At 76.0% G+C, this 41,033-nt stretch carries 38 protein-coding genes and 3 riboswitches; of the genes, 15 read left to right on the forward strand and 23 right to left on the reverse strand.

Going from position 1 to position 41,033, the window contains the following annotated elements; all coding sequences use genetic code 11:
* The first annotated feature begins 56 nt into the window (after positions 1 to 56).
* Positions 57 to 539 (forward strand): NUDIX domain-containing protein, encoded by a 483-nt coding sequence (locus G339_RS0129215; protein WP_019634613.1) that lies wholly within the window; start codon positions 57 to 59, stop codon positions 537 to 539.
* Between the two features lie 25 nt (positions 540 to 564).
* Here the strand turns inward: G339_RS0129215 and G339_RS0129220 are convergent, their stop codons facing one another.
* The 4 genes from G339_RS0129220 to G339_RS0129235 form a co-directional block, all read right to left on the reverse strand.
* Positions 565 to 813, reverse strand: a complete 249-nt coding sequence (locus G339_RS0129220) for a hypothetical protein (protein ID WP_019634614.1) — start codon at positions 811 to 813, stop codon at positions 565 to 567.
* A 131-nt stretch (positions 814 to 944) separates the two neighbouring features.
* The gene (locus tag G339_RS0129225) at positions 945 to 2,318 is read right to left on the reverse strand and encodes an MFS transporter (RefSeq protein WP_019634615.1); all 1,374 of its coding nucleotides are present in this window, start codon (positions 2,316 to 2,318) and stop codon (positions 945 to 947) included.
* 82 nt (positions 2,319 to 2,400) lie between these two features.
* A complete protein-coding gene (locus tag G339_RS0129230) occupies positions 2,401 to 3,105 on the reverse strand; it encodes a maleylpyruvate isomerase N-terminal domain-containing protein (RefSeq protein WP_019634616.1) in 705 nt (234 codons plus the stop codon).
* Positions 3,106 to 3,244: 139 nt separating this feature from the next.
* Positions 3,245 to 3,661, reverse strand: a complete 417-nt coding sequence (locus G339_RS0129235) for a hypothetical protein (protein ID WP_019634617.1) — start codon at positions 3,659 to 3,661, stop codon at positions 3,245 to 3,247.
* 198 nt (positions 3,662 to 3,859) lie between these two features.
* Between G339_RS0129235 and G339_RS0129240 the strand changes: the two genes are divergently transcribed.
* The gene (locus G339_RS0129240; RefSeq protein ID WP_019634618.1) at positions 3,860 to 4,453 is read left to right on the forward strand and encodes a TetR/AcrR family transcriptional regulator; all 594 of its coding nucleotides are present in this window, start codon (positions 3,860 to 3,862) and stop codon (positions 4,451 to 4,453) included.
* Here G339_RS0129240 and G339_RS0129245 read toward each other — a convergent pair whose 3' ends face one another.
* The 3 genes from G339_RS0129245 to G339_RS0129255 are packed head-to-tail and all read right to left on the reverse strand — an operon-like array spanning position 4,454 to position 7,061.
* Positions 4,454 to 5,089, reverse strand: coding sequence for a LutC/YkgG family protein (locus G339_RS0129245; RefSeq protein ID WP_157408080.1), 636 nt, complete (start codon positions 5,087 to 5,089; stop codon positions 4,454 to 4,456).
* Positions 5,086 to 6,339 carry an LUD domain-containing protein gene (locus tag G339_RS0129250; protein WP_019634620.1) on the reverse strand — a complete coding sequence of 418 codons (1,254 nt, stop codon included), beginning with the start codon at positions 6,337 to 6,339 and terminating at the stop codon, positions 5,086 to 5,088. The genes G339_RS0129245 and G339_RS0129250 overlap by 4 nt, the downstream gene beginning before the upstream one ends.
* Positions 6,336 to 7,061: a (Fe-S)-binding protein gene (locus G339_RS0129255; RefSeq protein ID WP_019634621.1), complete on the reverse strand. Its 726-nt coding sequence runs from the start codon at positions 7,059 to 7,061 to the stop codon at positions 6,336 to 6,338. The genes G339_RS0129250 and G339_RS0129255 overlap by 4 nt, the downstream gene beginning before the upstream one ends.
* A gap of 455 nt (positions 7,062 to 7,516) precedes the next feature.
* Here G339_RS0129255 and G339_RS0129260 point away from each other — a divergent pair, with 455 nt between their 5' ends.
* Positions 7,517 to 7,732: a DUF5999 family protein gene (locus G339_RS0129260; RefSeq protein WP_019634622.1), complete on the forward strand. Its 216-nt coding sequence runs from the start codon at positions 7,517 to 7,519 to the stop codon at positions 7,730 to 7,732.
* A gap of 75 nt (positions 7,733 to 7,807) precedes the next feature.
* Here G339_RS0129260 and G339_RS0129265 read toward each other — a convergent pair whose 3' ends face one another.
* Positions 7,808 to 8,425 carry an alpha/beta hydrolase family protein gene (locus G339_RS0129265; RefSeq protein ID WP_019634623.1) on the reverse strand — a complete coding sequence of 206 codons (618 nt, stop codon included), beginning with the start codon at positions 8,423 to 8,425 and terminating at the stop codon, positions 7,808 to 7,810.
* Between the two features lie 76 nt (positions 8,426 to 8,501).
* On the opposite strand from G339_RS0129265, the gene G339_RS0129270 reads away from it, so the two are divergent.
* Positions 8,502 to 8,927, forward strand: a complete 426-nt coding sequence (locus tag G339_RS0129270; RefSeq protein WP_019634624.1) for a PPOX class F420-dependent oxidoreductase — start codon at positions 8,502 to 8,504, stop codon at positions 8,925 to 8,927.
* A gap of 25 nt (positions 8,928 to 8,952) precedes the next feature.
* Here the strand turns inward: G339_RS0129270 and G339_RS0129275 are convergent, their stop codons facing one another.
* Both G339_RS0129275 and gcvP read right to left on the reverse strand, forming a co-directional pair.
* The gene (locus G339_RS0129275) at positions 8,953 to 10,092 is read right to left on the reverse strand and encodes a tetratricopeptide repeat protein (RefSeq protein WP_019634625.1); all 1,140 of its coding nucleotides are present in this window, start codon (positions 10,090 to 10,092) and stop codon (positions 8,953 to 8,955) included.
* A gap of 133 nt (positions 10,093 to 10,225) precedes the next feature.
* The gene (gene gcvP, locus G339_RS0129280; RefSeq protein WP_026341885.1) at positions 10,226 to 13,108 is read right to left on the reverse strand and encodes an aminomethyl-transferring glycine dehydrogenase; all 2,883 of its coding nucleotides are present in this window, start codon (positions 13,106 to 13,108) and stop codon (positions 10,226 to 10,228) included.
* Positions 13,109 to 13,170: 62 nt separating this feature from the next.
* A riboswitch (glycine riboswitch) is annotated at positions 13,171 to 13,274 on the reverse strand.
* A riboswitch (glycine riboswitch) is annotated at positions 13,275 to 13,371 on the reverse strand.
* A 299-nt stretch (positions 13,372 to 13,670) separates the two neighbouring features.
* Here gcvP and G339_RS0129285 point away from each other — a divergent pair.
* Entirely contained in the window at positions 13,671 to 16,121 is a 2,451-nt protein-coding gene (locus G339_RS0129285; protein WP_019634627.1) for a lysylphosphatidylglycerol synthase transmembrane domain-containing protein, read from the forward strand.
* 91 nt (positions 16,122 to 16,212) lie between these two features.
* On the opposite strand, the gene G339_RS0129290 is transcribed toward G339_RS0129285, so the two are convergent.
* The 6 genes from G339_RS0129290 to clsA all read right to left on the reverse strand — a co-directional run bounded on the left by G339_RS0129290 (position 16,213) and on the right by clsA (position 22,717).
* A complete protein-coding gene (locus G339_RS0129290; RefSeq protein WP_019634628.1) occupies positions 16,213 to 16,815 on the reverse strand; it encodes a MerR family transcriptional regulator in 603 nt (200 codons plus the stop codon).
* 245 nt (positions 16,816 to 17,060) lie between these two features.
* On the reverse strand, positions 17,061 to 17,522 hold the full coding sequence (locus tag G339_RS0129295) for a bifunctional nuclease family protein (protein WP_019634629.1): 462 nt from the start codon (positions 17,520 to 17,522) through the stop codon (positions 17,061 to 17,063).
* 147 nt (positions 17,523 to 17,669) lie between these two features.
* Complete coding sequence (ftsR, locus tag G339_RS0129305; protein WP_019634630.1) at positions 17,670 to 18,437, reverse strand: transcriptional regulator FtsR; 768 nt, start codon at positions 18,435 to 18,437, stop codon at positions 17,670 to 17,672.
* Positions 18,438 to 18,481: 44 nt separating this feature from the next.
* The gene (locus G339_RS35735) at positions 18,482 to 19,072 is read right to left on the reverse strand and encodes an FHA domain-containing protein (protein WP_019634631.1); all 591 of its coding nucleotides are present in this window, start codon (positions 19,070 to 19,072) and stop codon (positions 18,482 to 18,484) included.
* Between the two features lie 382 nt (positions 19,073 to 19,454).
* Complete coding sequence (locus tag G339_RS0129315) at positions 19,455 to 21,947, reverse strand: mannose-1-phosphate guanyltransferase (RefSeq protein ID WP_019634632.1); 2,493 nt, start codon at positions 21,945 to 21,947, stop codon at positions 19,455 to 19,457.
* Positions 21,944 to 22,717 carry a cardiolipin synthase ClsA gene (gene clsA, locus G339_RS0129320; RefSeq protein ID WP_019634633.1) on the reverse strand — a complete coding sequence of 258 codons (774 nt, stop codon included), beginning with the start codon at positions 22,715 to 22,717 and terminating at the stop codon, positions 21,944 to 21,946. Before clsA ends, G339_RS0129315 begins: the two co-directional genes overlap by 4 nt.
* A 156-nt stretch (positions 22,718 to 22,873) precedes the next feature.
* Here clsA and G339_RS0129325 point away from each other — a divergent pair, with 156 nt between their 5' ends.
* Complete coding sequence (locus G339_RS0129325; RefSeq protein ID WP_019634634.1) at positions 22,874 to 23,869, forward strand: adenosine deaminase; 996 nt, start codon at positions 22,874 to 22,876, stop codon at positions 23,867 to 23,869.
* A 78-nt stretch (positions 23,870 to 23,947) separates the two neighbouring features.
* Positions 23,948 to 24,061: riboswitch (TPP riboswitch) on the forward strand.
* Positions 24,057 to 25,802, forward strand: a complete 1,746-nt coding sequence (gene thiC / locus G339_RS0129330) for a phosphomethylpyrimidine synthase ThiC (protein WP_019634635.1) — start codon at positions 24,057 to 24,059, stop codon at positions 25,800 to 25,802. It overlaps the preceding riboswitch by 5 nt.
* 29 nt (positions 25,803 to 25,831) lie before the next feature.
* Here the strand turns inward: thiC and G339_RS0129335 are convergent, their stop codons facing one another.
* The gene (locus tag G339_RS0129335; RefSeq protein ID WP_019634636.1) at positions 25,832 to 26,422 is read right to left on the reverse strand and encodes a TetR/AcrR family transcriptional regulator; all 591 of its coding nucleotides are present in this window, start codon (positions 26,420 to 26,422) and stop codon (positions 25,832 to 25,834) included.
* Positions 26,423 to 26,513: 91 nt separating this feature from the next.
* Here G339_RS0129335 and G339_RS0129340 point away from each other — a divergent pair, with 91 nt between their 5' ends.
* Positions 26,514 to 27,578, forward strand: coding sequence for an FtsX-like permease family protein (locus tag G339_RS0129340; protein WP_019634637.1), 1,065 nt, complete (start codon positions 26,514 to 26,516; stop codon positions 27,576 to 27,578).
* Positions 27,575 to 28,273, forward strand: coding sequence for an ABC transporter ATP-binding protein (locus G339_RS0129345; RefSeq protein ID WP_019634638.1), 699 nt, complete (start codon positions 27,575 to 27,577; stop codon positions 28,271 to 28,273). The genes G339_RS0129340 and G339_RS0129345 overlap by 4 nt, the downstream gene beginning before the upstream one ends.
* On the opposite strand, the gene G339_RS0129350 is transcribed toward G339_RS0129345, so the two are convergent.
* Positions 28,255 to 28,758 carry an anthrone oxygenase family protein gene (locus G339_RS0129350; RefSeq protein WP_019634639.1) on the reverse strand — a complete coding sequence of 168 codons (504 nt, stop codon included), beginning with the start codon at positions 28,756 to 28,758 and terminating at the stop codon, positions 28,255 to 28,257. The two genes, G339_RS0129345 and G339_RS0129350, sit on opposite strands and share 19 nt — an antisense overlap.
* Before the next feature lie 154 nt (positions 28,759 to 28,912).
* Here G339_RS0129350 and G339_RS0129355 point away from each other — a divergent pair, with 154 nt between their 5' ends.
* Both G339_RS0129355 and G339_RS0129360 read left to right on the forward strand, forming a co-directional pair.
* Positions 28,913 to 29,899 carry an AraC family transcriptional regulator gene (locus G339_RS0129355; RefSeq protein ID WP_019634640.1) on the forward strand — a complete coding sequence of 329 codons (987 nt, stop codon included), beginning with the start codon at positions 28,913 to 28,915 and terminating at the stop codon, positions 29,897 to 29,899.
* Positions 29,900 to 30,080: 181 nt separating this feature from the next.
* Positions 30,081 to 30,338, forward strand: coding sequence for an EF-hand domain-containing protein (locus tag G339_RS0129360; RefSeq protein WP_019634641.1), 258 nt, complete (start codon positions 30,081 to 30,083; stop codon positions 30,336 to 30,338).
* A gap of 66 nt (positions 30,339 to 30,404) precedes the next feature.
* On the opposite strand, the gene pgi is transcribed toward G339_RS0129360, so the two are convergent.
* Positions 30,405 to 32,078 carry a glucose-6-phosphate isomerase gene (gene pgi / locus G339_RS0129365; protein ID WP_019634642.1) on the reverse strand — a complete coding sequence of 558 codons (1,674 nt, stop codon included), beginning with the start codon at positions 32,076 to 32,078 and terminating at the stop codon, positions 30,405 to 30,407.
* A gap of 78 nt (positions 32,079 to 32,156) precedes the next feature.
* On the reverse strand, positions 32,157 to 33,560 hold the full coding sequence (locus G339_RS35740; RefSeq protein ID WP_019634643.1) for a DUF2252 family protein: 1,404 nt from the start codon (positions 33,558 to 33,560) through the stop codon (positions 32,157 to 32,159).
* A 134-nt stretch (positions 33,561 to 33,694) separates the two neighbouring features.
* On the opposite strand from G339_RS35740, the gene G339_RS0129375 reads away from it, so the two are divergent.
* Both G339_RS0129375 and G339_RS0129380 read left to right on the forward strand, forming a co-directional pair.
* Positions 33,695 to 34,726, forward strand: coding sequence for a lactonase family protein (locus G339_RS0129375; RefSeq protein ID WP_019634644.1), 1,032 nt, complete (start codon positions 33,695 to 33,697; stop codon positions 34,724 to 34,726).
* Between the two features lie 74 nt (positions 34,727 to 34,800).
* Entirely contained in the window at positions 34,801 to 36,174 is a 1,374-nt protein-coding gene (locus tag G339_RS0129380; protein WP_019634645.1) for an NADP-dependent succinic semialdehyde dehydrogenase, read from the forward strand.
* Between the two features lie 38 nt (positions 36,175 to 36,212).
* Here the strand turns inward: G339_RS0129380 and trxA are convergent, their stop codons facing one another.
* Together trxA and G339_RS0129390 are read right to left on the reverse strand one after the other, a co-directional pair.
* A complete protein-coding gene (trxA, locus tag G339_RS0129385) occupies positions 36,213 to 36,635 on the reverse strand; it encodes a thioredoxin (protein ID WP_157408081.1) in 423 nt (140 codons plus the stop codon).
* Between the two features lie 34 nt (positions 36,636 to 36,669).
* On the reverse strand, positions 36,670 to 37,662 hold the full coding sequence (locus tag G339_RS0129390) for an aldo/keto reductase (RefSeq protein WP_019634647.1): 993 nt from the start codon (positions 37,660 to 37,662) through the stop codon (positions 36,670 to 36,672).
* Between the two features lie 72 nt (positions 37,663 to 37,734).
* On the opposite strand from G339_RS0129390, the gene G339_RS0129395 reads away from it, so the two are divergent.
* Both G339_RS0129395 and G339_RS36245 read left to right on the forward strand, forming a co-directional pair.
* Positions 37,735 to 38,703, forward strand: coding sequence for a Gfo/Idh/MocA family protein (locus G339_RS0129395; protein ID WP_019634648.1), 969 nt, complete (start codon positions 37,735 to 37,737; stop codon positions 38,701 to 38,703).
* 42 nt (positions 38,704 to 38,745) lie between these two features.
* Positions 38,746 to 40,464: a serine/threonine-protein kinase gene (locus G339_RS36245; protein WP_084693485.1), complete on the forward strand. Its 1,719-nt coding sequence runs from the start codon at positions 38,746 to 38,748 to the stop codon at positions 40,462 to 40,464.
* A 59-nt stretch (positions 40,465 to 40,523) separates the two neighbouring features.
* Here G339_RS36245 and G339_RS39585 read toward each other — a convergent pair.
* The coding region (locus G339_RS39585; protein WP_019634649.1) for a hypothetical protein at positions 40,524 to 41,033 on the reverse strand (510 nt) is incomplete at its 5' end.

The raw sequence follows: 41,033 nt of genomic DNA on the forward strand, positions 1-41,033 counted from the left end.
GCCCCGCACCACCCGATCCAGCGCCGCGCGACGCCCGCCGCGTCTAGCCTCGGACCATGCCCGACCTCGCGTACCTCGCCTCCCTGCCCCGGACGCGCGGCGCCGCCGCGGCCCTCCTCCGCGACGACCGCGGCCGGGTGCTCCTGGTCAAACCCACCTACAAGGACGGCTGGTTCCTGCCCGGCGGCGTCATCGAGCAGGACGAGTCCCCCCTCACCGCCTGCGTCCGCGAATGCCAGGAGGAACTCGGCCTCGTCCCCCGCCTCGACGGACTCGTCTGCGTCGACTGGGCACCGCCCCGCGACGGCGTCGACGCCGTCAACATCTACGTCTTCGGCGGCGCCATCACCGACGACGAGGCCGCCCGCCTCAAACTCCCGCCCGACGAACTCTCCGACCACCTCCTCGCCGCCCCCGAGGAGATCCCCGCCCTCGCCCCGCCCCACATCGCCCGCCGCATGGCCCCCAGCCTCCGTGCCCTCGCCGACGGCCGCACCGTCTACCTCGAGGACGGACGCGAACCGGCCCCGGCCCGCTGACCGCGCGCCGGAGCCGGCCCCCCGCCTACACCGGCACGCTGTCGCGGATCGCCCCGCCCCGCTCCGGCTCCGCCGCGCGGGCGCAGTGCGCCGAGCAGTACCAGCGCCCGCCCACGTCCACCCCGTGCCCCAGAATCCGGCACGAGCAGTGCTCGCAGATCGGCGCCATCGCCGTGATCGCGCACTCGAACGAGTCGAACGTGTGCGTCCCGCCCTGCGCCCGGACCTCGAACGACATCGCGTAGTCGTTCCCGCAGACCTCGCAGGTCCCCATGTCAGCTCTCCCCATCCCCCGTCGCCCCGCCACGACGGTCTACCCGCCCCCGCCCGCCGCCACCCGTCAAGATCAACCCCCGGACGCGCGGACGCGCCCGCCGGAACCCCGGCGGGCGCGCCTCCCCGACCTCAGACCCGCGCCTCCGCGAACACCCGCGCCCCACCACCCCGCCGCAGATAGCAGAACCACGTCAGCGCCAGGCACACCGCGTAGAACCCCGCCAGGATCAGCAGCGCCGCCCCGATGCTCCCCGTCCGCTCGATCGAGATCCGGAACGCCTGCTGGATCAGCACACCCCCCGCCGCCCCGACCGCCGAGATCAGCCCGATCGCCGCCGCACCGGCCCGCCGCGCCGCCGCCACCGCGCCCTCCTCGTCGCTCACCGCGCCCGCCAGCGCCCGCGTCCGGAAGATCGCCGGAATCATCTTGTACGTCGACCCGTTGCCGATCCCCGTCGCCACGAACACCAGCAGGAACGCCCCCAGGAACACCGGCCAGCTCCCCGCCCGCACCGCGCCCGCCACCGCCGCGACCCCCGCCCCCATCGCCAGGAAGTTCGCCATCGTCACCCGCGCCCCGCCGAACCGGTCCGCCAGCCACCCCCCGAACGGCCGCGCCAACGACCCCGCGAACGCCCCCAGCCAGATGAAGTGCGACCCCGTCACCTCCGGGAACTGGTTCTTGATCAGCACCCCGAAACTGAACGAGTACCCGATGAACGACCCGAACGTCCCCACGTACAGCACCGACATCACCACCGTCTGCCGGTCCCGCGCGCTCGCCGCCATCTCACCGAACCCGTACGCCGCGCTCGCCCGCGACAGGTTGTTCATGAAGAAGTACGCCACCACCGCCGCCACCAGCACCAGCGGCATCCACACCCAGCCCACCGCCGCCAGCCCCGCCGCGACGATCAGCGGCGGCATCAGCAACTGCGTCGTGCTCGTCCCCAGATTCCCGCCCGCCGCGTTCAACCCCAGCGGCAGCCCCTGCCGCCGCACCGGATAGAAGTGCGTGATGTTCGCCATCGACGACGCGAAGTTCCCGCCCCCCAGCCCCGTCGTCGCCGCGACCACCAGCAGCGCCCAGTACGGAATCGACGGATGCTCGATCGCCCACACGAACAACCCGCACGGAACCAGCAGCAGCAACGCGCTCACGATCGTGAAGTTGCGCCCGCCGAACCGCGCCGGCGCGAACGTGTACGGCACCCGCAACGCCGCCCCCACCAGATTCGGCAGCGTCGTCAACCACAACGTCTGCCCCACCGACAGCGAGATCCCCGCCTTCGGCAGATTCAGCACCGCGATACTCCACAGCAGCCACACCGAGAACCCCAGATGCTCGGTGAGAATCGAGCACGCCAGATTCCGCGCCGCGACCCGGCGGCCCCTCGCCGCCCAGAACCTTTCGTCGTCCGGGTTCCAGTCCTCGATCCAGGACCGCCCCCGCCGCACCGGCGCACCCGCCCGCTCCGCCGCCGCATCCGTCACCGTGGTCATCCGTCCGCCTCCCAGTCGTCCGATGCCACGGAAAACTAGGGACGGCCCGTTACGGAAAACCGCGCGGCCCGTACCCGGACTGCTACATCCTGCGCACTCGCGCCGGCGCGGCCTGTGAAGCCCGGACGTTCCGGACCCCCGCCGCCGCACCGCCCACCGGACCGCTCCAGTCCGGCGACCGCCCCGACGACCGCAGCACCGCGCCCCACGCGTCCCCCGCCGCGACCGGCCCCAGCGGCAGATGCGGCACCCCCCAGTGCCACGCCGACACCAGCAGCTCAGGATCGGCGGGCCGGTAGTCCCCGCCCGCCGCCCGCGCCAGATCCCACGCGTGCAGATGCCACTCCACGCACGCCGCGCCCGCGTGATCGCCCACCGTGTACTTGGTGCCCCGGTAGATCAGGTGCGTCCGGTCCCACTGGTCCGCCACCAGATCCGCGTACGCCCCCGCCGACACCGTGAACGCCGTGATCCGCTCCGCGCCCGACTCCGCCGGCAGCACCGCCAGCTCCGCCGCGTTCTGCCGCGCCTGCTGCCGGATCAGCACCGCGCTCGCCGTCTCCCGCGCGAACAGCTTCGCCAGCCGGCTGTCCGGCGCGTCCTGCAGGTACTCCAGATGGTTCTCGGCCACGCACCGCAGATGCCCGGCCAGGTCGATCGCCTGCCACTCCGCGCACGGCGTCGCCGCCCGCCAGTCCGCGACGCGGGCCGCGGCCGAGCGGACCGCGCGCACCCCGTCCTGGTAGGACGCGAGGACGCGGCTCCGATCCGGCGGCGTGCGCTCCACGTGTGTCAGACCCCCCGTGCCCGGACCCCGCCCCCGGGCGTCCAGCGTTACCCCGAGACGGCAGACTCTCAGAGTTTGGCAGCCGGTTCCACTCGCGAAACGGCCGTGTCGCGCCCGCCTTCCGGACGCGGCACGGGAATCAGCGGGCGACGGCGGGGACCGTCCGGTAGCCCAGGCGCAGCGCCTCGCGGGCCGTGCGCAGCCGGTCCACCTCGTCGGTCCACGGGCGGACGTCCCAGCGCGCCTTCGCCCGCCGCCGCCGGATCTGCGCCGTGCGGTGCGCCGTGGCGTCCTGCGCGTCCGTCATGTACGTGCGCGGCCCCATCCGGACCCGCTCGGTCGCCTCGGCGGCGGCGAGCGCGGCCGTCAGCGCCCGGTCGAACGCGATCGTCAGCGCCCGGATCTCGGGTTCCGGCGCGTCCTCGGCCTGCGCGGCCCGCAGCGCCCGCTCGGCCTCGCCGGCGGCGGCCAGCAGAGCGGGATACTCCGCCGCCGCGCGCCGGTCGGCCTCGTACGGCTCGGCGACGTCCTTGCTCACCCGGCGGCCCAGCGGCATGGCGGTGCTCCTCACATCTGCCGATCTTCGTTCCGGGAGTCAGCGTAGCGCCGTTGTCGGTGGGAAGCCCGACTCAGACGCGGACCTTACGCGGTAAGGCAGGTCCGGCGCGCCGGACGCCGTTCCGTCGGCCCCGCCCCCTACGCTGACCCGCACGGAAGCACGGCCCGCACCGCTGCGAAAGGCAGGCACCCGCCGATGGTCCGGCAGCCCAGCATCAACGCCCAGCACCGCCCACCCCTGTCCACCGAGCGGATCGTCGACGCGGCCCTGCGCATCGTGGACGGCCAGGGCCTCGGCCGCCTCACCATGCGGCGGCTCGGCGACGCCCTGGAGGTCGAGGCGATGGCGATCTACCACCACCTGCCGCGCGGCAAGGAGCAGCTTCTGGACGGGCTCGTCGCGCACGTCGCCGCCGCGCCCGCCGCGCGCCCCTCCCCCGCCGACGCCGCCGCCTGGCGGGACGCGCTGCGCCGCTGGGCGCGCGACTACCGGGCGCGGCTCGTCGAGCACGCCGGCGTCCTGCCGCTCGTCGTGACGCGCCGCAACCCGCCCGCGCTCGCCGAGACCACCGCGTCGCTGCGCGAGATCATGCGGCTCGGCGGCGTCCCCGAGGACGCCGCCGCGACCGCCGCCCACACCCTGCTCGGCTACGTCGTCGGGCACGCCGCCCTGGAGGTGCGCGGCACGCCCCGCCCCGGCGACGCCGACGAGGCGGGCGCGGCCGCGAGCACCGCCGACTGGGACCGCCGCTTCACCGCCGGCCTCGACCTCGTCCTCGGCGCCCTCTAGCTACAGCCAGTCCTCCACGACCAGGACCTCCAGCGCGGCCGCGCCGTGCGGGGACCGCTCCCGCGCCGGGCCGCGCGCGACCGCCGGGCCGGTGAGCCAGGTCTGCGGCCGCCCCGGCGGCAGCCGCGCCGCCGCCTCCGCGACCGTCCCGGCGATCTGGTCGGCGTGGACGACGCACACGTGCAGCCGCGGGCACAGCGTCAGCGCGCGGCGGCCCTGGCCGCGGCCGCCGTCCAGCACGATCGTCCCGGTCTCGGCGACGGCCGCCGCGCAGCCGGTCACGACGGCGTCCGGGCCGTCCGGCGCGGCCGGGTCCACGCCCGGCCCGTCCGGGACGACCGCGACGCCCTCCAGCTCGGCCAGCCATCCGGCGGGCAGCCCCGCCGGGACCGCGATCCGCGCCGCCTCCCGCGCCCACAGCGCCGCCGCCAGCGCGGTCGGCAGCCCGCCCGCGCCGACGTGCCGCACCGGCGTCCCGTGCGCGGCGATCCGCTCGGTGAACAGCGCGATCACGTCGGCGCGCGCGTACTCGGCGCCCAGGTGCCGCCGGTAGTCGCGCGGGACCGGGACGGGCGTGCCGCGCGCGGGGCCGAGCGCGTCGCGGATGCGGCGCAGGACGCGGTCGCGGGACGTCACCGCGCCCCCGCCCGGTCGCGCCACCAGACCCGGAAGCTCCGCGCGGGCGGGGCGGGCAGGTCCCGGGCGTCGGTCCACGCGCCGAACCGGCCCGGCAGCCGCCGGATGCGCCCGCCGCGCGACAGCAGCCGCGCCCAGCGGACGCCGCCGCGCAGCGCCGCCTCGTAGCGCTGCGGGTCGCCCATCGTCCACGCCGCCGCGCGCATCACCGCCAGCTCCGGCGTGGGCACCGGGCGGCCGCGCCGCGCGTCCACGACCTCGCCGCGCAGGTGGACGAGCACCTCGGGGATATCGATCTCGACGGGGCACACGTCCGCGCACGCCCCGCACAGCGTGGACGCGAACGGCAGCGACGCGGTCGCCGCCGACCCGACGCCGCGCTGCAGCGGGACGCGGACCGCGCCGATCGGGCCGCCGGGCGGCGCGCCGTAGGGTCCGGGGCCGGTGCGCTCGTACACCGGGCACACGTCCAGGCAGGCCGCGCAGCCGACGCAGCGCAGCGCGGCGCGGCCGATCTCGTCGGCGAGCGCCCTGGTGCGGCCATTGTCGACGAGCACGAGGTGGAACGCGGCGGGTCCGTCGCCGGGCGCGACGCCCGTCCACACCGACACCGCCGGGGTCAGCCGCTCCCCCGCCGACCTCGGCAGGGACCGCAGCAGGACCTCCAGGTCGGCGCGGTCGGGGACGACCTGCTCGATGCCCGCGACGGTGATCAGCGCGTCCGGGACGGCCAGGCAGCGGCGCGCGTCGCCCGCCCACTCCAGCAGGACCATCGCGCCGGTCTCGGCGACCATGACGTCCACGCCGGTCACGGCGGTGCGCACGGCCGGGAACTCGGCGTCCGCGCCGGTCCGGTGGACGGTGGACCCGGCGGCGGCGAGGGCGTCGGCCGCGCCGATCTCCTCCAGCACGGGCGCGGCGGGCATCGCGACCGCCGCCCCGCCGGCCAGGCGCGCGACGGTCCGCGCCGCCTCGGCAGCGCCGACGGCCCAGTGGACGGTCCCGCCCGCCGCCGTGACGGCGCGTTCCAGCCGTTCCAGGCAGGCGTCGAGGTTGAGCAGCGTCCGGTCCTTCAGCGCGCGGCCCGCCGCGCGCAGCTCCGCCCAGTCGGGCGTCTCGGCGACGGCGGCGGCGCGGCGGGCGCGGACGGCGGCGGCCCCGTCGCGCAGGTCGCGGCGCAGCGCGGTGTCGGCGAGGGCGGGCCGCGCGGCGTCGGCGAACCGGAGCCGGGGGCGCGGGGCGGCGGTCACGCGCCGTCCTCCGGGCCGGCGAGGATGTCGGCCAGGTGCAGGACCCGCACGCCCGACCGCAGCCGCGACAGCGCGCCGCCGATGTGGGCCAGGCAGGAGTTGTCGACGGCGCAGACGACGTCGGCGGCGGTCGCGCGGATGTGCCGGACCTTGTCGGCCACCAGCGCGACGGACACGTCGGCGTTCTTCAGCGCGAACGTCCCGCCGAACCCGCAGCACTCGTCGGCCGCGGGGATCTCGGCCAGCTCCAGGCTCCGGACGGCGCGCAGCAGCCGCAGCGGCCGGTCGCCCGCGCCGAGCGCCCGGGTCGCGTGGCACGTCGGGTGGTAGGCGACGCGGTGCGGGAAGGACGCGCCGACGTCGGTGACGCCGAGGACGTCCACCAGGAACTCGGTCAGCTCGTGGACGGGCGGCAGCGGCGGCGCGTCGCGCCCGGCCGCCCGGAAGATCCGCGCGTGGTCGCGGCGGACGGCGGCGGCGCAGGACGCCGAGGGCGTCACCACCGCGTCGAACCCGCCGCCGGAGAAGACCTCCGCGAACCCGCTCGCCAGCGCCGCGGCCTCGGCCCGGTAGCCGGTCGACCAGTGCATCTGCCCGCAGCAGGTCTGCGCGGCGGGGAAGACGACCTGGTGGCCGAGTCGTTCCAGCAGCCGCACGACGGCCCGGCCGGTGGCGGGGAACAGCGCGTCGTTGTAGCAGGCGACGAACAGCGCCACGCGCATCGCGCCCCCACTCTCGTCCCGGCACCCTCGTCGGCCCCGTCCCCGGCCCGCGACCCGGCCGCGCCGGGGCGCCGACGGTCCCGTCCGGACATCGTAGGGGCCGCGCGGCCCGCGGTCGGGCCGAAACCGGAGTTCGGCCGTGGCCGGAGCGGGCCGTCCGAAGGCCACGTTCTTGTCTCCTCCAGGTGTATTCACCGTTCGCGCGGCGTGTCGGCTTCCTTTTCCGCGCCGCGCCGGGGAGACGCTGTGACGTGCGCGTCCACGGGGCGGCGGGGCCCCGCGCGCCCGGGTTCCGGGCGGCCGCGCGCAAGGTTCGCGGCAACGTGCGCGGCGGCGCGCGTGGCCACCGGACAACCGTCCCATCGTGCTATGGCAGGTGGCCCGTGAACCGTTCCAGACTGGGATGCGTCCCAATGACCGTCACCACAACGAGAACCGAGACCGGAGGCACGCCGATGTGCCCGCACCAGCCGCCCTGTCCCGCTTCCTCCGCACCCGACCGCGACGCGGCGCGCACCGTGGCGCGCCACCCCGAGCAGGGCTGGAGCCTGCTCTGCAACGGCGTCGTCGTCTTCGACGACACCGGTGAACTGCTGCCGGACGGCGCCGTGATCGCGCCGCGCCGACCCGCCGTGACCGGGGCCGTGAGCGGGGCCGTCCCCGCCGCGTAGCCCGCGGCGCGCCGGGCGGGACGCACCGCCCGGCGCGACCCGAGCGGGCCCGGTGACCCGGCCGGCCCGCGATGACTAGCCCGAACGGGTGGCGGCCCAGCGCCGCAACCACGGGACCGCCGCCGCGCCCACCGCCGCCGGGTCCCGCTTCAACTCGTGCCGCTCCCCCGGCAGGACGACGACGTCCGCCGCGTCGGCGGAATCCGGGACGCCGAACGGATCACGATCGCCGTTGACGACCAGCACCTCCACGCCCGCCCCGCGCAGCTCGTCCGCCCGCGACCGCTCCGGGCGGCCCGGCGGGTGCAGCGGGAACGCCAGCGCCAGCACCCCGGCCGCGCCCGCGTCGCGGGCCGTGCGGCACGCCACCCGCGCGCCGTTGCTGCGGCCGCCCTGGATCAGCGGCCCGGCGGGGAACCGGGCGCGCAGCTCCGCGACGACCTCCAGCCACGCCGCGTCCTGCCGCGCCGCCGGGCCGGGCGCGCGGCGGCCCGCGCGGCGGAACGGCTGCAGCACCCGCGTGACCGCGCCGCCCAGGTCGAGCGCGGCGTCCCGGACGGCCAGCAGGTCGGGCGCGTCCAGCCCGCCGTTGGAGCCGTGGGTGAGGACGAGCAGGAACGCCGGGTCGGCGGGGGCGTCGATCTCCGCCTCGGCGGGCCCCTGCCCGGTGGCGAACTCGACGCGCTCGGACATGAGGTCAGCGGCACGGGCCATACCCGGAACGGTAGCGGCCGGAGTCCCGCCCGGACGCACGGGGCACACTGGTCCCATGAAGATCATGAGCGAGCCCGAGTGGCGCGAGTTCGTCGCCGCGGGCACCCGGACGGCGAAGGTCGCGGTCGTGCGGCGCGACGGGTCGCCGCACGTCACGCCCGTCTGGTTCGTCCTGGACGGCGGCGACATCGTGTTCAACACCGGCGCGGACACCGTGAAGGGCCGGGCGCTGCGCCGCGACCCGCGCGTCTCGCTGTGCGTGGAGGACGACCGGCCGCCGTTCTCCTTCGTGACGGTCCACGGCGAGGCCGAGCTGTCCGACGACGTGGCGGCGATGCTCCCGCTGTCGGTGCGGATCGGCGCGCGGTACATGGGCCAGGAGCGCGGCGAGGAGTTCGGCCGCCGCAACGCCGTGCCGGGCGAGCTGCTGGTCCGCGTCCGCGTCCGGAACGTCGTCGCGCAGGCGGACTTGGCCGACTGAGACCGGCCCGCCGGGTCAGGCGGCGTCAGGCGGTGTCGGGCGCGGCGTCGCGCGTCTCGGCGGGCGCGTCCTCCGCGCCGAGCGCGAGCCGCAGCCGCTCGGCGAAGCTCTCGCGCAGCAGCGGGCCCCACGCGTACGCGCCGGGCACCTCGACCGCGTCCGCGAGGGCCCGCTCCGCGCCGTCGTCGGCGGGCGCCGCCGCGCCGCCCGGCCGCCGGACGGCCAGCAGCGCGTACATGTGGTCGAGCGCCCCGAACGCCTCCCCGGCGAGCGCGGGCAGCGTCCCGTCGGCGACCGCGCCCTCCAGGACCGGCTCCCACCACAGGTCGGCGGGGTCGCCGGGGTCCTCGTCGTCGGCGGCGAAGTCGCGGCGCAGCCGGGCGCGGACCTGGCCCGCCGCCGCCGGGTCGGCGAGCCCGCGCCGCCACGCCTCGCGGGCCTCCTCGCCGCGGCCGCGCAGCGGCAGCGTGCGGGCCAGCAGCTCGGTGGCCAGCGGCGCGACCTCGGGGTCGGCGGGGCCGTCGCCGAGCGCCGCGCGGAACGCGCTGATCGCCTGGTCCAGGAACGCGATGCCGAGCGCGACGGCGAGGCGGCCGTGCGCGTAGGGCGCGCCGCCGGGGTCGACGAGCTTGAGCCCGGCGGTCAGCACGCGCTGCGCGCGGGCGGGCTCGCCGCGCTCCAGCAGCCGCTGCGCCAGGTCGTGGGCGGCGAGCGTCCCGTACTCGGGGTCGCCGGTCGCGACGGCCCGCTCCCAGTGCTCGCGGGCGGCGGCGAAGTCGCCCGCGTCGTCGGCGATGCGGGCCAGCGCGAGGTGCGCGGGCGGCAGGTAGGCCGCGTTGCCGAACTCCACCACGGTCCGCCAGGCGGGCGCGGCCTCGGCGCGGTCCCCGGCGCGCTCGCAGGTGACGGCGAGGTGGTAGGCGGCGCGGGGCCCGTACTCGGGGTCGCCGGTGGCGACCGCGGCGCGGTCGGCGGCGCGGGCGCCCGCGGTGTCCCCGGCGTCGTCCAGGACGACGGCCAGGCCGAGCGCGGCCCGCGCCCGGTAGGGGGTGTCGCCGAGGTCGAGCACCTGCTCGAAGAGCGCCGCGGCGCCCGCCGCGTCGCCGTCCTCGGCGAGCGCGCGGGCGCGCTCGCACAGTCGCGCCGGGTCCGGCGGTTGGGTCATCGGTTCGCTGCCCTCTGGGGGTCGGGATCGGCGGCCCCGAGCCTAGCGAGCGGGGGCGCGCCGCGTCTCGTCCCGACACCCCGGCCCCGCCGAGATCGTTATCTCGGCGGGGCGGGCGGGGCGGTGCTCGAACTCAGTCCTCGAACGCCTCGGGCGGCGGGCAGGAGCAGACGAGGTTGCGGTCGCCGAACGCCTGGTCGATGCGGCGGACCGGCGGCCAGTACTTGTCCTCGCGCAGCGACGGCAGCGGGTAGGCGGCGCGTTCCCGGGTGTAGGGGTGCTTCCAGTCGTCGGCGAGCAGCGCGGCGGCGGTGTGCGGGGCGCCGGTGAGCGGGTTGTCGGCCGCGTCCCACTCGCCGGACTCGACGCGCTCGATCTCTCGGCGGATCTCCACCATCGCGGCGACGAACCGGTCGAGCTCGGCCAGGTCCTCGCTCTCGGTCGGCTCGATCATCAGCGTGCCCGCGACGGGGAACGACAGCGTCGGCGCGTGGAAGCCGTAGTCGATGAGCCGCTTGGCGACGTCCTCGGCGGTGATCCCCGTCCGCTTGGTGATCTTGCGCAGGTCGGCGATGCACTCGTGCGCGACGAGCCCGTTCCGGCCGGTGTAGAGGATCGGGAAGTGCGGGGCGAGCCGCGCGGCGAGGTAGTTGGCGGCGATGACCGCGCCCTCGGTGGCGGCGCGCAGGCCGTCCGGGCCCATCATCGCGATGTAGGCCCAGGAGATCGGCAGGATGCCCGCCGAGCCCCACGGGGCGGCCGAGACCGGGCCCGTCGTCCCGCCGCCCGTGCCGCCGCTCGGGTCGCGCAGCGGGTGGCCGGGCAGGAACGGGGCCAGGTGCTCGCGGACGCCGACCGGGCCGACGCCGGGGCCGCCGCCGCCGTGCGGGATGCAGAACGTCTTGTGCAGGTTCAGGTGGGAGACGTCGGAGCCGAACTCGCCGGGCCGGGCGAGGCCGACCAGGGCGTTGAGGTTCGCGCCGTCGACGTACACCTGGCCGCCGGCGGCGTGGACGGCCGCGCAGACGTCGGTGATGGTCTCCTCGAACACGCCGTGCGTGGACGGGTACGTCACCATGATCGCGGACAGCTCCGCGCCGTGCTCGTCGATCTTGGCGTGCAGGTCGTCCAGGTCGATGTTGCCGCCCTCGTCGCACTTGACGACGACGACCTTCATGCCCGCCATGACGGCGCTCGCGGCGTTCGTGCCGTGCGCGGACGACGGGATCAGGCAGATCCGGCGGCCCTCGTCCCCCCGCGAGGCGTGGTACCCGCGGATCGCCAGCAGCCCGGCCAGCTCGCCCTGCGACCCGGCGTTGGGCTGCACCGACACCTTCGCGTACCCGGTGATCTCGGCGAGCGCGGACTCCAGCTCGCCGATCAGCTCCAGGTACCCGGCGGCCTGGTCGATCGGCGCGAACGGGTGCAGGTTCGCGAACTCCGGCCAGGTGATCGGCTCCATCTCGGCGGTCGCGTTCAGCTTCATCGTGCAGGAGCCGAGCGGGATCATCGACCGGTCCAGCGCGACGTCGCGGTCCTGGAGGCGGCGCAGGTAACGCAGCATCGCGGTCTCCGAGCGGTGCTCGTGGAAGACCGGGTGCGTCAGGTACGGGCTCTCGCGGCGCAGCGCCGCGGGGTACGCCTCGGCGGGCTCGGCCGGGACGCCGGCGGCGACGCCGAACGCGGCCAGGACGGCGGCGACGTGCTCGGGCAGCGTCGTCTCGTCGCACGCGACCGCGACGTGGTCGGCGTCCACGCGGCGCAGGTTGATCCCGCGGTCCAGCGCGGCGGCCAGCACCGCGTCCGCCCGGCCGGGCACGCGGGCCAGGACGGTGTCGAAGAACGCGCCGTGGACGACCTCGACGCCGCCCGCCTCCAGTGCGGCGGCGAGCCCGGCGGCGTGGCCGTGGACGCGCTGCGCGATCGAGGCGAGCCCGTCCGGCCCGTGGTACACCGCGTACATGCTGGCCATGACGGCGAGCAGGACCTGCGCGGTGCAGATGTTGCTGGTGGCCTTCTCGCGGCGGATGTGCTGCTCGCGGGTCTGCAGCGCGAGCCGGTAGGCGGTGGCGCCGTCGGCGTCGACCGAGACGCCGACCAGGCGGCCGGGGAGCTGCCGCTGCAGGCCCTCGCGGACCGCCAGGTACCCGGCGTGCGGGCCGCCGAAGCCGTAGGGGACGCCGAACCGCTGCGCGGAGCCGACCGCGATGTCCGCGCCCGCCTCGCCCGGCGACCGCAGCAGCGTCAGCGCGAGCAGGTCGGCGGCGACGACGGCCTGCGCGCCCCGCGCGTGCGCCGCCTCGATCACCGGGGCCAGGTCGCGGACCGCGCCGGACGCGCCCGGGTACTGCAGCAGCACGCCGAAGAAGTCGCCGTCCGGCAGCCCGCCGGACAGGTCCGCCACGACCAGGTCGATGCCGAGCGGCACCGCGCGGGTCCGCACCACCTCGATCGTCTGCGGGAACACGTCGGCGTCCACCAGGAACGCGCCCGGCTCCTTGGCCCTGGACGCGCGGTGCGCCAGCGTCATCGCCTCGGCGGCGGCGGTGCCCTCGTCCAGCATCGAGGCGTTGGCGACGGGCAGGCCGGTGAGGTCGGCGACGGCCGTCTGGAAGTTCAGCAGCGCCTCCAGCCGCCCCTGCGAGATCTCCGGCTGGTACGGCGTGTACGCGGTGTACCAGCCCGGGTTCTCCAGGACGTTGCGCAGGACGACGCCCGGCGTGGTCGTCCCGTGGTACCCGAGGCCGATCATCGACGTCAGGACGGTGTTGCGGGCCGCGATCTCCCGCAGCCGCGCCAGCGCCGCCGTCTCGCTCAGCGCGGGCGGCAGGTCCAGCGGGCGGTCCGCGCGGATCGCGGCGGGCACGGCCGCCTCGACCAGCGACTCGGCGGTGGCGTGGCCGATGGCCGCGAGCATCCGGTCGCGGTCGGCCGCGTCCGGGCCGATGTGGCGGTCGGCGAAGACCGTCCGGGGCCGGCGGGGCGAGGCCACCGGGGAGAGGTGTCGAGCCGTCATGCGGGAGAGCCTCCTGGGCTGGAGCGGTCGCTCAGGACACCGCCGGGCGGTGCGCCGGCGGCTCCTCCCCCTCTGTCATGGCACCTGAGAGCTTCGCCCGCCGCGCTGCGGGGTTTCCCCTTCGGTGAGCCGCCGCCGACGGGCGGTGGCCGCTTTCCAGAGGTGCCTCTCCCGTGCGGTCCTTTTGCCTGAGAGGTTCCGGGGAGGGTTGCCCCTTCGGCGTCCCGGCGCTGGCGGCGCGGGATCTCTCCCGCACAGGGTCGACGGCCTTCCTGCGCCCGACTCTATCCAACGCCCCCGGACGCCGGTCACGCCGCCCGCCGCGCGTCCGCCGGGCCCGCGCGCGGCGGCCCGGCGCCGGGGCCGGGCCGGGGCGGAACCGGTGACCGTTACGATAACCACAGCTCACGGCCCCGGCGGACCGGCCGCGGGCGCCCGGCGGCGACGAGGGCGAGGGGTGCGGGTGGAGCATGTGCGTCGCCCGGAGCGGCGGCGCCGCTCGACGGCGCGCCTCCGGTTCTGGGACGCTGATCACAGTGACGGTTCCCGACGGCAGGGCGACGTGACGCGGATCGACGGCGCCGCGACGGAATCCGGGCGGGCGGACCCGCCCGGCCGCCCCCGCGCGCCCGGGGCCGTCCCGGTGGACGAGCCGCGGCTGCCCGAGCGCATCCACCGCCCCTCGGACGCGATCCGCTTCGCGGCGGCGCTCGTCGGCCTCGCCGCCGTCATGCTGCTGGTGTCGATCGCGCAGCAGACCACGCACGGCCTCCAGACCGACATCACGCAGGGCACCGCGCACGCGCCCCGGTTCGTGCTGACCCTGGCGACGCTCGCGTCGAGCTTCGGGGTGCTGGCGGTGCCCGTCGCGTTCGCCGTCGAGCGGCTGCTGAACCGCGACGGGATGCGCGTCGCCATCGCGCTGCTCGCCGCCGTCCTCACCCTCGGGATCACGATCGCGTTGGACGGCTGGGTCGCGCCCGCCGCGCCCGGCGGCGTCCTGGACTCCCTGATCTGGGGCGGCGCGGGAACCCAGCCCGTCCACACCGACATCGCGCCGGTGATCGCGTTCGTCAGCGCGGTCGGGATGGCGGGCCGCACCCGCTGGCAGGCCGCGACCTGGTCGATGATCGGGCTGGCGGCGCTCACCGGCCTCACCGCCGCGTACGCGTCCGTCGCCGCGCTCGCCGCCACCTACCTCCTCGGCCGCGCGATGGGCTACGGGACGCTGTACGCGGTCGGCGCGCCGAACCCGCGGCCGTCCGGCGCGACGGTCGTCGCCGCGCTCACCCGGATCGGGCTCGCGCCGGTGCGGGCCGCGCGGCTCGGCGACGGGGAGCCGCGCCGGTACGGCGTGACCGTCGCCGGCGGCGCGGGCGGCGCGGGCGGGGAGCGGCGGCTCGACGTCCACGTCCTGGACCGCGACGTGCAGAGCGCCGGGCTGCTGGGCCGCGTGTGGCGGCTCGTCCGGTTCCGCGACACCGCCGCGCGCCGCGCGCTGCGCTCGCTGCGCCGCTCGCTGGAGCAGGAGTCCCTCACCGCGTACGCGGTCGGCGCCGCCGGGGCCGCGACGCAGCGGCTGCTGGGCACCTGCGAGGTCGGCACCGAGGCCGCGCTGCTCGCCTACGAGCACGTCCCCGGTCGGCCGCTGCGCGACCTGGCCGACGACGAGGTCACCGACGCGGTCCTCACCGACGTCTGGCGGCAGCTCGCCCGGCTCCAGGCGGCGCGGATCGCGCACCGGCGGCTGGAGGACGACGCCCTGCACGTCGGCGAGGACGGCCGGGTGCTGCTGCTGCGCCTGGACTCCGGCGAGATCGCCGCCGGGGACCTCGCGCTCCGCCTGGACCTCGCGCAGCTCCTGGCGACGCTCGCGCTGCGCGCCGGGCCGGAGCGGACGGTCGCCACGGCCGCCGCGGTGCTCGGCGAGGACGCGCTGGCGGCGGCCGTGCCGCTGCTGCAGCGCGTCGCGCTGTCGCGCCGCACCCGCGCCGCGCTGCGCCGCGACCGGGACCTGCTCGGCCGCATCCGCGAGCAGATCAGCCGGCTGGAGCCCGAGGGCGAGGCCCCGCCGGTGCGGCTGGAGCGGTTCCGGCTCCGCACGATCGTGTCGATCGTCGCGGCGAGCGTCGCCGCCTACATCGTCATCCCGCAGGTCAGCAGCGTCGACCTGGTCCATCTGGCTTCGACGGCGCGGTGGGGGTGGGTGCTGGCCGGGCTCGCGGCCGCGGCCGGGACCTACCTGGCGGCGGCGCTGATGCTGCTCGGGTTCGTCCCCGAGCGGATGCCGCTGGGGCGGACGGTCGTGGCGCAGGTCGCGGCGTCGTTCGTCAAGCTCGTCGCGCCCGCCGCGGTCGGCGGCGTGGCCGTCAACACCCGGTACCTGCAGCGCGCCGGGGTCCGGCCCGGCCCGGCCGTGGCGAGCGTGGGCGCCTCGCAGCTCATGGGCATGATCACCCACATCCTGCTGCTGGTGGTGTTCGGGTTCGTCACCGGCTCGACGGGCAACGCCACCCGCGACCTCGCGCCGTCCCGGATGATCGTGATCGTGCTGCTGTCGGCGGCGGTCGTCGCGGGGGCGGCGCTGACGATCCCGCGCGTCCGGCGGTTCGTCGCCGCGCGGCTGCGCGCGATGTTCTCCGGGGTCGTGCCGCGCCTGGTGGACGTCCTGCAGTCGCCCCGCAAGCTCGCGACCGGCCTGGGCGGGACGCTGCTGCTGACGCTCAGCTTCGTGGTGTGCCTGGACGCCTCGGTCCGCGCGTTCGGCGGCTCGCTGCCGTGGACGACGGTCGTCGTGGTGTACCTCACCGCGAACGCGCTCGGCAACGCCGCGCCGACCCCGGGCGGGCTCGGCGCGGTCGAGGGCGCGCTGACCCTGGCCCTGACGATCTCCGGGCTCACCGCGGAGACCGCGACGTCGGCGGTGCTGCTGTTCCGCCTGCTCACGCTGTGGCTGCCGGTGCTCCCCGGCTGGGCGGCGTTCGCGTACCTGCAGCGCAAGGAAGCGCTGTAAAAAAGTGGGGGAATCGTGGTTTGCGCCCGGATTGTCCGGGGATGCCCCTGCCACGTCCCGGGGGTGGGACGCGGCGATCAGCCGGGGCCGGTCAACCCGTCTTGCGGGCGCGGCGGCGGCTGGCCAGTTCGTCGTGCGGCGCGTCGCCGCCGTCGTCGTCGCCGAGCGCGCGCTCGCCCGGCAGCTCCGCCAGGCTGCCCTCGACCTCCTGCCAGACGCGGCCGAGCGCGATGCCGAAGACGCCCTGCCCGCCCTGCAGCAGGTCGACGACCTCGTCCGCCGAGGTGCATTCGTAGACGCTGACGCCGTCGCTCATGAGCGTGATCTGCGCCAGGTCGCGGACGCCGCGGTCGCGCAGGTGCGTGACGGCCGTGCGGATCTGCTGGAGGGACACGCCCGTGTCCAGCAGCCGTTTCACGACCTTCAGCACGAGCACGTCGCGGAACCCGTAGAGGCGCTGGCTGCCCGATCCCTGCGCCGACCGGACGCTCGGCGTCACCAGCCCGGTCCGCGCCCAGTAGTCGAGCTGCCGGTAGGTGATGCCCGCCGCCGCGCACGCCGTGGGGCCGCGGTAGCCGACGTCCTCGGGAGGCGACGACACCTCGGCGTCGAAGAGCAGGCCCTGCTCACCGGCGTGCTCGGACGCCCTGCGCCTGTCGGGGGCCGCCTTGCCCTCGCCGCTGCTCACCGCCACGCGGACCTCCGGCTTCTGTCAGCCCGTGATGCTCCGTCAAGGGGGTTCAACGGACGCCACGGGTGTTCCACCAGCACGGTAGGTGCCGGTCAGAGTGTGGTCAACGTTCGTCGTCGGCGCGTCGCATGCCCGGATGAACCGCCTTCACGTGGGCAAACCGGCGCACCTGCACCCTCTTCTCACTGGTACCCAGTTGCGCGGAGACGACCCGTGGGGGCGGTCTCCGGAAGCCGCCGCCCGCTTGATCAGCCGAAGTCCTCGGGGGAGATCGTGTCCAGGAACTCCCGGAACTTCTCGACCTCGTCCTCCTGCTCGTCGGGGACGGCGACGCCGACCTCCTCCAGGACGTCCTCGCTGGCGAAGATCGTCGCGCCGGTGCGCAGGGCCAGCGCGATCGAGTCGGACGGGCGGGCGCTGACCTCGACGCCGTTGGAGAACACCAGGTCGGCGAAGAACACGCCCTCGCGCAGGGTCGTGATGTTCACGGTGCGGAGCTGGACGCCCAGCGCCTCGACCACGTCGCGGAACAGGTCGTGGGTGAGCGGCCGGGCGGGCAGGACGCCCTGCTGGGCGAACGCGATGGCGGTGGCCTCCACGGCGCCGATCCAGATCGGCAGGTAGCGTTCCCCGCCGGTCTCCTTGAGCAGGACGATCGGCTGATTGGAGGGCATCTCGACCCGTACGCCGACGACCTCCATCTGCTTCACAGCGGCTCCCCTGCAGGCTCCTGGACGACCGTACGGCGGTCCGGCGCGCGACCGGTCCTTCTGCCAACGTACACCGTTCGGCGAATCGCGGTGATTCCCGTTCCCGCTCCGCGGGCGTCCCGCCCGAAGGGCTGTGGGGCTGCGGGGTCAGGGGCCGAGGGTCTCGCGCAGGCCCGCGCGGACGAGGGCGGCGTGCAGCCGGACGGCGAGCTCGGCGATGGACCGGGCCGTCTCGGCGGCGGCCTCGTGGGCGCCGGGGCCGCGGCGGCGGAGCTGCGGGGCGACGGCCTGCTCGACGAGGCCGACCTGCCGGTCGGCGGCGGCCTTGACGGCGCGCAGGTGCCGGACCTCGAAGCCGTGCTCGCCGAGGGCGGCGACGGCGCGGGCGACGGCCAGCGCCTCGCCGCCGTAGTAGCCGTTGCGGCCGCCGGTGCGGCGGACGAGCCCGTAGGTCTCCATCTCGTCGAGCAGGGCGGCGTCGACGCCCGCGCCGTCCAGGAGCTGGCGGCGGGTGAGCCGCACCGGCGCGGGCGGCTCGGGCGCGGGCTCGGGTTCGGCCTCGGGGGCCGGGTCGGCGGGCTCGGCGGGGCCGGGGGCGGCGACGAGCGTCCGGGGGCGGCGGCGGTCCCCGGCGGCGGGCGGCGGGACGGTCTCGCCGCGGTCGCGCGCCCGGAGCTGCTCGCGGATGACGCGCAGCGGCAGGTACCGGTCGCGCTGGGCGGTGAGGATGAACCGCAGCCGGTCGACGTCGCCGTCGCCGAACTTGCGGTACCCCGACGGGCTGCGCCGCGGCTCGATGAGCCCTTCGGCCTCCAGGAACCGGATCTTGGAGACCGTGATGTCGGGGAAATCGGGCCGCAGCAGCGCCAGCACGTCCCCGATCGTCATCAGGGCCCTGGCCGGCTCCGCGTTCATGGACCTCCCATCGTCGCCGCCTGTCCCGACCGCCGCCGTCCGGGTCAGCCGTGCTGGGCGTTGCTGAGGAAGACCAGCCGGAACTTGCCGATCTGGACCTCGTCGCCGCCCGCGAGCCCGGCCTGGTCGATGCGCTGCCGGTTGACGTAGGTGCCGTTGAGGCTGCCCACGTCGCGGACCGCGAACGTGTCGCCCTGCCGGGTGAACTCGGCGTGCCGGCGGGAGACGGTGACGTCGTCGAGGAAGATGTCGCTGCCGGGGTGGCGGCCCGCGGAGGTGCGGTCCTTGTCGAGCAGGAACCGGCTGCCCGCGTTCGGGCCGCGCTTCACCACGAGCAGCGCGGTGCCGGGCGGCAGCGCTTCGACGCCGAACTGGTCGGTGGACAGCGACTCGGCCTCGGCCTGCTCGGCGGCGGCCTCCAGCGCCTCGAACCCGCCGATCGAGATCGTCGAGGTCGACTCGCCGGGCGACTCGCGGGGCGGCAGCGGCGGCTGCGCGGGCCGCGGCGCGGGTTGGGGCGCGGCTTGCGGCGCGGGCTGCTGCCCGCTCCTGGCCAGCGGATTGCCGCAGTTCGAGCAGAAACGGGCATCATCCGGGTTGGCGTGACCGCACTGCGTGCAGTAGACGCTCGGCATAGATCGGCTCGGCCTCCTACCATCGGCGCGTCGCGCGCCGCCCCCGCAGGGACCGCCGCGCCGCGCGCATCCTTCTACCAACCCACGCCGGGGACCCGCCCCCGATCACGGTCCGGCTGCCCGCCCGTTGACACGACGGTTGCCGCAACCTACGCGGGTAGTGCCCGAGGGGTCAACCGGACGGGAGCGCCGACCGTCCAACGTTACCGTCCCCGATGATCGTGGTCCACGCCGCCGCGACCGGTCCCCCGGCCCCGCCGGGCCCGGCCGGACGCCCGGGAAGGCGGCCCCCGTCGCCCCTCGTCCCCCGACCGTATCGCGCCGGGCGTCCTGTTCGCGCGCCGGGCGATCACGGCGCGCGAACAGGACGGGGCGGCGTTGCCTACAGGGCGCGTTCGACGACGCCCGCCCACCGGTCGAGCAGGCCGCGGGCGGCGTCGGGGTCGGGGCCCTCGGCCCACAGGTGGGTGACGGGTTCGGCGGGGTCGGGCAGGACGAGGACCCAGCGGTCGTCCTCGACGACGCGGACGCCGTCGGTGGTGTCGAGCTCGGCCCCGTCGGCGGCCTCCACGACCTGCCGCATGACGCCGCCCTTGGCGGCCCACGGGGTGGGCACCGAGCGGCGCAGCAGGTGCGCGGCGGGGATGCGGCGGTCGATCTCCGACAGGGGGCGGCCGGCGCGGGCGACGAGGCCGAGGAGCCGCAGGAACGCGGCGAGGCCGTCGACGGACGCGCCGAACTCGGGGACGACGAACCCGCCGCGCCCGTCCCCGGCGAAGATGACGTCGGGTTCGGCGGCGGCGCGGGTGAGGTCGTCCTGGGCGGTGGTGGTCCAGATCACGTCGACGCCGTGCGCGGCGCAGACGCGCCCGGCGACGCGGGTGGTGGTGACGGGCAGCGCGACGCGGCCGCCGCCGCGCTCGGCGGCGACGAGGTCGAGCAGGACGAGCAGGGCGCGGTCGTCGGCGATGCGGCGGCCGTTCTCGTCCACGAGGGAGACGCGTTCGCCGACGGGGTCGAACCGGACGCCGAACGCGGCCCGGGAGGACGCGACGAGCTCGCCGAGCCGGTCGAGTCCGGCGGCGCGCTGCTCGGCGGTCTCGGTGGGGGTGACCTCGTCCAGGGCGTTGCCGCGGGTGAGGACCTCCACGCCGATGCGGCCGAGCAGGCTCGGCAGCACGAGGGAGGCGGTGCCGCCCGCGCAGTCCAGGACGATCTTCAGGTCGGCGTCGCGGACGCCGGCGGTGTCGACGCGGTCGAGGAGGTCGAAGGTGTAGGTCTCGGCGGACCGGGCGGGGTGGGTGAGCTCGGCGATCTCGCCGGGGAACGCGCGCCGGTACTCCTGGCGGCCGAAGACGCGTTCGAGCTTGCGCTGCGCGCCCTGGGACAGGTCGGCGCCGGTCTCGTCGAAGAACAGGATGTCGACGCTCTGGGAGTCGCCGGGGGTGGTGCGGATGTAGACGCCGCCGGCCAGGCCCTCGCGGGCGGTGCGGAACCGGGCGGCGGGCAGCGCGCACGCCTCCAGGTCCTGGACGTTGACGGTTCCGGCGGTGAGGGCGCTGATGACGGCGCGTTTGAGGGTGCGGGCGGCGCGGGAGGCGTCGCGGCCGGTGACGACGGTGGAGCCCTTGCGCAGGGTGGTGGCGTAGGCCCCGGCGAGGCGGACGGCGAGTTCGGGGGTGATGTCGACGTTGATGAGCCCGGACACGCCGCGCGGCCCGAACAGGCTGCGCTGCCCGCGCGACTCCCAGATGACGCTGGAGTTGACGACGGCGCCGGCCTCGATGGTCTTGAACGGGTAGATCTTGACGCCGCCGTGGACGACGGCCTCGGCCTCGATGGTGCATTCGTCGCCGATGACGGCGCCCTCGCCGACGCGGGCCCCGGCCATCAGGTCGGTGCGCTTGCCGACGACGCAGCCGCGCAGGTCGGCGGACGGCCCGACGTACACGTTGTCGCCCAGCACGGCGCGGTGGAGCTGCGCGCCCGCGCGGACGACGACGTTGTCGCCGAGGACGGTGTACTTGCGCAGTTCGACGCCCGCCTCGACCTGCACGTAGTCCCCGATGAACAGGGGGCCGCGCAGGACGGCGCCGGGGTCGATCTCGGCGCCCTCCCCCACCCAGACGCCGGGCGACATCTCGAACCCGTCGACGGGGGCGTCGACCAGGCCGGAGAGCAGGTCGGCCTGGGCCTTGAGGTAGCTGTCGTGGGTGCCGACGTCCTCCCAGTAGCAGTCGGCGACGTACCCGTACAGGGGCGCGCCGTCGGCGAGGAGGCGGGGGAACACGTCGCCGGACCAGTCCACGGGGACGCCGGCGGCGACGTGGTCGAGGACCTCGGGTTCCATGACGTAGATGCCGGTGTTGACGGTGTCGGAGAACACCTGGCCCCAGGTGGGCTTCTCCAGGAACCGCTGGACGCGGCCCGCGTCGTCGACGATGACGATGCCGAACTCCAGCGGGTTGGGGACGCGCTTGAGCCCGATGGTGACCAGCGCGCCGTTCTCCCGGTGGAAGCGGATCATGTCGGTGAGGTCGAGGTCGGTGAGGGCGTCGCCGGAGATGACCAGGAAGCGGTCGTCGCGCAGGGCGGCCTCGGCGTTCTTGACGCTGCCGGCGGTGCCGAGGGGGATCTCCTCGGTGGCGTAGCTGAGGCTCATGCCGAGTTCGGAGCCGTCGCCGAAGTAGTCGCGGATGAGGGAGGCGAGGAACTGGACGGTGACGACGGTCTCGTCGAGCCCGTGGCGCTTGAGCAGGCGCAGCACGTGCTCCATGATCGGTCGGTTGAGGACGGGCAGCAGGGGTTTGGGCTGGTTGGCGGTCATGGGACGCAGCCGCGTCCCCTCACCGCCCGCCATCACGACGGCCTTCATCGGGGGGTCGGTGCTCCCTTCGGGTCGCCGGGCGGCGCGTCGTCCCCGCCCGGACGGGGTCCGGCGCCGGGGCTCGCGCCCGGCGCCGGATCGGAGTCGGCCTCTGATGCGGTTTCCTGTGCTGCGGGTTCCTGTGCTGCGGGGTTCTCGGGGTGTGCGGGGTGGGGCGCGCGGCGCGCGTCGCGGACGAGGCGGCGGGTCTGCTCCCAGTAGAGCAGGGCGGCCCACCAGTAGAGGGCGGTCCCCCAGATCGCGAAGGACCAGCCGACGACCCTGGCGACGGTCGCGGCGGTGCCGTGGTGGTCGCCGAGGAGCAGGAGCGGGAAGGCGTACAGCAGGCACATCGTGCCCGCCTTCCCGACGAAGTGGACGGGCAGGGTGCCGCGGTAGCCGAGCCGCCGCGTGATCGGCACGATCGGGGTGATCGCGGCCTCGCGCGCGACGAGCAGGACGACCAGCCACAGCGGGATGACGTCGCGGACGGTGAGCCCGACGAGCGTCGCGAGGATGTAGAGCCGGTCGGCGGCGGGGTCGAGCAGCGTGCCGAGCCGGCTGGTCTGGTTGAGGGTGCGGGCGAGGCGGCCGTCGAGCCAGTCCGACAGGCCCGCGAAGACCAGGACGCCGATGGCCCAGCCGTCGTGCCGGGCGACGATGAGCCACAGGAACAGCGGGACGCCGAGCAGTCTGGCGAAGCTGAGCGCGTTGGGGACGGTGAGGACCCGTCCCTCCGCCGGTCGCCGCGTGCCCTCGCCGTCGTCCGAAGTCCCCACCGAGCGCGCTCCGATCCGTCCCCTGTCCCCGTCGAGCCCGACCCTACCGGGCGGTTCGGGGGACGGCCCAGGGGCATCTCGCTCGTACGATGACCTGGACCGTTTCACGGCGCGTGCCCGCGCGCCGCGCTCCCCGCGAAACCCCGGAGGCCCCGCGTGACCGTCCCCGTCCCGAAGGCGGAACTGCACCTGCACATCGAGGGGACGCTGGAGCCCGAGCTGGCGCTGTCGCTGGCGGAGCGCAACGGGGTCGCGCTGCCGTACGGGTCGGCGGCGGAGCTGCGGGCGGCGTACGCGTTCGAGGACCTGCAGTCGTTCCTGGACCTGTACTACGCGCTGACGGCGGTGCTGCGGACCGGGCGGGACTTCGCCGACCTGGCGGAGGCGTACCTGGCGCGGGCGGCGGCGCAGGGCGTCCGGCACGCGGAGGTCTTCTTCGACCCGCAGGCGCACCTGGCGCGCGGTGTGGCGCTCGACACGGTCCTTTCGGGGCTGGGGTCGGCGCTGGGGGCCGCGCCGGAGCGGCACGGGGTCACGACGCGGCTGATCCTGTGCTTCCTGCGGGACCGGCCCGCCGAGGAGGCGCTGGAGGTGTTCGAGGCCGCGCGGCCGTGGTTCGGGACGCTGATCCACGGCGTCGGGCTGGACTCGGCGGAGGTCGGGCATCCCCCGGCGAAGTTCCGGGAGGTGTTCGACCGGGCGCGCGCGGCGGGGCTGCGGCGGGTCGCGCACGCGGGCGAGGAGGGGCCGCCGGAGTACGTGCGCGAGGCGCTGGACGTCCTCGGCGCGGAGCGGATCGACCACGGCATCCGGTCGCTGGAGGACCCGGCGCTGGTGGCGCGGCTGGCGGCCGAGCGGGTGCCGCTGACGGTGTGCCCGCTGTCGAACGTGCGGCTGCGGTGCGTCCCGGACCTTTCGGCGCACCCGCTGCCGAGGATGCTGGACGCGGGGCTGCTGGTGACGGTGAACTCCGACGACCCGTCCTACTTCGGCGGGTACGTCGAGGACAACATGGACGCGCTGCGCGCCGCGCTCGGCCTGGACGACGCGACCGTGCGGCTGCTGGCGGAGAACTCGTTCCGCGCGGCGTTCCTGCCCGCCGACGAGCGGGACGCCCATCTGCGCGCCGTCGCCGGACACCGCTTCGGCTGAGCCGGGCTCCGCGCCGCGCGCCATATACCCCGTCCCCCGCTGTTGCGGCAACCGGGGGGACGGCGGTTAGCGTCGGGGGCGACAGATCGCGGGGGCCCGGCGAACCGGGCTGAGATTGCGGCTGGGACGGCCGCTGACCGCTCGAACCTGACCGGGTAATGCCGGCGTAGGGAGAGATCGGGTCGTCATGACGAACATCGAGGAAATCCAGGCCGGGTCCGGCGCGCCCGCGGCGCGCAAGACCTATCTCCAGGGGTCGCGGCCGGACGTGCGGGCGCCGATGCGGGAGGTGCCGCTGAGCGACGGCGGCTCCGTGGTGCTGTACGACACCTCCGGGCCGTACACCGATCCGGGGTTCCGGCCGGACGTGCGGCGGGGGCTGCCGCCGCTGCGGGCGGGCTGGATCGCCGAGCGCGGGGACACCGAGGAGTATCCGGGACGGCGGGTCCGGCCGGAGGACGACGGGCGGCGGCGCGGGAGCGCGCCGGACCGGGCGGCGTTCCCGGCCCGCCCGCCGCGCCGGTCGCGGGGCGGGGCGGTCACGCAGCGCGCGTACGCGCGGCGCGGGGTCGTCACGCCGGAGATGGAGTTCGCGGCGCTGCGGGAGGGGGTGGCGCCGGAGTTCGTCCGCGACGAGCTGGCGGCGGGCCGCGCGGTGCTGCCCGCCAACGTCAACCATCCCGAGATCGAGCCGATGGTGATCGGCCGGAACTTCCTGGTGAAGGTGAACGCCAACATCGGGACGTCGGCGGTCGCGTCGTCGGTCGAGGACGAGGTCGCGAAGATGACGTGGGCGACGCGGTGGGGCGCCGACACCGTCATGGACCTGTCCACCGGGAAGGACATCCACACGACGCGGGAGTGGGTCCTGCGCAACTCGCCGGTCCCGGTCGGGACGGTGCCGCTGTACCAGGCGCTGGAGAAGGCGGGCGGCGACCCGGCGGCGCTGACGTGGGAGCTGTTCCGCGACACGGTGGTGGAGCAGGCCGAGCAGGGCGTGGACTACATGACGGTCCACGCGGCGGTGCGGCTGGCGCACGTCCCGCTGACGGCGCGGCGCACGACGGGGATCGTGTCGCGCGGCGGGTCGATCATGGCGGCGTGGTGCCTGGCGCACCACGAGGAGAACTTCCTCTACACGCGCTTCCGGGAGCTGTGCGAGATCTTCGCCGCGTACGACGTGACGTGGTCGCTGGGCGACGGGCTGCGGCCGGGGTCGCTGGCGGACGCCAACGACGAGGCGCAGTTCGCGGAGCTGCGGACGCAGGGCGAGCTGACGGCGGTCGCGGCCGAGTACGGCAACCAGGTGATGAACGAGGGCCCGGGGCACGTCCCGATGGACAAGATCAAGGAGAACGTGGACCTGCAGCGGGAGTGGTGCGACGACGCGCCGTTCTACACGCTGGGGCCGCTGACGACCGACATCGCGCCGGGCTACGACCACATCACCTCGGCGATCGGCGCGGCGATGATCGGCTGGTACGGCACGGCGATGCTGTGCTACGTCACGCCGAAGGAGCACCTGGGGCTGCCGGACCGCGACGACGTGAAGGCGGGCGTGATCGCCTACAAGATCGCGGCGCACGCGGCGGACGTCGCCAAGGGGCATCCGGGGGCGCGGGCGTGGGACGACGCGCTGTCGCGGGCGCGGTTCGCGTTCGCGTGGGCGGACCAGTTCAACCTGTCGCTGGACCCCGACACCGCGCGGGCGTACCACGACGAGACGCTGCCCGCCCCGGCGGCCAAGACGGCGCACTTCTGCTCGATGTGCGGGCCGCACTTCTGCTCGATGAAGATCACGCGGGACGTCCGCCGGTACGCCGACGAGCGCGGCCTGGCCGCGGACGCGGCGCTGGAAGCGGGCCTGCGGGAGAAGGCGGCGGAGTTCCGCTCGGCGGGCGGGCGGCTGCACCTGCCCATCGCCGACGACTGAGCCGAGGACTGAACCGGGGACTGAGCCGTTCAGGGCCGGGCGAGCCCGGCGACGCCGTCGAGCGCGAGGCGGACGGCCCGGTCGGTGACGGCGGCCGGGTCGTCCCCCGCCTCGACGGCGGTGACGGCGGCGTTGACCAGGCCCTGCAGCAGCCGGGCGGTGCGCGGCGGGTCGTCGTCGCCGAGGGCGGCCAGGGCGGCCTCGACGGGGCCGAGCAGCGCGCGGTGCGCCTCGGCCCCGTGGCCGCGCAGCGCGGCGGCGTCGGGTCCGCCGGCGAGGGCCTGCGCGACGCGGTGGCCGCCCGCGCGGACGACGTCGAGCTGGGCGCGGACGTAGGCGGCGACGCGGTCGCGGGGCGTCCCGGCGGCGGACATCGCGGCGCCGATGGCCGCGAGCCAGCGCGGGACGGTGTCCTCGACGACGGCGGCGAGCAGGTCGCGGCGGTCGCCGAAGTACTTGTAGACGCTGTTGCGGGCGAGGCCGGTGCGGCGGGCGACGGCCGCGAACGTCACGGCGGAGCTGTCGCCGTGCTCCTCCAGCAGGTCGCGGGCGGCGGCGACGAGCGCCTCGCGCTGGCGGGCGCGGTGGTCGGCGACGGTGGCGGCGCTGATCCGGGGCACGGCGACCAGTGTAGGGCGGCCCCGTTGGCGACGCCGCGTCCCCATCTGGGTACGCTTTTGGCGACATACCGTCCCCAACCTCGGGAATCCCATGTTCCTCGCCCTCCGCGAACTGCGCGCCGCCCGCGGCCGCTTCGCCCTCATGGGCGCCGTCGTGGCGCTCATCGCCGCGCTCGTCGGCGTCGTCTCCGGGTTCACCGCCGGCCTCGGCGACGACACCGTCTCCGCGCTGCGCGCCCTGCCCGCCGACCGCATCGCCTTCTCCGCCCACGCGGGGACGGACTTCGCGCGCAGCGGCGTCGACCCCGCGACCGCCGCCGGGATGGCCGCCGCGCCCGGCGTGCGCGCCACGCCGCTCGGCGTCACGATCACCCGGGGGACGACGCGGCGCGGCGTGCCGGTGGACGTCGCCGCGTTCGGCGTCGACCCCGCCGGGTTCCTCGCCCCGCGCGGCCTGACCGGGGACGGCGTCGTGGTGTCGCGCGGCCTGGCCGACGACGGCGTGCGCGTCGGCGACACGCTCGTCATCGACCGGATCGGGCTGCGCGTGCCCGTCGTCGGCGTCGCCGGACGCGCCGCCTACGGGCACGTCCCCGCCGCGTACGTCTCGCTGGACACCTGGGAGAAGATCCGGGCGTCGTCGGGGCCGCGCGAGTACAGCGCCGTCGCGCTGAAGACCGGCGACCGCGCCGACGTCGCCGCCCTGGACCGGCGGTTCGGCACGCGGACCGTCGCCCGCGACGCGGCGTTCGCGGCGGCGCCCGGCTACTCCGGCGAGCGGATCACCATGAACTCGATCCTGGTGTTCCTCTACCTCATCGCCCCGCTCGTCGTCGGCGCGTTCTTCGCGGTGTGGACGGTGCAGCGCACGCCCGAGCTGGCGCTGCTGCGGGCGCTCGGCGCGGCGCGGCGGCGGCTGCTGGGTCACACGATGCTGCAGGCCGCGCTCGTCGTGGTCGGCGCGTCGGCCGTCGGCGGGGCGCTGGCGGCCGCGGTCGGGGCGGCGCTCGGCTCGGCGGTCCCGTTCAGCCTGCCGCCGGGGACGCTGCTCGGCACGGTCGCGGCCGTCTCGGTCGCGGGCCTGGCCGGATCGGCGCTCACGCTGCGCCGCGTCACCTCCCCCGACCCCCTCACGATGCTCGGAGCGAACCGATGACCGTCCGCACCACCGCCGACCTGGCCTTGGAGTCGGTGACCGTCGTCCACGGGACGGGCGCGGCGCGCACGACCGTGCTGGACTCCCTGGACCTGTCCTTCTCCCCCGGCCGCCTCACCGCGCTCGTCGGCCCGTCCGGGTCGGGCAAGTCGACGCTGCTGGCCGTCGCGGGCGCGCTGCTGCGCCCGGCGTCGGGGCGGGTGCTGCTGGGCGGCGAGGACGTCGTGCCGCTGAGCGACGCGCGGCGCGCCTGCGTCCGCCGCGAGCGGATCGGGTACATGTTCCAGTCCGGGAACCTGCTGCCGGGTCTCACCGCGCTGGACCAGGTCCTGGCGATCGGGCATCTGAACGGGCGGCGCGTGTCGGGGCTGCGGGACGCGGCGGCCGCGGCGCTGGAGTCGGTGGGGCTGGCGCACCGCGCCGGGCACCGGCCCGAGCAGCTGTCCGGCGGGGAGCGCCAGCGCGTCGCGCTGGCCCGCGCGCTCGTCCTGGAGCCCGCCGTGCTGCTGGTGGACGAGCCGACCGCCGCCGTCGACCGGAGCCAGGCCGCCGGGCTGGCGGCGCTGCTCGGCGACGCCGTGCGCGGCCGGGGCCGCACCGCCGTCGTCGCCACGCACGACCCGGCGGTCGTGGAGGCGGCCGACGAGGTGGTGGACATGGCCGCGCTCGCCGGGGGTCAGCGGCCCCGGCCGTAGGCCCAGAACCCGGCGGCGACCAGCGCGACGGCGGCGGTGCTGAACAGGGCGCGGACGTGGTTCCAGGCCGTCCACCGGCCCGAGTACCGCGTCCACTCGCGGGCGGCGTCGGCGGCGTCGGAGGGGATGCGCAGCCGCGCCAGGGCGTCGTTCATCGGGACGTTCACCGCGACGGTCGGCAGGAACGCGCCGACGACGTACACGGCCGCCGCCGCGAAGAACAGCAGCGCGGCGGCGCGCCGGTCCATGCTCCACAGCGCGATGCCCGCGACGGCCGCCGCGACCGGCATCAGCATGAACGCCGCGAGGAACAGCGGGTTCTGGATGCGCTGGTTGATCCCCTGCATCGCGGCGATCGACGCCGCGCCGGGCGTGGCGTTCAGGCCCGGCATCACCCCGACCGAGAAACCGAAGAACGTGCCGGCCATCGCGGCCGACATCAGCAGCGACAGGACGCCGGGCACCGTGGCCAGAGCCGTGCGCATGGGTGTCTCCCTCCCCGGGCGGGACGAGTTCCCGCCGTCGCCTCCGAGTCCATCGCACGAGCGGCGGGGGCGACATCGCCCAGGAGCGCGGGCGCATACGCGAACGTCTCCACACCCGGCCGCGTGTCCTGTTCGTCCTGGTTAGGGTGGCGGGATGGACGCGCTCGCCGACCTCCTCGACGGCCCCCGCGCGCACGGCGCCTTCCTGCTCCGCGCGACGTTCGCGCCGCCGTGGTCGGTGGAGATCCGCGACCGCGCGCCGCTGACGCTGATGGTGATGGTGCGCGGCGAGGCGTGGCTGCGCGGCGACGGCGCGGCGGCGGGCTCGGCGGCGGGCTCGGCGCTGCTGCTGCGGCCGGGCGACGTCGCGGTCGCGCGCGGCCCGGACGGCTACACCCTGGGCGACGACCCGGCCGCGCCGCCGGACGTCGTCGTCCACCCCGGGCAGCGCTGCGCGGCCCCCGACGGCACGCCGATGACCGAGGAGATGACGTTCGGCCCGCGCGCGTGGGGCACCGACCCGGACGGCCCGGACGTGATGCTCGTCGGCACCTACGGGCACGGCGGCGCGGTGACCGGGCGGCTGCTGGCGGCGCTGCCGCCGCTGCTGGTCGTGCCCGGCGGCGAACGCGGGAACGGTCCCGGCGGGACGGTCGCCGCCGCGCTCGCCGCGCTGCTGGAGGCCGAGATCCGCCGGGACGAGCCCGGCCAGGACGTCGTCCTGGACCGCCTGCTGGACGTGCTGCTCATCGCGGTGCTGCGGTCGTGGTTCGCGCGCCCCGACGCGGCCCCGCCCGGCTGGTACCGGGCGCACGGCGACGCGGTCGTCGGCCCGGCGCTGCGGCTGCTGCACGCCGACCCGGCGCGGCCGTGGACGGTCGCGGCGCTGGCGGCGGCGACGGGCGCGTCCCGCGCGGCGTTCGCGCGCCGGTTCGCGGCGCTGGTCGGCGAGCCGCCGATGGCGTACCTGACGGGGCTGCGGCTGGCGCGGGCGGCGGACCTGCTGCGCGAGACGGGCGTGACGCTGGACGCGGTGGCGCGCCGCGTCGGCTACGCGACGCCGTTCGCGCTGAGCACCGCGTTCAAGCGCGCGCACGGGGTGAGCCCGCAGGAGTACCGGACGCGCGCCGCCGCCGATTAACGCGGACGGAATTCGGTGTTTTCTCCCGCGCCCGGCCGGTGTTTCGCGGGTGTCACCCAATTCTCACCGGCCGGAATGGGCGCACCGGGAACAGCAGCCCGCGCTCCGGCGTTTCGCACCATGAGTTCCGCGGCCTTATGACATGATGCGGGGCACATCGGACCCATGCGTAGGGAGTGATATGACCACCAAGCCGTCCGAGGACGACCTTCTTGCCGTATTCTCGCGCGCGGACCTCGGCGGTGACGAAAAGCTCGATCTGATGGAGTTCTCGCTGGTCCTCGACCTGCTGGGGCTGTCCTGGAACAAGGCCGAGGTGCAACACCGGTTCGAGCAGGCCGACTTCGACCGCGACGGTTTCATCTCCTTTCCGGAGTTCAGCGGGCTGCTGACGACGCAGGGCTGGACGACGAAGGGCGCCGCCGCCGCGCACGGCTGATCCCACCGCCGGATCCCTCCGAAGGCCGGGCGCCGCGCCCGCGAGGCGCGGCGCCCGGCGCCGCGGTCAGGTCGCGCGGCCGCGCAGCGCCCGGTAGCGGCGCACGAGCGCGGCGGTGGACGGGTCGGGCAGGCCGGTCGGCGGCTCCGCGTCGGTCAGGGCGGGCACCAGGTCGCTCGCCAGGACCTTGCCGAGCTCCACGCCCCACTGGTCGAAGGAGTCGATCCCCCAGACCACGCCCTCGACGAACACGATGTGCTCGTACAGCGCGACGAGCTGCCCGAGAGTTCCGGGCGTCAGCTTGGGCGCGAGGATCGTGCTGGTCGGCCGGTTGCCGGGCATCACCTTGTGCGGGACGGTCGCGGCGGGCGCGCCCTCGGCGGCGATCTCCTCGGCGGTCCTGCCGAACGCCAGCGCGGACGTCTGCGCGAACAGGTTCGCGGCGAGCAGGTCGTGCATGCCGGGACCGCCCGCCGCGGCGTCCTGGAACGGCTCGGCGAACCCGATGAAGTCGGCCGGGACGAGCCGCGTCCCCTGGTGCAGGAGCTGGTAGAAGGCGTGCTGGCCGTTGGTGCCGGGCTCGCCCCAGAAGATCTCCCCGGTCGCGGCGGCGACGGGCGTCCCGTCGGCGCGCACCGACTTGCCGTTGGACTCCATCGTGAGCTGCTGGAGGTAGGCGGGGAACCGGGCCAGGCGCTGGCTGTAGGGCAGGACCGCGCGGGTCTCCGCGCCGAAGAAGTCGTTGTACCAGACCCCGAGCAGGCCCATCACGACCGGCAGGTTCGCCTCGAACGGCGCGGTGCGGAAATGCTCGTCGATCGTGTGGAACCCGTCGAGCATCTCGCGGAACCGCTCCGGCCCGATCGCGATCATCAGCGACAGGCCGATCGCGCCGTCGAAGGAGTAGCGGCCGCCGACCCAGTCCCAGAAGCCGAACATGTTGCCGGTGTCGATGCCGAAGTCCGCGACGCGCTCGGCGCTGGTCGACACGGCCGCGAAGTGCCGCGCGACGGCCTTGTCGTCGCCGAGGCGGTCCACCAGCCAGGCGCGGGCGACCTTGGCGTTGGTCAGCGTCTCCAGCGTCCCGAACGTCTTGGAGCTGACGATGAACAGGGTGCGGGCGGGGTCGAGCCCGGCCAGGACGCCGGTGACGTCGGCGGGGTCGACGTTGGAGACGAACCGGGTGGCGACGCGCTCGCCGGGGCGGCCGGGCAGGTCGGCGTAGTCGGCCAGCGCCTCGGCGGCCATCGCGGGGCCGAGGTCGGACCCGCCGATCCCGATGTTCACCACCGTGCTGATCGTCTCGCCGGTGAACCCGCGCCACTCCCCCGAGCGGACGCGGTCGCTGAACGCGGCCATCCGGTCCAGGACGGCGTGGACGTCGCCCGCCGCGTCCTGCCCGTCCACCCTCAGCGCGGCGCCGGGCGGGAGCCGCAGCGCGGTGTGCAGGACGGCGCGGTCCTCGCTGACGTTGACGTGGACGCCGGTGAACATCTCCTCGACGCGCTCGCGCAGCGCGGCGCGGTCGGCCAGGCGGGTCAGCAGCCGCAGCGTCTCGGCGGTCGCGCGGTTCTTGGAGTAGTCCAGGACGAGGTCGCCCGCGGTGATCGTCATGGCCTCCGCGCGGCCCGGGTCGGCCGCGAACAGCTCGCGCAGGTGCGCGCCGCCGATCTCGCGGTGGTGCGCGGAAAGCTCGGCCCACTCCGTCGTGGCGGTGATGTCGGGCGTCGGTTCGGCCATCGTCCCCTCTTCTCTCGCCGTGCTCTGGGCGGGCGGTGCGCCCCCGGCGGACCCCGTGCCCGTCCCAGGTGATCATATTCAGCGGCGCGGCGGTGCCGCCGCAGTGCGGCCCGCAGTGCGGCCCGCGGTTTGGCCCGTGGTGCGGTGGGCCGCGCGGAACGCGCGGTGGTCGGCGGCGGTCCGGGCGGCGTAGGCGAGCGCGAAGTCGGCGGCGGCGCGGTCGAAGCCGTCGCCGCCGCCGAGGTATCCGGCGATCACGAGGCGGTCGCCGGTGCGGGCGTGGGCGAGCGCGAGGGCCGCCGCGCACGCCCGGCCGTACAGGGCCAGGCCGCGGGCGGTCGCGCGGGCGGGGTCGAACGCGGCGCGGCGGTCGTGCGGGGACCGCCAGTACCAGGCGCCGGCGGCGCCGAGGAACGGGTCGTGCGCGCCGAGCAGCCGGTGCGCGGCGACGACGCGCCGCGCGTCGCTCAGGGCGGCGTCGGCGGGTGCGCGGTCGGGGTCGGGGTCGGGGGCGGGGTGGTCGGGGGCGGGTGCCCGGTCGGGGTCGGGGAGGAACGGCGCGAGCGCGGACGGGCGGGCCTGGGCGGCGCGCAGCAGCAGCACGTCGTCGGCGTCGCGGCCGGTGAACGCGACCAGGTGCGCGCGGACGCTGGCGGCCGGCGCGCCGGCCGCGTCGCACGCGCTGTCGGCGACGCGGTACCGCGACAGCAGCAGCGCGGCGTCCTCGGGCAGCGCGCGCCGGTAGGCGGCCAGCGCGGCGGCGGCCAGGGCGGGCGGCGGCGCGCCGCGCTCGACCAGCGGGGGGTCGTCCACGATGCGCCGCCGCCCGCCGGTCCGGCGGGTCGGGTCGGGCAGCGGGCCGTCGCGGTCGCGGGCGCGGCCGGGCGGGCGCAGCCGCCGCCGCAGCGGGACGGCGGCGAGCAGGCCGGGCCCGGCGGGCGCGCGGGCGCGGAAGACGGCCAGGTCCCCGGCCGCGGCGAGGGCCCGCATCCGCTCGCGGTAGGCGCGGGCGGCGGTCGCGGCGGCGGCGCGGGCGGCGTCCTCGCCGCCGCCGTTCTGCAGCGCGGCGACGGCGAGGCTGGCCAGCAGGCGCTTGACGTCCCACTCGAACGGGCCGGGGACGGACTCCTCCAGCGCCTCGGGGACGACGACGTACCCGTCCCGGCCGGGCCGCAGGCCGAAGGCGAGCAGGTGCGCGTCCCCGCAGAGCCGCACGGCGGGTCCGGCGGCGGGCGCGGCGGGCGCGGCGGCGAGGTCGGCGGCCATGACGGCGGTCGCGCCGCTCAGGAACGCCAGCGGCGTCCCGGCCATCCGGGCGCGGCGCAGCGCGGCGAGGGCGGGCGGCAGCGCGCGGTCGCGGGCGGCCAGGACCGCGCACGGGTCGGGGCGGTCCGCGCACGGGCCGAGTTCGGCGTGCGCGGCGTGCGGGGCGCGGTCGCGCAGCGCGCGGCCCCGCTCGTAGCGCTCGCGCGGCGACGTCACGGCCGTCTCCCCTCCCCTGACCTGGCCCGTTCCAACGAGCCGGGCGACATAACACCAAGAACCAGGCAAGCTCCGGCCGGTCGGCCGGACGCGGCCGTAGTGTCGGGAGGAACGGCACGATCGGGGGGGCGCGCGTGGACGCGGAGTGGCTGTGGGCCGGCACGTACACCGGCGACCGGGGCGACGGGAACGGCGTGTACCTGCTGCGCCGCCGGGGCGACGGCGCGCTGGAGGACCCGGTGCTCGTCGCGGGCGCGGACGACCCGTCGTTCCTGGCCGTCCACCCGCGCCGCGAGACGCTGTACGCGGTCGGGGAGAACGACCCGGGGACGGTGTCGGCGTACGCGGAGGAGACCGACGGGCTGCTGCTCACCGGCACCCGCGAGCTGCCCGCCGAGCCGTGCCACCTGGCGGTCGCGCCGGACGGGAGCGCGCTGCTGGTCGCCTGCTACGCGGGCGGGGCGGTCGCGGCGGTGCCGCTGGCCGAGGACGGCTCGTTCGCGGGCGAGCCCTCGGTCGTCCACGTGCGGGGCGGCGGCCCGGACGCCGACCGGCAGGCGGGCCCGCACCCGCACGCGGTGGCGTGGGCCCCGGACGGCACGGTCCTCGCGGCCGACCTCGGCGCGGACCTGATCCGCACGTTCCGCTACTCGGGCGGGGAGCTGTGGCCCGTCACCGAGATCCCGGTGCCCGCCGGGTACGGGCCGCGCCACCTGGCGATCCACCCGTCCGGGCGGGTGCTGGTGGTCTGCGAGCTGGCGCCCCGGCTGCTGGTGCTGACGCCCGGCCCGTCCTACGCGGAGCTGGCGGTGTCGGCCGAGTCCCCCGCGACGGCGGGCGACCCGGGGCCGGGCGCGCTCGGCGCGGGCATCGCGGTGGGCGCGGGCGGCGCGCACGTCTACACCACCACGCGCGGCCCGGACGTGGTGACCGTCCACCGCGTCCCGCCGGACCGGGGCGCGCTGGAGCCCGTCACCGACGTCCCGACGGGCGGCGCGTGGCCGCGCGACCTGCACGTGGACGGCCCGTGGCTGCACGTGGCCAACGAGCGCGGCGGCGGCGTGACGACGTTCCACCTCGGCCCGGACGGCGTGCCGGTCCCGCGCGGGACGGCCGCGCCGGTGCCGACGCCGGTCTGCGTCATCGGCGTCCCGGGTTTCACCTAGGCCGGGTTTCTCCACTTACGTCACGGGAACGGCCCATTTGCTGGGGTTTCTCGGACGACGAGGGGGAACGGCTCATGGCCATCGCGAGCGTCAACCCGGCCACCGGGGAAGTGGAGAAGACCTTCGACGCCCTGTCGGAGGCCGAGATCGACCGGGCGCTGGAGCGCGCCGCGACCGCGTTCGGCGCGTACCGGCTGACCTCGTTCGAGGAGCGGGCGCGCTGGATGAACGCCGCCGCCGACGTCCTGGACGCCGACGCCGACCGGATCGCCGCGACGATGACGGCCGAGATGGGCAAGACCCTCTCCGCCGCCCGCGCCGAGGCCCGCAAGTGCGCCGGGGCGCTGCGCTTCTACGCCGAACGCGCCGAGGGCTTCCTCGCCGACCGCGACGCCGACGCCGCCGCCGTGGGCGCGCGGCAGGCGTTCACCCGCTACGAACCGCTCGGCCCCGTCCTGGCGGTCATGCCGTGGAACTTCCCGCTCTGGCAGGTGGTCAGGTTCGCCGCGCCCGCGCTGATGGCGGGCAACGTCGGGCTGCTCAAGCACGCCTCCAACGTCCCGCAGACCGCGCTGTTCCTGGAGGAGCTGTTCCGGCGCGGCGGGTTCCCCGAGGGCGTCTTCCAGACGCTGCTCGTCGGGTCCGCGCAGGTCGAGCGGATCGTCCGCGACCCGCGCGTGCGCGCCGCGACGCTCACCGGCAGCGAGCCGGCGGGCCGCGCCGTGGCCGCCGCCGCCGGGGACGAGATCAAGCCGACCGTCCTGGAACTCGGCGGCAGCGACCCGTTCGTGGTCATGCCGTCCGCCGACCTGGAGGCCGCCGCGCGCACCGCCGCCGACTCGCGCTGCCTCAACAACGGGCAGAGCTGCATCTCGGCGAAGCGGTTCATCGTGGACGAGGCCGTCGCGGACGAGTTCGAGGAGCGGTTCGTCGCGCACATGAGCGCCAAGCGCGTCGGCGACCCCACCGACCCGCAGACCGACGTCGGCCCGCTGGTCGACGAGAAGGCCCGCGCCGCCGTCGAGGACCTCGTCGCCGACGCGGTCGGCAAGGGCGCGACGATCCTGTGCGGCGGCCTGCGCCCCGACGGCCCCGGCTGGTACTACCCGCCGACCGTCGTCACGGGCGTGACGCCGCGGATGCGGATGTTCGGCGAAGAGGTCTTCGCGCCCGTCGCGTCGCTGTTCCGCGTGCGGGGCGTCTCGGCCGCCGTCGAACTGGCCAACGCCACCGGGTTCGGCCTCGGCTCGAACGCCTGGACCACCGACCCCGACGAACGCGACCGGTTCCTGCGCGAACTCGACGCCGGGCAGGTCTTCATCAACGGCATGACGACGTCGTTCCCCGAACTCCCGTTCGGCGGAGTGAAGCGCTCCGGCTACGGCCGGGAGCTGTCCGACCTCGGCATCCACGCGTTCTGCAACGCCAAGACCGTCTGGATCGGCTGACCGGGCCGGACCCCCGCGCGGGGCCCGGCCCGCCGCCGTCAGGCGCGGTCGGCGACGCTGCGCCGGACCTCGTCCATGTCCAGCGCCTGCGCCTGCCCGATCAGGTCCTCCAGGGCCTGCTCGGGCAGCGCCCCCGGCTCGGAGTACAGCACGATCTTGTCGCGCACGACCATCAGCGTCGGGATCGAGCTGATCTCGAACGCGGCCGACAGCTCCGGCTCGGCCTCGGTGTCGACCTTGGCGAACGTCACATCGGGGTGCTTGTCCGACACCCGGTCGTACACCGGCGCGAACGTGCGGCACGGGCCGCACCACGACGCCCAGAAGTCGACCAGGACCGTGCCCTCCCGCTCCAGGGTCTCGTCGAAGGTGTCGCGCGTCAGCTCCACGGTGGCCATCACGGCCTCCTCTCGTCGGCGTTCGTGCCGCGCCCCCGTCAACCGGCGGGGGCGGTCCGGCATTCCGCCGACCGCCCCTACCCGGGACGGCCCCGCCCTACCAGGCGAACGCCTCCGGCGCCGGCCCGGGGCCGGGGAAGACCTCCTCCAGCGCCGCCAGCAGCTCGGCGGGCAGCTCCAGACCCACCGCGCGGACGGCCGAGTCGAGCTGCTCGGCGGTGCGCGGCCCCACGATCGGGCCCGTCACGCCGGGCCGCGTCAGCAGCCACGCCAGGCCCACGTCGCCCGGCTCCAGACCGTGGTCGGCGCACAGCGCCTCGTACCGCTCGACCCGGTCGCGGACCGCCGGGTCCGCGAGCTGGTCCGCCGCCCGGCCCGTCGACCGGCCCCGCACACCCTCCCGCTGCTTGCGCAGGACGCCGCCGAGCAGCCCGCCCTGCAGCGGCGACCACGGGATCACGCCGAGACCGTACGCCTCCGCCGCCGGGATCACCTCCATCTCGGCGCGCCGCTCCGCGAGGTTGTAGAGGCACTGCTCGCTGACCAGGCCCAGCGACGAGCGGCGCGCGGCGGTCTCGTTGGCCCGCGCGACCGCCCAGCCGGGGAAGTTCGACGACCCCGCGTACAGCACCTTGCCCTGCTGCACCAGGACGTCGACGGCCTGCCAGATCTCCTCCCACGGCGTCGCCCGGTCGATGTGGTGGAACTGGTAGAGGTCGATGCGGTCGGTGCCCAGGCGCTTCAGGGACGCCTCGGCCGCGCGGCGGATGTTCAGCGCGGACAGCCTGCCCTCGTTCGGCCACGGGGCGTCCGGGTCGCCCATGTCGCCGTAGACCTTCGTCGCCAGGACGGTCTTGTCGCGGCGCCCGCCGCCCTGCGCGAACCAGGTCCCCAGGATCTCCTCGGTGCGCCCCCGGTTCCCCGGCCCGCCGTACATGTTGGCGGTGTCGAAGAAGTTGACGCCCGCGTCCAGCGCCGCGTCCATGATCTTGTGGCTGTCCGCCTCGTGGGTGAACGGGCCGAAGTTCATGGTGCCGAGCACGAGTCGGCTGACCTTGAGTCCCGTCCGTCCGAGCTGTGTGTACTCCATCCCCCCAGTCGATCATCTGGAGCGCGCTCCAGGTCAAGCGGGACCGCCCCCTTCGCCCCCTATGATCGCCGGATGAGCGAACCGACGATCCGCTGGGGAATCCTCGGGACCGGCGGCATCGCCGCCACCTTCACCGAGGACCTGCTGCTCCTGCCCGGCCACGAGGTCGCCGCCGTCGGCTCCCGCGCCGCGGGCACCGCCCGCGACTTCGCCGACCGCTACGGCGTCCCCCGCGCCCACGGCTCCTACGCGGCGCTCGCCGACGACGACGGCGTGGACGTCGTCTACGTCGCCACCCCGCACCCCCTGCACGCCGCGCCCGCGCTGCGCTGCCTGGAGGGCGGCCGCGCCGTGCTCGTCGAGAAGCCGCTCACCACCTCCGTCGCCGACGCGACCGCGCTCGTCGCGGCCGCCCGCGTCCGCGGCCGGTTCCTCATGGAGGCCATGTGGACGCGCTGCAACCCGCTCGTCCGCCGCGCCTACGCCCTCGCCGCCGACGGCGCCATCGGCGAGATCACCGCCGTCCACGCCGACTTCTCCATCGCCCCCGACTACGACCCCGCGCACCGCCTGTGGGACGCCTCCCTCGCCGGCGGCGCGCTGTTCGACCTCGGCTGCTACGCCCTGTCGTTCACCTGGCCGCTGCTCGGCGACCCGGCCGCCGTCCGGTCCGTGAGCGCCCCCGCGCCGACCGGCGTGGACGCCAACACCGGCATCCTGCTCGGCTACGACTCCGGCGCGGTCGCGCTGCTGCACTGCGGCCTGCGCGGCGAGTCCCCGCACGCCGCGACCGTCGTCGGCACCCGCGGCCGCATCGAGGTCGCCGCGCCGTTCTACCGGCCCACCGAACTCACGCTCGTCCGCCGCGGCGCCGAACCCGAGACCTTCACCGCGCCCCTCACCGGCCACGGCTACACCCACCAGGCCGAGGAGGTCGCCCGGCGGCTCCGCGCGGGCGAGACCGAGTCGCCGCTGATGCCGCTGGACGAGAGCGTCGCGATCCTCCGCGTCATCGAGCAGATTCGCGCCGCGCACGCCTGACGGCCCCCGATCCCGTCCGCAAGGCACCATAATGTCCCGATCATGGGCGGACGGGGGAGCGACGGGATGACCGAGAGCGGCGCGCCGCTGGGGAGCCGGTACGTACTGACCGAGCAGATCGGCCGCGGCGGGATGGGCGTGGTCTGGCGCGCGCTCGACCGCGACACCGGCACCGAGCGGGCGGTCAAGATCCTGCGCGGCGAACTGGCCGACGACCCCGACGCGCTGACCCGCTTCGTCCGGGAGCGGACCGCGCTGCTGCGCGTCCGCCACCCCGGCGTCGTCGCCGTCCACGACATGGTCGTCGAGGGCGACCGGCTCGCCCTCGTCATGGACCTCGTCACCGGCGAGGACCTCGGCCGCTACCGGGCGCGGCGCGGCGGCACGCTGCCGCCCGCCGAGGCGGCGTGGCTGGTCGGGCAGGTCTGCGCCGCGCTCGTCGCCGTCCACGGGACCGGGCTCGTCCACCGCGACCTCAAACCCGCCAACGTCCTGCTCGACCACCGCGCGGGCGGCGAGGCCCCCGCCCGGCTCGCCGACTTCGGCGTCGCGCACATCGTCTCGGGGACCGAGCTGACCGCCGCCGGGCAGGTCGTCGGCACGCCGTCCTACATGGCGCCCGAGGTGCTGCGCGGGCAGGCGCTCAGCCCCGCCGCCGACGTGTACGCGGCGGGCGTCACCCTCTACGAGCTGCTGGCGGGACGGCCGCCGTTCCGGGGCGCGGAGCTGACGGCCGTCATCCGCGCCCACCTGGAGGACGCGCCCGAACCGATCCCCGGCGTCGACGGCCGCCTGTGGACGCTCGTCGAGCAGAGCCTCGCCAAGGAACCGGTCGCGCGGATCGGCGCGTTCGCCCTCGCGCAGGGCCTCACCGAGTACGCGGCGGCGCACCGGACCGCGCCGTACGCGCTGACGCCGCTGCCGGCGGCCGAGCGCACGCTGCCGTCCGCACCGGGCGGCGGGACGCCGACGCCGTTCCCCGCCGCGCCGCCCGCGTTCCCCGAGACGCCGCCGCCGACGCGCACGAGTGACGGCACGGGCGGCGGCACGGACGGCGGCACGGGCGGCGGCACGGGCGGCGGCACGGCGGGGCGGTCCTACCGGACGCCGGTGCTGATCGGCGCGGGCGCGGCGCTCGTCGCGGCGGTCGCGGCCGGGGGCGCGTTCGCGTTCGCCTCCGGCGGCGACGGCGGCGGTTCCGGCGACGGGCGGGGCCTCGCGGCGGCGGGGCGGCAGGCGAACGCCGCCGCGACGGACGGGGCCGCCGCCGCGGCGTCGCCGTCCCCGACGCGGCCGCACCGCAAGCCGGGCGCGTCGGCGTCACCCTCGGAGTCCGCGTCCGGCCCGGCCGCCTCCAGGTCAGGCGCCCCGAAGCGCAGGACGGGCGGGAGCGGCGGCGCCAAGCCGACCGGCTGGCTGTGCGGCCCGCGCACGGCGGCGGACGCGCGCGGCCACTACACAACGGCGTGCATCCGCACCGACGGCCACCGCGTCTACCTGCGCGGCACCACCGACCCGGTCGCGTCCCGCAACGACCCGAAGCTCATCGCGAGCAACGACGTGCAACTCGTGCTGGTCCTCAAGACGGCCGACACCCAGAAGAGCGTCCAGTACTTCACCTCGCCGCGCTGCACGGCGATCGTCTGCACCTTCGAGGCGTCCGCCGTCCCCCCGCACCACGCGTACCGCGTCCTGCCGAAGTTCTACTTCCAGCGGGTGTACCAGGGCACCGGAACCGAAAGCCCGACGATCCGGTTCTGAACAGCCGGAAGCCCCGGCGGTCGAACGACCGCCGGGGCTTCCGGCACCACGCGTGGCGATTATCCGAGCGGCTTGGGCTCACCCTTCGAGCCCGCGCCCTTGCCCCACTTCAGAATCTCGTACTTGACGCCCTTGATGTGTCCGGCGTCGGAGCCGGTGTTGTACTTGGACTTCGGCGTGCCGCCGTCAAGCAGGTGACGGAAGGTATAGGTGTCCAGGTCGAGCATCACGCCGCGGTGCGAGGGTTCGCCGGGGCCTCGGTCGCCGATGAACCCGGTGACGCTGCGGCCTTCGTAGGAGACCTTGACCTTGGTGTGCAGGGGCCAGGACGGGGAGGCGAACAGGCCCTTCTGCATCGGCTTCCCGCCGGCCGGGGCGCCGGTGTCGCCGTTGACGCCCGATCCGTCGTCCCAGAAGTAGGACGCGGTGGTCTTGCCGGTGAGCAGCGCCTTGGAGTCCTTGCCCTCGGTCTTCTTGGCGGGGGCGAGGTTCGCGGCGGCGGCCGTGTTGGTCTTAGCGGCTGCGTCGTCGTGGTCGTTGCCCGAGAGGGCGACGCCGGCGACCATCAT

The sequence above is a fragment of the Actinomadura atramentaria DSM 43919 genome (assembly GCF_000381885.1).
Classification (GTDB): Bacteria; Actinomycetota; Actinomycetes; order Streptosporangiales; family Streptosporangiaceae; genus Spirillospora; species Spirillospora atramentaria.

Bases quoted from the DNA above. Each gene is read 5' to 3' on its own strand.
- G339_RS0129215 (WP_019634613.1), top strand. From the start codon at position 57: ATGCCCGACCTCGCGTACCTCGCCTCCCTGCCCCGGACGCGCGGCGCC.
- G339_RS0129220 (WP_019634614.1), bottom strand. From the start codon at position 813: ATGGGGACCTGCGAGGTCTGCGGGAACGACTACGCGATGTCGTTCGAG.
- G339_RS0129225 (WP_019634615.1), bottom strand. From the start codon at position 2,318: ATGACCACGGTGACGGATGCGGCGGCGGAGCGGGCGGGTGCGCCGGTG.
- G339_RS0129235 (WP_019634617.1), bottom strand. From the start codon at position 3,661: ATGCCGCTGGGCCGCCGGGTGAGCAAGGACGTCGCCGAGCCGTACGAG.
- G339_RS0129240 (WP_019634618.1), top strand. From the start codon at position 3,860: ATGGTCCGGCAGCCCAGCATCAACGCCCAGCACCGCCCACCCCTGTCC.
- G339_RS0129255 (WP_019634621.1), bottom strand. From the start codon at position 7,061: ATGCGCGTGGCGCTGTTCGTCGCCTGCTACAACGACGCGCTGTTCCCC.
- G339_RS0129260 (WP_019634622.1), top strand. From the start codon at position 7,517: ATGTGCCCGCACCAGCCGCCCTGTCCCGCTTCCTCCGCACCCGACCGC.
- G339_RS0129265 (WP_019634623.1), bottom strand. From the start codon at position 8,425: ATGTCCGAGCGCGTCGAGTTCGCCACCGGGCAGGGGCCCGCCGAGGCG.
- G339_RS0129270 (WP_019634624.1), top strand. From the start codon at position 8,502: ATGAAGATCATGAGCGAGCCCGAGTGGCGCGAGTTCGTCGCCGCGGGC.
- G339_RS0129275 (WP_019634625.1), bottom strand. From the start codon at position 10,092: ATGACCCAACCGCCGGACCCGGCGCGACTGTGCGAGCGCGCCCGCGCG.
- gcvP (WP_026341885.1), bottom strand. From the start codon at position 13,108: ATGACGGCTCGACACCTCTCCCCGGTGGCCTCGCCCCGCCGGCCCCGG.
- ftsR (WP_019634630.1), bottom strand. From the start codon at position 18,437: ATGAACGCGGAGCCGGCCAGGGCCCTGATGACGATCGGGGACGTGCTG.
- G339_RS35735 (WP_019634631.1), bottom strand. From the start codon at position 19,072: ATGCCGAGCGTCTACTGCACGCAGTGCGGTCACGCCAACCCGGATGAT.
- G339_RS0129315 (WP_019634632.1), bottom strand. From the start codon at position 21,947: ATGAAGGCCGTCGTGATGGCGGGCGGTGAGGGGACGCGGCTGCGTCCC.
- thiC (WP_019634635.1), top strand. From the start codon at position 24,057: ATGACGAACATCGAGGAAATCCAGGCCGGGTCCGGCGCGCCCGCGGCG.
- G339_RS0129340 (WP_019634637.1), top strand. From the start codon at position 26,514: ATGTTCCTCGCCCTCCGCGAACTGCGCGCCGCCCGCGGCCGCTTCGCC.
- G339_RS0129345 (WP_019634638.1), top strand. From the start codon at position 27,575: ATGACCGTCCGCACCACCGCCGACCTGGCCTTGGAGTCGGTGACCGTC.
- G339_RS0129350 (WP_019634639.1), bottom strand. From the start codon at position 28,758: ATGCGCACGGCTCTGGCCACGGTGCCCGGCGTCCTGTCGCTGCTGATG.
- G339_RS0129355 (WP_019634640.1), top strand. From the start codon at position 28,913: ATGGACGCGCTCGCCGACCTCCTCGACGGCCCCCGCGCGCACGGCGCC.
- G339_RS0129360 (WP_019634641.1), top strand. From the start codon at position 30,081: ATGACCACCAAGCCGTCCGAGGACGACCTTCTTGCCGTATTCTCGCGC.
- pgi (WP_019634642.1), bottom strand. From the start codon at position 32,078: ATGGCCGAACCGACGCCCGACATCACCGCCACGACGGAGTGGGCCGAG.
- G339_RS0129380 (WP_019634645.1), top strand. From the start codon at position 34,801: ATGGCCATCGCGAGCGTCAACCCGGCCACCGGGGAAGTGGAGAAGACC.
- trxA (WP_157408081.1), bottom strand. From the start codon at position 36,635: ATGCCGGACCGCCCCCGCCGGTTGACGGGGGCGCGGCACGAACGCCGA.
- G339_RS0129390 (WP_019634647.1), bottom strand. From the start codon at position 37,662: ATGGAGTACACACAGCTCGGACGGACGGGACTCAAGGTCAGCCGACTC.
- G339_RS0129395 (WP_019634648.1), top strand. From the start codon at position 37,735: ATGAGCGAACCGACGATCCGCTGGGGAATCCTCGGGACCGGCGGCATC.
- G339_RS36245 (WP_084693485.1), top strand. From the start codon at position 38,746: ATGGGCGGACGGGGGAGCGACGGGATGACCGAGAGCGGCGCGCCGCTG.